The 57,671-nt window shown below is 69.1% G+C and carries 46 protein-coding genes and 2 pseudogenes (1 of these 48 only partly in view); 26 read left to right on the top strand and 22 right to left on the bottom strand.

Features of this window, described 5'->3' with window-relative positions:
* Window positions 1–15: 15 nt before the first annotated feature.
* The 3 genes from CHF15_RS24665 to CHF15_RS24675 form a co-directional block, all read right to left on the bottom strand.
* On the bottom strand, window positions 16–1,095 hold the full coding sequence (locus tag CHF15_RS24665; protein WP_245939020.1) for a helix-turn-helix domain-containing protein: 1,080 nt from the start codon (window positions 1,093–1,095) through the stop codon (window positions 16–18).
* Window positions 1,096–1,457: 362 nt separating this feature from the next.
* Window positions 1,458–3,407, bottom strand: coding sequence for an N-acetylmuramoyl-L-alanine amidase (locus CHF15_RS24670; protein ID WP_089226060.1), 1,950 nt, complete (start codon window positions 3,405–3,407; stop codon window positions 1,458–1,460).
* Between the two features lie 490 nt (window positions 3,408–3,897).
* Window positions 3,898–4,500: a CGNR zinc finger domain-containing protein gene (locus CHF15_RS24675; protein WP_089226061.1), complete on the bottom strand. Its 603-nt coding sequence runs from the start codon at window positions 4,498–4,500 to the stop codon at window positions 3,898–3,900.
* 88 nt (window positions 4,501–4,588) lie between these two features.
* Between CHF15_RS24675 and CHF15_RS24680 the strand changes: the two genes are divergently transcribed.
* Both CHF15_RS24680 and CHF15_RS24685 read left to right on the top strand, forming a co-directional pair.
* Window positions 4,589–5,335 carry an MBL fold metallo-hydrolase gene (locus CHF15_RS24680; RefSeq protein WP_089226062.1) on the top strand — a complete coding sequence of 249 codons (747 nt, stop codon included), beginning with the start codon at window positions 4,589–4,591 and terminating at the stop codon, window positions 5,333–5,335.
* 126 nt (window positions 5,336–5,461) lie between these two features.
* Entirely contained in the window at window positions 5,462–6,196 is a 735-nt protein-coding gene (locus tag CHF15_RS24685) for an MIP/aquaporin family protein (RefSeq protein ID WP_245939021.1), read from the top strand.
* 205 nt (window positions 6,197–6,401) lie between these two features.
* Here the strand turns inward: CHF15_RS24685 and CHF15_RS24690 are convergent, their stop codons facing one another.
* Window positions 6,402–6,773, bottom strand: a complete 372-nt coding sequence (locus CHF15_RS24690; protein ID WP_089226064.1) for a hypothetical protein — start codon at window positions 6,771–6,773, stop codon at window positions 6,402–6,404.
* An 869-nt stretch (window positions 6,774–7,642) separates the two neighbouring features.
* On the opposite strand from CHF15_RS24690, the gene CHF15_RS24695 reads away from it, so the two are divergent.
* A complete protein-coding gene (locus CHF15_RS24695) occupies window positions 7,643–11,155 on the top strand; it encodes a S8 family serine peptidase (protein WP_245939022.1) in 3,513 nt (1,170 codons plus the stop codon).
* A 68-nt stretch (window positions 11,156–11,223) separates the two neighbouring features.
* Here CHF15_RS24695 and CHF15_RS24700 read toward each other — a convergent pair whose 3' ends face one another.
* Entirely contained in the window at window positions 11,224–11,886 is a 663-nt protein-coding gene (locus CHF15_RS24700; RefSeq protein ID WP_089226066.1) for a response regulator, read from the bottom strand.
* On the bottom strand, window positions 11,883–13,016 hold the full coding sequence (locus CHF15_RS24705) for a sensor histidine kinase (RefSeq protein WP_089226067.1): 1,134 nt from the start codon (window positions 13,014–13,016) through the stop codon (window positions 11,883–11,885). The genes CHF15_RS24700 and CHF15_RS24705 overlap by 4 nt, the downstream gene beginning before the upstream one ends.
* Window positions 13,017–13,234: 218 nt before the next feature.
* Between CHF15_RS24705 and CHF15_RS24710 the strand changes: the two genes are divergently transcribed.
* Complete coding sequence (locus tag CHF15_RS24710) at window positions 13,235–13,618, top strand: DUF6223 family protein (protein WP_089226068.1); 384 nt, start codon at window positions 13,235–13,237, stop codon at window positions 13,616–13,618.
* A gap of 205 nt (window positions 13,619–13,823) precedes the next feature.
* On the opposite strand, the gene CHF15_RS24715 is transcribed toward CHF15_RS24710, so the two are convergent.
* Window positions 13,824–16,553, bottom strand: coding sequence for a glycosyl hydrolase family 95 catalytic domain-containing protein (locus CHF15_RS24715; protein ID WP_179279946.1), 2,730 nt, complete (start codon window positions 16,551–16,553; stop codon window positions 13,824–13,826).
* Window positions 16,554–17,049: 496 nt separating this feature from the next.
* Here CHF15_RS24715 and CHF15_RS24720 point away from each other — a divergent pair, with 496 nt between their 5' ends.
* The 4 genes from CHF15_RS24720 (at window position 17,050) to CHF15_RS24735 (ending at window position 20,991) form a co-directional block, all read left to right on the top strand.
* Window positions 17,050–17,535, top strand: coding sequence for a hypothetical protein (locus CHF15_RS24720; RefSeq protein ID WP_089226069.1), 486 nt, complete (start codon window positions 17,050–17,052; stop codon window positions 17,533–17,535).
* A 564-nt stretch (window positions 17,536–18,099) separates the two neighbouring features.
* Complete coding sequence (locus tag CHF15_RS45045; protein ID WP_179279947.1) at window positions 18,100–18,456, top strand: hypothetical protein; 357 nt, start codon at window positions 18,100–18,102, stop codon at window positions 18,454–18,456.
* A 481-nt stretch (window positions 18,457–18,937) separates the two neighbouring features.
* Window positions 18,938–20,008, top strand: coding sequence for an alpha/beta fold hydrolase (locus tag CHF15_RS24730; protein ID WP_245939023.1), 1,071 nt, complete (start codon window positions 18,938–18,940; stop codon window positions 20,006–20,008).
* A 764-nt stretch (window positions 20,009–20,772) separates the two neighbouring features.
* The gene (locus tag CHF15_RS24735; RefSeq protein ID WP_179279948.1) at window positions 20,773–20,991 is read left to right on the top strand and encodes a PLD nuclease N-terminal domain-containing protein; all 219 of its coding nucleotides are present in this window, start codon (window positions 20,773–20,775) and stop codon (window positions 20,989–20,991) included.
* A gap of 88 nt (window positions 20,992–21,079) precedes the next feature.
* Here the strand turns inward: CHF15_RS24735 and CHF15_RS24740 are convergent, their stop codons facing one another.
* A complete protein-coding gene (locus tag CHF15_RS24740) occupies window positions 21,080–21,541 on the bottom strand; it encodes a hydrolase CocE/NonD family protein (RefSeq protein ID WP_220093325.1) in 462 nt (153 codons plus the stop codon).
* A 335-nt stretch (window positions 21,542–21,876) separates the two neighbouring features.
* Complete coding sequence (locus CHF15_RS24745; protein WP_245939024.1) at window positions 21,877–22,905, bottom strand: LacI family DNA-binding transcriptional regulator; 1,029 nt, start codon at window positions 22,903–22,905, stop codon at window positions 21,877–21,879.
* 292 nt (window positions 22,906–23,197) lie between these two features.
* Between CHF15_RS24745 and CHF15_RS24750 the strand changes: the two genes are divergently transcribed.
* From CHF15_RS24750 to CHF15_RS24795, 10 genes are all read left to right on the top strand, one after another.
* The gene (locus CHF15_RS24750; protein WP_089226073.1) at window positions 23,198–24,481 is read left to right on the top strand and encodes an ABC transporter substrate-binding protein; all 1,284 of its coding nucleotides are present in this window, start codon (window positions 23,198–23,200) and stop codon (window positions 24,479–24,481) included.
* Window positions 24,482–24,520: 39 nt separating this feature from the next.
* Window positions 24,521–25,420: a carbohydrate ABC transporter permease gene (locus CHF15_RS24755; protein WP_245939025.1), complete on the top strand. Its 900-nt coding sequence runs from the start codon at window positions 24,521–24,523 to the stop codon at window positions 25,418–25,420.
* Window positions 25,417–26,334: a carbohydrate ABC transporter permease gene (locus CHF15_RS24760; RefSeq protein ID WP_089226074.1), complete on the top strand. Its 918-nt coding sequence runs from the start codon at window positions 25,417–25,419 to the stop codon at window positions 26,332–26,334. The genes CHF15_RS24755 and CHF15_RS24760 overlap by 4 nt, the downstream gene beginning before the upstream one ends.
* A complete protein-coding gene (locus tag CHF15_RS24765) occupies window positions 26,331–29,015 on the top strand; it encodes a LamG domain-containing protein (protein ID WP_089226075.1) in 2,685 nt (894 codons plus the stop codon). The genes CHF15_RS24760 and CHF15_RS24765 overlap by 4 nt, the downstream gene beginning before the upstream one ends.
* Before the next feature lie 197 nt (window positions 29,016–29,212).
* Window positions 29,213–30,004: a bestrophin-like domain gene (locus CHF15_RS24770; protein ID WP_089226076.1), complete on the top strand. Its 792-nt coding sequence runs from the start codon at window positions 29,213–29,215 to the stop codon at window positions 30,002–30,004.
* Window positions 30,005–30,118: 114 nt separating this feature from the next.
* Complete coding sequence (locus CHF15_RS24775; RefSeq protein WP_089226077.1) at window positions 30,119–30,706, top strand: TetR/AcrR family transcriptional regulator; 588 nt, start codon at window positions 30,119–30,121, stop codon at window positions 30,704–30,706.
* A gap of 100 nt (window positions 30,707–30,806) precedes the next feature.
* Window positions 30,807–32,216, top strand: coding sequence for an amidase (locus CHF15_RS24780; RefSeq protein ID WP_089226078.1), 1,410 nt, complete (start codon window positions 30,807–30,809; stop codon window positions 32,214–32,216).
* Window positions 32,217–32,367: 151 nt separating this feature from the next.
* Window positions 32,368–32,871 carry a winged helix-turn-helix transcriptional regulator gene (locus CHF15_RS24785; RefSeq protein ID WP_089226079.1) on the top strand — a complete coding sequence of 168 codons (504 nt, stop codon included), beginning with the start codon at window positions 32,368–32,370 and terminating at the stop codon, window positions 32,869–32,871.
* Between the two features lie 105 nt (window positions 32,872–32,976).
* Complete coding sequence (locus CHF15_RS24790; RefSeq protein WP_089226080.1) at window positions 32,977–33,519, top strand: hypothetical protein; 543 nt, start codon at window positions 32,977–32,979, stop codon at window positions 33,517–33,519.
* A 523-nt stretch (window positions 33,520–34,042) separates the two neighbouring features.
* Window positions 34,043–37,435: a S8 family peptidase gene (locus CHF15_RS24795; RefSeq protein ID WP_245939026.1), complete on the top strand. Its 3,393-nt coding sequence runs from the start codon at window positions 34,043–34,045 to the stop codon at window positions 37,433–37,435.
* Between the two features lie 207 nt (window positions 37,436–37,642).
* Here the strand turns inward: CHF15_RS24795 and CHF15_RS24800 are convergent, their stop codons facing one another.
* Window positions 37,643–38,302 (bottom strand): response regulator transcription factor, encoded by a 660-nt coding sequence (locus tag CHF15_RS24800; protein WP_089226082.1) that lies wholly within the window; start codon window positions 38,300–38,302, stop codon window positions 37,643–37,645.
* Window positions 38,299–39,489 carry a sensor histidine kinase gene (locus tag CHF15_RS24805; protein ID WP_089226083.1) on the bottom strand — a complete coding sequence of 397 codons (1,191 nt, stop codon included), beginning with the start codon at window positions 39,487–39,489 and terminating at the stop codon, window positions 38,299–38,301. Before CHF15_RS24805 ends, CHF15_RS24800 begins: the two co-directional genes overlap by 4 nt.
* A gap of 209 nt (window positions 39,490–39,698) precedes the next feature.
* Here CHF15_RS24805 and CHF15_RS24810 point away from each other — a divergent pair, with 209 nt between their 5' ends.
* The 3 genes from CHF15_RS24810 to CHF15_RS24820 all read left to right on the top strand — a co-directional run bounded on the left by CHF15_RS24810 (window position 39,699) and on the right by CHF15_RS24820 (window position 41,938).
* The gene (locus tag CHF15_RS24810; protein ID WP_089226084.1) at window positions 39,699–40,301 is read left to right on the top strand and encodes a DUF308 domain-containing protein; all 603 of its coding nucleotides are present in this window, start codon (window positions 39,699–39,701) and stop codon (window positions 40,299–40,301) included.
* A 217-nt stretch (window positions 40,302–40,518) separates the two neighbouring features.
* Window positions 40,519–41,415 carry an aminoglycoside phosphotransferase family protein gene (locus tag CHF15_RS24815; protein WP_089226085.1) on the top strand — a complete coding sequence of 299 codons (897 nt, stop codon included), beginning with the start codon at window positions 40,519–40,521 and terminating at the stop codon, window positions 41,413–41,415.
* A gap of 130 nt (window positions 41,416–41,545) precedes the next feature.
* Window positions 41,546–41,938 (top strand): hypothetical protein, encoded by a 393-nt coding sequence (locus tag CHF15_RS24820; RefSeq protein ID WP_089226086.1) that lies wholly within the window; start codon window positions 41,546–41,548, stop codon window positions 41,936–41,938.
* On the opposite strand, the pseudogene CHF15_RS45885 reads toward CHF15_RS24820, so the two are convergent.
* Window positions 41,925–42,062: pseudogene (locus tag CHF15_RS45885) on the bottom strand (NUDIX hydrolase); the annotation flags it as partial. The gene CHF15_RS24820 and the pseudogene CHF15_RS45885 sit on opposite strands and share 14 nt — an antisense overlap.
* A gap of 177 nt (window positions 42,063–42,239) precedes the next feature.
* Between CHF15_RS45885 and CHF15_RS24830 the strand changes: the two are divergent.
* A complete protein-coding gene (locus CHF15_RS24830; RefSeq protein WP_089226087.1) occupies window positions 42,240–42,731 on the top strand; it encodes a DUF4265 domain-containing protein in 492 nt (163 codons plus the stop codon).
* Between the two features lie 244 nt (window positions 42,732–42,975).
* Window positions 42,976–43,503, top strand: coding sequence for an SMI1/KNR4 family protein (locus CHF15_RS24835; protein ID WP_089226088.1), 528 nt, complete (start codon window positions 42,976–42,978; stop codon window positions 43,501–43,503).
* 626 nt (window positions 43,504–44,129) lie between these two features.
* Here the strand turns inward: CHF15_RS24835 and CHF15_RS24840 are convergent.
* On the bottom strand, window positions 44,130–44,522 hold the full coding sequence (locus tag CHF15_RS24840; RefSeq protein WP_089226089.1) for a hypothetical protein: 393 nt from the start codon (window positions 44,520–44,522) through the stop codon (window positions 44,130–44,132).
* A 205-nt stretch (window positions 44,523–44,727) separates the two neighbouring features.
* On the opposite strand from CHF15_RS24840, the pseudogene CHF15_RS24845 reads away from it, so the two are divergent.
* The 3 genes and pseudogenes from CHF15_RS24845 to CHF15_RS24855 all read left to right on the top strand — a co-directional run.
* Window positions 44,728–45,213 (top strand): annotated as a pseudogene (locus CHF15_RS24845) (transposase); the annotation flags it as partial.
* 205 nt (window positions 45,214–45,418) lie between these two features.
* Entirely contained in the window at window positions 45,419–46,816 is a 1,398-nt protein-coding gene (locus CHF15_RS24850) for an MFS transporter (protein WP_220093327.1), read from the top strand.
* A gap of 29 nt (window positions 46,817–46,845) precedes the next feature.
* On the top strand, window positions 46,846–47,934 hold the full coding sequence (locus tag CHF15_RS24855; protein ID WP_089226091.1) for an alkene reductase: 1,089 nt from the start codon (window positions 46,846–46,848) through the stop codon (window positions 47,932–47,934).
* A 387-nt stretch (window positions 47,935–48,321) separates the two neighbouring features.
* On the opposite strand, the gene CHF15_RS24860 is transcribed toward CHF15_RS24855, so the two are convergent.
* The 9 genes from CHF15_RS24860 to CHF15_RS24905 form a co-directional block, all read right to left on the bottom strand.
* Window positions 48,322–48,996: a TetR/AcrR family transcriptional regulator gene (locus CHF15_RS24860; RefSeq protein WP_089226092.1), complete on the bottom strand. Its 675-nt coding sequence runs from the start codon at window positions 48,994–48,996 to the stop codon at window positions 48,322–48,324.
* Between the two features lie 93 nt (window positions 48,997–49,089).
* Window positions 49,090–49,908: an SDR family NAD(P)-dependent oxidoreductase gene (locus CHF15_RS24865; RefSeq protein WP_089226093.1), complete on the bottom strand. Its 819-nt coding sequence runs from the start codon at window positions 49,906–49,908 to the stop codon at window positions 49,090–49,092.
* 59 nt (window positions 49,909–49,967) lie between these two features.
* Entirely contained in the window at window positions 49,968–50,720 is a 753-nt protein-coding gene (locus CHF15_RS24870) for an SDR family NAD(P)-dependent oxidoreductase (RefSeq protein WP_089226094.1), read from the bottom strand.
* A gap of 71 nt (window positions 50,721–50,791) precedes the next feature.
* Entirely contained in the window at window positions 50,792–51,838 is a 1,047-nt protein-coding gene (locus CHF15_RS24875) for an aldo/keto reductase (RefSeq protein WP_089226095.1), read from the bottom strand.
* A 736-nt stretch (window positions 51,839–52,574) separates the two neighbouring features.
* Window positions 52,575–54,542 (bottom strand): SpoIIE family protein phosphatase, encoded by a 1,968-nt coding sequence (locus tag CHF15_RS24885; protein WP_089226097.1) that lies wholly within the window; start codon window positions 54,540–54,542, stop codon window positions 52,575–52,577.
* Between the two features lie 309 nt (window positions 54,543–54,851).
* Window positions 54,852–55,703 (bottom strand): NmrA/HSCARG family protein, encoded by an 852-nt coding sequence (locus CHF15_RS24890; RefSeq protein ID WP_089226098.1) that lies wholly within the window; start codon window positions 55,701–55,703, stop codon window positions 54,852–54,854.
* A gap of 129 nt (window positions 55,704–55,832) precedes the next feature.
* Window positions 55,833–56,186: a carboxymuconolactone decarboxylase family protein gene (locus tag CHF15_RS24895; RefSeq protein ID WP_089226099.1), complete on the bottom strand. Its 354-nt coding sequence runs from the start codon at window positions 56,184–56,186 to the stop codon at window positions 55,833–55,835.
* 35 nt (window positions 56,187–56,221) lie between these two features.
* Window positions 56,222–56,950, bottom strand: a complete 729-nt coding sequence (locus CHF15_RS24900) for an RraA family protein (RefSeq protein ID WP_245939027.1) — start codon at window positions 56,948–56,950, stop codon at window positions 56,222–56,224.
* Between the two features lie 404 nt (window positions 56,951–57,354).
* Window positions 57,355–57,671: the 3' portion of a RidA family protein gene (locus tag CHF15_RS24905; protein WP_089226101.1), read on the bottom strand. 88 nt of this gene lie beyond the right edge of the window; the window shows 317 of its 405 coding nt (coding positions 89–405); its start codon lies beyond the right edge, outside the window; the stop codon is at window positions 57,355–57,357.

Consider the following 57,671-nt stretch of genomic DNA (forward strand, 5'->3'; position numbering starts at 1 on the left):
GACCTACGACACCGGCTACTGGACGTCGCGGTTCTGGTCGCACCCGCCGTCGGCGGCTCTGCGATCCCTCACGTATGCGGCGGGCGTGGCGCCGTACGCCGACTTGAAGCGGCGGATGAAGTGGCTCGTGTCCGAGAAGCCCCAGCGCGCCGCGATCCCGGCGATCCCGGCCGCGGAGTCCGGGTCCACGAGCTCGTCGTGGGCCTTCTGCAAGCGACGACTGCGCACGAATGCCATGACGGAGTCGTCCCCGGTCGAGAAGCTCCGGTGCAGCGTCCGAAGGGACACTCCCACGTGCCGGGCGACCATCGCCGGAGACAGGTCCGCGCTTTCAAGGTGCTGTTCGATGGCGTACTTGGCGGCCGTCACGATGGCTCCGGGGTCGTCGTCGAGCACCACGCCAGGACGGTCCGAGAAGATGCTCGAAAGCAGGCTCGCGCAGGCATCCCGCGCCATCTGCCGCGCCGTGACCGATGTCTCCAGTTCCCGGCTGCTGCTCTTCACCGCTTCGAGGTAGTTGAGGAGGAACCGGACCTCGGGTGCGGCGATGTCCGATACGCATGACCGGCCGGACTGCTTTCCCGATCGGACGTGCGGTAGCACCAGGTGGCGTGGGACGGCGATGACGTGCACGTTCGTGGCCGGCGCGCAGGAGAACTGCCACGAGGCCTTCGTGTCGCGAATGCAGATCTGCCCCGGCTTGACCTCGTACGTCTCCTTGCCCGCCCGGAACTCGATCCAGCCCGAGGTCACCACGTCCGCGACGATCGGATCCTGAGGCAGGTTCTTGCCGGAGACCCCGGTCAGTGAGTCGACGTAGACCTGGGCGGACAGCAGTCCGTCGATGAGCTGACCGTGTGCGTTGAAGCGGAATCCGCGTGCGGCGGCCGCGTACGGAACGGCAAGACGCGTGAGGTGCGAGAAGGGGCCGCTTTCCCCGAACGGGTTGTGTTCCTGGTGACGGAAATGCCGCTCGGAGGATTCCGCCTGCTCGGCGGTCAGGCGCATATCGGCCCGGTACGTGATGGCGCTGCCGGAACTCGGCGTGGAGTTCGCGGAACCCGCCGATCGCTGGTCTTCCACCTGGTCCCCCACGCGATCACCTCGAGAGCCTTCACGGGAGGTTCCGAGTAACCGCTGCCTTGCCGATTGATCCGTACTTGCCGCGGGCCGCACCGCTCCGGCGCCAGGGCCCACTGCGACTGCATTCTAACAACTAGTTCGGATTTCAACAACTCGTCCCACCCACCCTCGGGGACCGGAAGATTGCGCTTATGGCGCGGATGTTCCATGGCGTGGCGCGCATTTCCCCGAGGCTTTATGCGGCGCCCGCGCGCGTCCAGGACCGGTCACGAATTGCACCGACTGGGGGGACCGGGCACTGGCGGAAGCGCGTGTGGTGGTGTCCTGGGCACGGATGCCCCGGACACCACCACACGGTTCTGCGTCGTGGTGCGTCAGCTGTGGCCGTGGGGGTTGGCCGGGAACTGGGCGGTGACGTCACCCTCGTAGACCAGCGCGGTGCGGTGGTTGTACTGGATCGTGTACATCTTCTTGGCGCCGAAGACGACCTTGCCGTCGGCCTTGAAGTAGTCGTCGGTCAGGGCCGGCGCCGCGGTGGCGACGTAGGCCTGGCCGGACGGGATGCCGTACACGCTCAGCGGGGCCTGGGTGGAGGCGCCGTACCCGGCCGGGTACTCCGCCGCGTCCGGGTAGCTGGAGCCGTACACCTTCACCGGCGGGACGTCGGTGGTCCTGCCGCTCTTGACGATGGTCACGCCGTGGGCGGGAACGGTGTTCCGGCCCTTCGGGTTGTGGAACCACACCTTGCTGCCGCTGAACCAGATCGCGGTCCAGGCGCCCCGCTTGCCGGCGACCACGAACTGCTGGCCGGCCTGGGCGGTGCTGCCCCAGTCGTTGATCCGGTCGGTGCCGTCGCCACCGGAGTGGATCGCCTGGTCCCCGAACAGGGGCGCGGTGCTGCTCGGCGCGGTACGCAGCTGCACGAAGTTGGCGGGCTGCTCGACGTCCGTGCAGGCAGGGGTGGCGCCCGTCGGGTCGTCGGACGGGCAGACCTCGACGGTCTGCCGGTTTCCGGCGAAGCCGGGGGCGATGGTGACGACGCTGCCGACACCGCCGACACCGTGCCTGCCGGTCAGCGGGGCGCCGACCAAGGCCATGAAGTGCTCCCAGTCCCAGGACGGTCCCGGGTCCCAGTGCATGCCGGACACCGTGGCCGACGTCGGGCCGACGACGTTGTCGTGGCCGATGATGTGCTGCCGGTCCAGCGGGATGTCGAAGCGCTCGGCCAGGTACTTCACCAGCTCCGCGGTCGCCTCGTACTGGGCCTCGGTGTACCAGGTCGCCCCGTGCGCGGCGTAGCCCTCGTGCTCGATGCCGACGGAGTGCATGTTGGTGGAGTAGTTGCCCGCGTGGAACGCCAGGTCCTTCGTGGGGACCATCTGCGTCACCGCACCGTCCGCGGACCGCATCACGTAGTGCGCGGAACTGCCGCCCGCGGTCTGGAACGTGGCGATCGCCGACTCGTACGAGGACTCCGTGTCGTGGATGACGATCGAGTCGATCCGGATCCCGTTGGCCGGACGGTCGGAGACCTGGCCGTTGGACGGGGCGGACGGCACGAAGGTGCAGTCCACGGTGGTGGGGCACTCGGTGCCGGCCGTCGCCGCCGAGGCCAGGCGCAGGCGGTCCAGCTGGCCGGTGGCCGGCGTCACTCCCGTCGCGGGCGCCAGCGCCATGCGCTGTCCGTCGGCGGTCGTGCGCTTCGCGCCCTTCTTCAGTGTGGCGTAGACCCGGTCGGCGAACGCCCGGGCGCCCTGCCGCTGGGTGGACTGGCTGTAGCGGGCCACCGCGCCGTACCAGTCGTCCGGATCCGCTGAGGCCTTGCCGCCGGTCGACTCCTGATACGACGCCAGCAGGGCGGCTCCGCCGCGGATGTTGGCCTTCGCGTCGGTGCGCAGTTCCTTCGCGGACAGGCCGGTGAGCTTGGCGGCCGCCTGGAGCGTGTGCAGCGCCGAGTCCGCGGCCAGCTCGGCCACGTCCGCCCGCCCGGCCATGCCCGCGTCGCCGGCGGAGAGCATCGACGGTGTCACGTCCGTGAGATGCATCGGCCCGAAGCCGCCGTCCGTGCTGTGCTGCCCGGCGTGAGCGTCCCATGCGGACTGCTGGTACGCCACGGCCAGCAGCACCTGCTCCGGTACGTCGAATTCCGCGGCCGCGGCAGCGAAGTCGGCCTGCCGCGTCGATGTGTCGGTGGAGCTGTCGCCCGTCGCCTGTGCGACCACCGGCACCGCCACCGCGCCGGCCACCGCGAGTGCCGCGGCCGCGAGCAGCAGCGGCCGACGCCGTTCGGCGTGCCGCCGGCGAGGGGTTCTCTCTGTCGTCATCAATTATTCCCGAGTGTGTCTGAGACGGTCATGTCGCCCTGTGGGCAAGCTGACTGACACGGCATGAGCCGTTCTGCGAGGCGCTCCGGAATCTCTACGGAGGTGTGCCTGCCGTCTGTCGACGCCGAACAGCGTCCGGCGTTCGCTCGCAATCGACCTGAGGACGATCGGTGACGCTAGCAGAGAGCGCCGGACGGAATCAAAGGAAGTCGGTACCGCCGGTGGAATTCCCGCAGGTTGTGAACATGCCGTGGAAGTCTGCCATTTCGCATGGCACTTCCCGTTCGCCGACTCTCGCGCCAAGGCACAGGAATTACATAATTGGCACTGCCATCACATGCGGGCGGAATGGCGGCCGATGACCCGCGCCCCGTCCCGGAGAGTCGGGGGCCGCATCACTCAGGACGCTCCGGTCACGCGCTGAACTTGGCCGGGGACAGACCGTGGGCCCCTCCCGGCCGGGCGGATCCCGGCCGGCCCACCCCCTGCGTCACTGGACTGTCACCGAACGTGTACGCCGGGCGTAGGCGCGGGCGGCGCGGGCGCGGTCACCGCAGCGCGTGGAACACCAGTGCCGGCGGCCGTGCCGGAGGAGGTAGCGACTGCACGGCGTGGAGCCGCACGCGGTGAGGCGTTCCGCGTCGGGGCCCGTGAGCAGGTCGGCGGCATCCGCGGCCAGCCGGGCCAGAGCCTGGTCGAGGAACTCGGCGTCCGGACGCACGGCTGTGCGGTGCAGACCGAGAACGGGGTCCCAGCGCAGCAGGGGCGCTGCCGGCGTGCGGGTGAGAGCCTCGTTCACCGCTTCGAGGTCGGCCTCGGACGTCGGGCGGCCGTGGACCTTCGAAACGATCACGGAGCGGATGTGCGCGCGCAGCGCGCGGAGGCGTTCCACGTCGCCCTCCTGCAGCTCGGCGCTTTTCGGCGCGAGGCCGTGTGCGGTGAGCCACCGCTCGGTTTCGGAAGGGGTGTCCAGCAGGTCCAGGGACTGGCCGCCCGGCAGGGTCACGACGCTGTTGACGAGGTCGAGTGCCGGGTACTGCTCCGCACCCGGTGCGGGCAGGACCTCGGGCTGTTCTTTCGGGCTTGCCGTCATGCACCTCATGGTACGGCTTGCCGCCATCCGTGAGAACTCGTATGTTTGTCACGGATGACCCCCAACCTATCCGTGAGGTGTTCTCAGAGTGCAGCATGTTCCGATCACTGTCTTCGGCGGTCCGACGGTTCTGATCGAGTACGGAGGTCTGCGGTTTCTCACCGACCCGACGTTCGACGGCCCCGGCGACTACGAATTGCCCGGCGGGCTGGTGCTTACCAAAACGGCGCCCGCGCCGATCACGCCGGAGGAACTCGGCCCCGTCGACGCCGTGCTGCTCTCCCATGACCAGCACGCCGACAACCTCGACACCGCCGGACGAGGCTTTCTCGCCGGCGTGCCACTCACCCTTTCCACGCACGACGGGGCGCAGCGCCTCGGCGGGACGGTTCGCGGCCTCTCCCCGTGGGCGTCCGTCGCCCTCCCCCGCCCGGACGGCGGCACGGTGATCGTGACGGGCACTCCAGCCCTCCACGGCCCGGAGGGAGCAGAGGCGATCGCCGGTGAGGTGATCGGGTTCGTGCTGACCGCCGACGACCTGCCCACCGTCTACATCAGCGGCGACAACGCCTCACTGGACGTGGTCAGGCAGATCGCCGAGCGACTCGGCCCCGTCGACTCCGCGGTGCTCTTCGCCGGCGCCCCGCGACTGCCCGTCTTCGACGGCGCACTCGTCGTCCTGGACGGTGCCGGGGCCGCTGCGGCCGCCCGGATCCTCGGGGCTCGGCGTGTCGTTCCCGCGCACTGCGACAGCTGGGCGCACTTCACCGAGGGCCGGGATGATCTCGTCCAGGCCTTCGCATCCGCCGGCATCGCGGACCGGCTGCACATCTGACCGCAGGTACGAGCCACCATGGCGCCAGGCGCCATGTCCGGGCTCGAGACCTCACCAAGCCGCACCGGCGGGGAGCCCCGTCCATCGACAAGGCGGGCTCCCCCTGTACCTGTTCAAGGCGTCCTGTTGAACACTCCCCCTTCGGCCCTCCGCCTCAGCGCCTCGGAGCTGATACTGACCTTCAGTCTGCTGTTCGGCGTGACGACCGTCGTGCGCTGGGTGGTCGGCCCGTCCGCGCTCTCCGAAGCCGTTCCCGGCACCCGCCCGCAGCTGTTCATCATCGGTGCGGTCGTCGGCGCACTCGTCGTAGGGCTCATCCTCAGCCCTCTCGGCCGGCAATCCGGCGCCCACATGAACCCGGCCATCTCCTTCGCGATGTGGCGCTTCGGAACCATCCCGGGTCGGGCCGTGGCGTTCTACGTCAGTGCTCAGCTCACCGGGTCCCTGCTCGGCGTGCTGGCGGCCCGGGGCGTGTGGGGCAGCGTCGCCGGAGCGGCCCCGGTGGCCTATGCCGCTCTGCGGCCCGCGCCCGGCTGGTCGGCCGCCGGGCTCTTCCTGGCGGAGGCGGTGTCCACGGGCGTCATCGTGCTGCTCGTGGGGGTCTTCGCGGCGGTCGGCCATCTGACGCGCTTCACCCCGTACATGGTGGGTGTCGTCGTATGCCTGGCCATAACCCTGCTGGGGGCGAGCACCGGCGGCAGCGCCAATCCGGCCCGCCAGTTCGGTCCTGCCCTGGCCGCGGGCCAGTTCGCATTCCTGTGGGTCTACCTACTGGCGCCCCTGTTCGGCGCCGTCTTGGGAACGATGGCACGAGGTCTGCTCCTCGGGCGCCATCGAGTGCTCACCGGGCCTGTGGGCTGAGGGCAGAACGAACGAGGCTCCCCGACAGCCGAGTGAGATGCCTGACGTGTCAACTCATCTGCCGGGGAGCCTCGTCGGTCACACGGCCTGGCGCACCGCGCCCGCCTCACACGCTGGGGCAATGCCGGGAGGACCGTACAATGCCGTCGGCGAACCGGAGGGGATCACCAGTGCCGGGCCGTTGGAGGCCGGTCGGGCCCGGTCGCTAGTCGATGCACACCATGTCGACCTTGTTCGCGTTGCCACCCAGGTTGGCGGGCTGGAAGTTGGCGTGGGAAACCGGAATGGACCCCAGCGAGATCCAGGCGTTGCTGCCGTTCCAGTTGTACAGGTGGATGGCGCCACCACCCTTGTTCACGATGGAATCGATCCTGTCGTTGAGGCCGATGTTGCCCAGGTTGTGGCAGCCGTTGCTCGGAGCCGTCCAGATCTTGTAGTTGCCGTTCGCGCCGTCGTAGTAGCACGACTTGCCCGGATAGCAGTAGTCGGCCTGGCTGGCCGCCTGACTCGGCGCGACAACCGTGGCGCTGAGGATGGCCCCCGCACCAAGAGCCAAGGCGAGCGAAAGCTTCTTCATCGTGGTTCCCTTCGAAAAGCAAGCGCGCCCGCCGACCCGAAAGCCGGAGGGCTTGCGACATGACGTGCCCCGTCACCTGACGCACACGTCGCGATCTTTCTCCAGAGACGATAGTTGAACAATAAACCACCTAATAGAAGTTGTGTGCCAATCAAGCGATGTGACTGTCGATAAGTGAGGAGGCCCGGGCTTCGACGCCTCAACTCGTCCACCGCTGGGCCCTCATTGGCGCGGAGCCTGGCGTACAGCAACCGCCCCACACGCCTGTTGACCAGGGTCGCCATGCCGATCGCCGGCCGCCGGGGCGACCCGCGCGCACACGTCCTGCCGTCGCCGCGCCCACCGTCGATGGCCTTCGTCCGCCCAGCCGCCCGGCCGCCGTATGTTCTCGATGGCCGCGAGGACGAATACTCGCAGGGAGTTTCCCGTCTAGCATTTCAGCGCCAATATGACGGCACTTCCGTGCCAGGATTGAACTTTCACCGCGCATCGGCACACCGGCCTCTGGCCACTATGTGACATGTCCTCAACGCGCCATGCCCGCGGCATTTACTCGACGAGCTATGACTCGATCATCTGTGGAAGCAATCGTTCTGCTCACTTCTTCCCGATTGGGAGTTCAGTTGCCTCCGTTTTCACATAGCGGCCGAATGGCGGGGTTGGGCATCGCTCTCACACTGCTTTCCGCACTCGGATCCGTCTCGGCGTCGGCATCACCGCCCCATCCCCTCTCTCCCGGGGACGCCAGGCCAGCGGCGATCGGATCAGCGGCCCGGGCCACCGCCGCCCACGCTCGCACCGTCACCCTGATCACCGGCGACAAGGTGACGGTCACCCCAGGAGCGACGGGAGCACTCCCGTCCCTGAGTGTGCAGCCGCGGCCGGGCGGCAAGGAATCCGTACGGACCGTCACCGACGACTCCGGGACTTACGTCTTTCCCGAGGACGCCGATCCGTACGTCGCCTCCGGCGCACTCGACAAACGGCTCTTCAATGTCACGCAACTCATATCCCAGGGATACGACGACCGGCGCGCGGCCGGACTGCCCCTGATCGTCACGCGTGAAGCGGGGGCGTCGCGGCTCACTCCGGCCGATCTGCCGGGGGTCTCCGTCAAGCGGCACCTGGAGTCCGTCGGTGGTGAGGCGGTGGTCGCGGACCGCTCCAAGGTGACGAACCTGTGGCGTGCCCTGGTCGCCCCACCCGCGGGAAAGGGTGACCGGAAGACGGCCGAGGCACCGTCCTTGTCCGGCGGCATAGAGAAGATCTGGCTGGACGGCAAGGTCGAGGCGGCACTGGCGGACAGCACGGTCCAGATCGGAGCGCCCCAGGTGTGGCAGGAGGGCACCACCGGCGCGGGCGTCAAGGTGGCCGTACTCGACACGGGGATCGACGCGGGTCACCCGGACCTGGAGCAGCGCGTCGTCGGCAGCCGCAGCTTCGTCCCGGGCGAGGAGGTCGCCGACGGCAGCGGTCACGGCACGCACGTGGCGTCCACCATCGCGGGCACGGGCGCCGCGTCGGCCGGCCGAGAGCGAGGGGTCGCCCCGGACGCCGACCTGGTCGTCGGCAAGGTCCTCAACGACAAGGGATCCGGTGAGCAGTCCTGGATCATCGCGGGCATGGAGTGGGCCGCCAAGGCCGAGAAGGCCAAGATCATCAGCATGAGTCTGGGCATGGCCGAGCTGCACACCCAGGACGATCCCACGAGTCAGAGCGTCAACAGGCTCAGCGCGGAGACCGGTGCGCTCTTCGTCATCGCCGCCGGCAACAGCGGCAACGGCGCATACACGGTCAACGCTCCCGGCACGGCGGAGGCCGCCCTGACCGTCGGTGCGGTCGACTCCGCGGACGCCATCGCGCAGTTCTCCAGCAGTGGCCCCCGCGAAGGCGACGAAGGGCTCAAGCCCGAGATCACCGCCCCCGGAGTGGGAATCCTGGCAGCCCGTTCGCAGTACACCGGCGGCGACGGTTACTACACGCTCAAGAACGGCACGTCGATGGCGACTCCCCATGTCGCCGGCGCCGCCGCGCTGCTCGCGCAGAAGCACCCGGACTGGTCGGGGCAGCAACTCAAGGACGCTCTGATGAGCACGAGCAAGATCACTCCGGGTATCACCGCCTATCTCGGCGGAACCGGGCGGGTCGACGCGTCGGCGGCCCACCGCGCGCAGGTCGTCGCCTCCGGCGCCGTGGACGCAGGCCTCATCAAGTGGTCACGGGACCCTCAGCCGATCGAACGCCGCATCACCTACACCAACCACGGCAGCAGCCCCGTGACGCTTCGGCTCACGCTGGACCGCGGCCAGAGCCCCGGCGGCTTCTTCGCCCTGGGCTCCGACCAGATCGTCGTGCCGGCGCACGACAGCGCGTCGGTGAGCCTCGTCATCGACCCGCGCGGGGTCGCCATCGGCGGCTACACCGGCCAGGTCGTCGCACGGGACAGCGACGGCACGGTCGCCGCACATACCGTCCTGAGTGCCAGAACCGAAGCCGAGCGCCATGACCTGACGCTCCGGGCCTTGGACCGCTCCGGCCGGCCCATGGCGGGCATCGTCACACTCGCGGGCTCGAAGGCGGCGGAACGCAGCTACCACTGGGTGCCGGAGACCGGGCTGACGCTGCACCTGCCCCGCGACACCTACTCCGCGATGATGTACAAGGCGGTGCGCGGCGCCCACGGCGCGTACTCCAAGGGCCTGGCACTACTGGGTGACCCCGAGGTCGATCTGACCGATCCCAGGGTGGTCACCTTCGACGCCTCCCAAGCACACCAGGTTCAGGCTCTCACCCCCAAGCCGAGCATGGCGGCGAACACCAGGGTCGAGTACTGGCGCTCGTTCACGACGACGCAGGAACAGTACGGGGACTGGATCGACAGCATGGTGATCGACGCGACCTACGACAGCGTCTGGGCCCAGTCATCACCTGAGAAGGTCGAGCTCGGGGGCTTCGACCTCACCACGAGGTGGCGCGCCCCCCAAACGCCCCTCGCCATCTCCCAGGGCGCACACGAGCTGGACGTTCTTCCTCAGAGCGGCGCCAAGTCCCTCCCGGACGGCACCACGGATCTGGATGCCGTCTTCGCGGGCTCGGGTACGCCCGCCGACTACGCGCAGTTGTCGGCCCGGGGCAAGGTCGCCGTCGTGCGCCACAGCCCCGCCGTCAGCTCGCTGGAGCAGACGCAGGCCGCGCACGCCGCCGGAGTGAAACTGCTCCTCGTCGTCAACGACACGGTCGGGCGGCTCAAGGCGTGGTACGGCGATGACGACTACCGGTCACCCGGGCCGGTGGCGGTCGCGTCGGTGAACAAGGACGACGGTGAGGCACTGATCGCCCGGATCGCCGCCTCCCCTCGGAAGGACCTGCGCCTGCGGGCCACGGCACACCCCGCTCCATCGTACATGTACGACCTGGTCAGCCACCACACGGGTGGCATTCCCCAGGACCTCACCTACCGGCCCGGCGCACACAGCCTGGCGCGGGTGGACGTCGCCTTCGGCCAGAACGAGGGGATCACCGTCAAGGAGACACGTTTCGACGTCCCGCGCTACGCGAGCGGCGTATGGAACTTCTCCCCCGAACCCGTCGCCCGCGGATCGCGCACCGACTGGGTCTCCACGGATGCCGACGTCAAGTGGCAGCAGGAGGTGACCGTCCCGGACATGGTGCGTGAGCTGTCCGAGCAGGTGGCCTATCGCACTCCCGGAACCCACCAGGAGCGGTGGGTCAGCCCCATCCTGCGTCCGCGCATGATTCGTGCCGATCTTCCGTCACGGCAGAACGGCAACGTGCTCTACTTCGCCGCCCCCGCCTGGGCCAGCGGTGGAGCGGCACACTCCGGCGGCAGCAGCGGAAGCGGCCTCTCTCAGCGTACTTCGCTCTACCAGGGCAAGACGCTGGTCTCCGAGACGGACAGCGACACAGGGTACGCAGTGGACCTGTCCCCGAGGCCGCTGCCGTACCGGCTCGTGGTCGACGCCACCAACGGCGCTCCGTCGTTCAGTCGTTACTCCACCAGCACGCACACCGAGTGGTCGTTCGTCTCCGGCGAAGCAGAGAACAAGACCGTTCCGCTGGTGCAGCTCGACTACGGGGTGGACCTTGATGCCGACGGGAGGTCGCGGCGTCTGTCGGACCTGTCGATCACGCCTTCGGTGGCCGGCGCCGGGGCGGCCAAGGTGTCCTCCGCGCGTGTCGAGGTCTCCTACGACGACGGAGTCACGTGGCACCGCCAGAAGACCGTTCACCGCGACGGTTCCTGGAAGACCGTCCTTCTCGCGCCCCGGTCGGCGTCGTTCGTCTCGCTGCGGACCACCGCCACGGATGAGGGGGGAAGCTCGATCAGCCAGACCGTCATCCGCGCCTACGGCCTGAGGTGACGCCTGGACCGGTGCCGCGCTCAGCGCGGCACCGGTCCGACGGGGACGGCGGGGCGTCGAAAGAGCCCTCAGGAGGTGTGCGGGGCCACCAGGCCGGATTCGTAGGCGAGCACCACGAGTTGCGCGCGATCGCGGCAGCGGAGTTTGGTCATGGCCCGGTTGACGTGGGTCTTCGCGGTCAGCGGGCTGATCACCATGTGATCGGCGATCTGCTCGTTGGACAGGCCCTGCGCGACCAGGGCGACGGCCTCGCGTTCGCGGTTGGTCAGCTCTTCGAGTCCGGCGCCGGTACCGGTGCCCGGCGGCCGGGTGACGTACCTGTCGATCAGCTTGCGGGTGATCGAGGGCGCCAGCAGGGCGTCTCCGCGCGCGGCGACCCGTACGGCGTGCAGGAAGTCCTCCGGCACGATGTCCTTGACGAGGAATCCGGCCGCGCCGGCGCGCAGCGCGTCGTAGACGTACTCGTCCAGGCCGTAGTTGGTCAGGATGACGACGTGCACCCCCGCGAGCGCCGGGTCCGCGGCGATGCGCCGGGTGGCCTCGATGCCGTCGAGGACCGGCATCCGGATGTCGATGAGAACGATGTCGGGCAGGTGTTCCCTGACCAGGGCCAGGCCCTGTTCTCCGTCGGAGGCCTCCGCCACCACCACGATGTCGTCCTCGAGGTCGAGGAGCGCGCGGAATCCGCTGCGCAGGAGCGGCTGGTCGTCGACCAGCAGGACGCGGATCACGGCGTCCGGTCCACGGGGAGTTCGGCCTGGACGGTGAAGCCTCCCCCGCCGCGCGGCTCCGCCCTCAACCGGCCACCGAGCGCCGTGACGCGTTCGCGCATACCGAGCAGCCCGACGCCGGGCACCGGGGCGGTGCCCGGCACGGCCTTGCCGTCGTCGTCGATGCGGACCGCGAGGGCGTCCGGACGGCAGTCGATCCGCACCGAGGCCGTGCCGGCGGCGGCATGCCGGGCGACGTTGGTGAGCGACTCCTGAACGATCCGGTAGACGGTCCGGCCCACCGCGGCGGACACGCCGTGCTGCTCGCCCTCGATCGTCAGCGTCGCGTCCAGGCCGATGGCTCGGGCCCGTTCCACGAGTTCCGGGACGTGGCCGAGGCCACGCGGCGGGGCCGTGTCGTCGTCGCGCAGCGCCTCGAGGGTCGCCCGCAGCTCCCTGCTCGCCTCACGTCCGGCCTCCTGGATCGCCAGCAGGGTCTCCGGCACGTGCTCGCCGCTCCTGCGGGCCACGTGGACCGCGACTTCGGCCTGCACCTTGATGATCGAGATCTGGTGGGTGAGCGAATCGTGCAGTTCCCGCGCGATGCGCAACCGCTCGTCGTCGGCGCGGCGCCGCGCGGTCTCCTCGCGGGTGCGCTCGGCCTCGTCCGCTCGCCGCTCGGCCTGCCGCAGCGCCTCCCCCGCGGCTCCGGCGGCGATCAGCCAGGCCAGGTCGAGGGCGCCGCGGGCCTGCGCGAAGGCCTCCCCCGTGTCGTGCAGGGAGATCAGAGCCGCGAGGGGAAGCGCGGCCAGCATGGCCACGCTCGCCGCCACCGTGACGGTGCGGTGCCCCGCCCGTACGGCGGCGTACACGGCGAACAGGTAGGCGACGGCGGGCACATCGAACCCGGCCGCCTGGTAGCCGACGGCGCACAGGCCGGTCACGGCCAGCACGGCCAAGGGCGCGCGGCGGCGCACGGCGAGCCCCAGGCCGCCGATGGTGAGAAGCGCGGAGCCGAGCAGACCGAGGTCGCCTGCCGGGTGCCGCCCGGACAGCCCGGTGGCCAGCAAGGCCGCCGCCACGCCGATGGCGATCACCCAGTCACCGGCACCGGCGGGCACGGTGGGGACACCGAACCGTCCTCTGTCCATGCGCGCACCCTAGCCCGACGCCCGCGCGGGCGAGTCCCGCTCGCGGACGAGCGGCCCGCTACCACGTCCGCAGTACACGCGCGGCGCCTGCGGTGTCGGCGGCAGCGGAGTGCGTCAACGACGGCAGCACGAAGTGACCGCGTCTGCGGGACGCCCCGCGCCGGGTCCGCCGGACATGATCGGGCCACATCCGGTCGTGGGAGACGAAGGAGAACCTCATGTCAGTCCGATCCGCTCTGGCCGCACCGGCTGCTGCGCATGCCTTGGCCCAGCAGGCCGCCACCGCCTCCTACGGCCTGACCCCCGAGCGGGTCTGGGCGAGCACGGCCGCGCTGCTGGCCCTCGTCGGAGCGCTCCTCGGCGCGCTCGCTCTGACCTCGTTCGCGGGCCGTGTCCGCGTCGGCAACGGGCGGGCCCCGGCGATCGCGGCCATGGCGGCCGGACTCGTCTCCGTGGTCAACGGGGGGCTGGTGGTGGTCACCGCCGACGGTGGCCCCGGCACCGGCAACGGAATCGTCGGCGGCTTCGTCGCCGTGGTGATCGGCCTGATCGCGATGGCCCTCGCCCGGCTGGCGCTGATCCGCGCCCGCCGCGCCGCCTGAGCGCGGGGCGGCGGGCGGTAGGCGGCGGGCGGTAGGCGGCGGGCGGTAGGCAGGGCGAACTGTCCGCGGGTACGCCGTCGCCCCGGACGCCGTGTCCGGGGTGTTCCCAGCGTGAGGAACGCGCGGTTCCATGGGCTCGGCCGGGGATCGGCCGAGCCCATGGAACCCGACCGGGGGCGCGTACCGCCCTCGGTCCACTGACGTCCTACGGTGTGATGCGCAGGGCGTCCACCATGCCCACCGAGGTACTGCGGTTGACGATGCGGATGGTGTGCGTTCCCTGGGTCAGTCCGCTGCGTTGCCAGACGGTCTGCTGCACCTGCCGTGCGCCGGAGACCCGCAGGTCCACCGTCGCCTGGAAGGCGCCGTCGAGATAGACGTCGACCGGGCCCATGTCGCCGTTGCGTTCGGAGATGTAGGCGACTCCCGTACCGGTGAAGGTGTACTGGGCCACGGCGTTGACCGTCGTGCTGTGGTGGGTGTCGTCGTTGTAGTCGCCGTAGCCTCGTCCGCTGGTCGCGTGCCAGTTGCTGTCGTATGTCAACTGGCTGTTGTTGACCATGGGGTTGGGGGTCCGGGCCATGCCCAGGGTGGAGGTGGTGCCGCTCAGGGCCTTCTCCCCCTGGTTGGCGGATCCGGTGAGCCGTACGGAGGTGTAGGAGGAGAGCGGCTTGGCGGTGCGCTCCACCACGTACACCTTTCCGGCGGCCGTGGCGAGGTCGAACTCGGTCGCGCTCGTGGTGAGTACGGTCGCGCCGCTGGACGCGTCGCGGACCCTCAGCTGCTGACTCCCCCACGGGTTCACGACCCGCGTCGACTTGCCGTACAGGCTCTTGATGCCGATGTACTTCACCTCGCCGGCCTCACGCTCCGAACTGACCGTGAAACCGCCCTTGGCCAGCAGGGTGAACCGTCCCGTGAAGGAGGAGTCGCTCGGCGCCGCCGGGAAGACCCGGATCTTGTCGTTGTAGGACTGGAGCAGCGACTCGTTGAGGGCCGCGAGGTGCACCCCGAGGTACTCGAAGACGCCGTTGGTGTTGTCGGTCATGCCGTTGGGATAGGTCTGGTACTTGCGGAGCATCGTCTTCATGCCCTGGTACGCCTGGTCGCCCAGCCCCAGCCGGGCCGCCTGCACGGCGTCGTTGGCCCAGACGTTCCCGTACGGGAAGGGGCGTGCGTTGAAGGTGTTCACGGCCTTCTGCTGGTCCGGGTAGCCGATGCCGGTCCGGTCGTAGGGCCAGATGATCTCGGCGGCCACGTTCTCCCCGTTGCGGGTCTGCGCGAGCGGCGGGGTGTGCGGGAGGTAGACGTCCGCGGTGGACGGATAGGCGATCAGGTTGTCCACGATCCGCTGCCACTGCGGCCGCAGGTCGGCGTCCAGGCCCAGGGACTGGGACGCGCTGATCGCGAGGGGGAACAGGGTGCGCACCGCCGCGAGGTCGGTGATCGCGTTCTGCACGTTCCAGTACGTCTCGTGCGCGTGCGAACTCGCCACGTAGTACTTGCCGGACGCGGAGTCGTAGGACAGCTTCGCGGCGTAGAACTTCACCACGTCCCGCATGAAGGGGTACGCGGTGTTCCGCAGGTAGGCGGAGTCGTTGGTGTACGCGTACTGCAGGTACATGTTGTATGCGGCCTCGGTGCCCGTCGACCAGATGTTGTTGGTGAAGTCGCTGTTGACGGTGCCCCGGGCGTTGCCGTCCCAGCCCATGGTCTCCGGCACCCACAGCCCGTCGACGTTGTAGCGCGTCCGGGTGTACGCCTTCAGTGCCGCCGAGTTGCGGCTGTAGAGGCGGTTGAAGCCGGCCAGCAGGTCGACGTGGTTGGAGGCGAGGAAGGAGTTGTAGACGTCCCGCTGGTTCCAGAACCAGTAGGCGTTGCTCCATTTGGTCTGGTCGCGGGTGGCCCGGAACACGCCGTTGATGAAGTGGAACGGATTGGTCCCGTACCCGCCGGCGGCGATCATGTACGTGCTCAGGTAGTAGACGTTCTCCAGGTAGTCCGCGTCCCCGGACAGCCCCGAGTACTGCACGAACGACTTGCCCCAGAAGTCGTGCCACCAGGACCGGAAGTCGCCGAGCGTCGCGCTGTAGCCGCGGCTCTTGGCCGAGGCCAGTGCGCGTTTGGCCTCGGCCACCGAGTCGTGGGAGGGCGCGTTGAGCCGGGTGCTCGCGGTGAACCAGATGGTGTAGCTGCGCGAAGGGGTGATCGACAGCCGGACGTTCCGGCCGTCGACGACGCGTGCGCTGTAGGCCGCGCCCTCCACCGTGGCCGCCAGGGTGTAGCCGAAGTTCTGCGGGTCGGACTGGCCTCGGCTGATTCCGGCGCCCGTGGAGTCGGCGTACGTCGAGACCGTCTTCCAGGTGTTGAGGTCGGGCACGTCACCGCTGTTGCCCAGCTGGGAGACGTCCCACAGGCCGAGGTCGAGGGTGACCGCGGAGACCCCGGAGCGCGAGTCCTCGACGTGCACGCCCATGACCTCGGAGTTGGGCACGCCCATCACCGTCACGGTGCGGTTGGCGTCGTACGTGGTGGTGAGGGTTCCGTCGTAGAGCGACAGGCGTTGCTGGTAGGTGCTGTAGCCGCTCTCGAGCGCCGGGGTCGTGGACAGGTTGAGCAGTCCCGCGCCGAACGCCGTCTGCTGCGAGGTGTCCACACCGGAGACCTGCATGGTCAGCCCGTTGTTCTGCCAGGCCATGGCACCCGTACGGCCGTTGCCGACGGTCAGCCCGTGCAGGGGGTTGGTGGTGGGCCGGTTGTAGACGAGATCGTGCTTGGAGAGGTAGGCGGCGCGATCCACGTTCAGTGCTCCGGTGGCGGAGTCGAACGCGGCGTCCGTCGGTGCCGCGGCGGCCGGGGCCGAGAGGCCGACGGCGGTCGCGGTCATGATGCAGACGGCTGCGAGCGCGGCTCGCACGAGTCTGCGCAGTCTCATCGAATGCCCTCCCTGCTGGTCGTGGGGGTGACGGCCGGTGCCGGACAGCGTGGGGCTGAAACGTGACCGGTCAACGTCGAGTCCGATTGATCGGATGACTTGGCCGGACCGCTTCTTCGATGCACTCGCCTTCCCGCAGCGTACGCAGGCGCGGAGAAGCGGTGCACCGATCGGGACGCATAACGGAATGATCAGAACAGGCCGCCCGAGACTGTCAGTTCTCGAAGCGCCTGAGACAAACGGAGGAACGGCGTGCGGGTACACCACGGCGTCGGCATGGCCGCGTCAGAGGAAGTGAACATCGGATGTATCGACCGGTCAACACTCAGCGCAAAACGTCCGCCCGATGAGGTCCGCCGGACATGCCGCCGTCGACGGTGCGACGCCCGCCCCTTGTGGCGGTGCCTCGCGGCCACGGCGGGGTGGGCGTCCCGACGCGCCGGGCAACCGGACCGGCAGGCTGAACCGGCGCCGCTGGCCCCGCTACGATTCGCCCATGCCTGAGCAGTTGTTCGACCGCACGAGCCGCGGTTGCACAGTCGAGGATCTGGATGCCCGGTTGCGTACGGCGCTTCTGGCCGTGGCCGAGACCGAGTTGCTCGGTGATGCCGCGTCGGCCGCGGTCGCCTGTGTGGAGACCCGCAGTGTGCCCCGACGCCGCCCTGGCGTCTTCGCGCGCTTGCTCGGGGGCGCCCCGCAGCCCGAAACGCTGACGGCTGCCGTGTTGCTGCCGCGGCACCTCTTGGTCTCGGTCACCGACATGCGCACGGGGAAGACCACAGCACATTCCGGGCGGCTCGCCGACATGACCGTCACCGAGGTCGATCCGCGACTGGCCGTCGACACCGGGGTGTCGGTGTTCACCCGCTGGTCGAACCGGTCCGAGGCCGAGTCGATGCACGTCGCGCTCGGCGGTGACCCTGCCGGCGTCTCGTTCAAGGACGCGCTGCGCCACGCCGTCCAGGCGGCACAGAGCGGCTGAGCGGCTGAGCGGCTGAGCGGCTGAGCCGCCTGCGGCAGCCGGTGGGGGGCACCGTCGGCGCTCCCCAAGGCGGGAGCATTTGGATGCGCCACCGCCCCATATTTCGAGTTACCCAATTTCTTGATTCTCGCCGCTCAGGCCGTTATTGCCAATCCAAATGCCCCGCCAAGGGAATCCCAAATGGCAGACTCTTTGCCAATTTCGGCTCGCTCGAAGTAAATTAATCTTATCCTGCACCGCAATGCTCGTTCGACGTTGAGAGTCCGTTCCGGATTCACTCCAAGGTGTACCGACACACTCTCCTGAAAATCTCGGACGGCGGGACGGGATCCGTCCTGAGCTGGGAGGACACCCAGGTTGACGCTTCCTGGGCTCCGTAGCGGATTTCTCGGTGATGCCCTGTTCGGCGGACCTTCGCGGCAAAGCGTGAATGACTTCCGCGTGGCTATCGGCTAGCTTCGGTTCGCGTCAGGAAATTCCCATCACCAAGGGAGGAATGCAGTGAAAGGTCTTGCTCGAGCCGCGGCTACGGTGGCATTGGCAGTATCAGCCATGGGGGTTCCCATGGCAGGTGCGGCGCTGGCCGCCCCCGCGGACTGTTCGGGGTACGGCTGGGACGACGGCCGCGGCAGCCGGGGCCATGACCGCGGAGACCACGGCCGGGGAGGCTACGGCCACGGAGGGTACGGCGGTGGGGGCTATGGCCGGGGAGGCTACGGCCACGGAGGGTACGGCGGTGGAGGTTACGGCCGCGGAGGACACGGCGGCCGGGGCGGGGACTTCAGCTACTTCAGGTTCAGCAACAAGTCGCTCAAGTCTGCGCACGTGAAGGCCCGCAACGAATCGCTCGCGGCCAACGTCGCCTCCCCGCTGGCCGTCGCCCAATCCGCGGCGATCCAGGCCATCAACGTCCGTCAGTAGCTCCCGAAGCCGACCACGGTCCTGGACAACCCTGCCGAGTCAGGGCCCGGTCACACGCGAAGGGATCAATCGACGAAAGCCTGACCGCGGCCGATCCTCACGGGTCGGTCGCGGTCAGGCCCGGCCGAGGTCAACGGTCACGGGCGACCCCAGGCATCACCGGGCCATGAATTCATCCCGGTTTCTGCCACCGCCGCCTGCGCGGTTCATTCCCAGCCCTCCGGAATGACCCGGATCACACCGCATTGCCCTTCGAGAAATAGGAGCATATGCTCTCATTCGTTCCTCGTGTGTGCCCGCCTGCCGCACGCAGGGACGCACGGCGGCTCGTACGGGCGCAACGCCACGCCATCGGGCACCGGCCGCCGCCGCACCCCGTCGCCGGGCGCCCCGCCCCGCCGGCGCCCCTTGATCGCCATCGCAAAAGGAACCGAGTGTGAACCCTTCCCCGATCGAACCGCCCGGCCAGGATGGTCCCGGCATGCCGTCACCGCACTCGGACCAGCCGCCACGCCAGGTCTCCCGGCGAGCTTTCGTCGGCGGCGCGGCAGCCGTCACCGCCGGTCTGGCACTCACCGGTGTCTCCGCTCTGCCCGCCGCGGCCGCTCCGCGGCGGACCCCGAGGGGCTTCGGTTCCGTGTCCGGTGTTCCCGGGCTCCCGGATGGGTTTCGGCGGACGTTCACCAGCCGGATCGTCCAGGCCGGTGGCATACGTCAGCACGCCGTCGTCGGCGGCGACGGGCCGCCCCTGCTCCTGATCCACGGCTGGCCGCAGAACTGGTACGCCTGGCGCATGGTCATGCCGGTGCTGGCGCGGAACCACACGGTCATCGCCGTGGACCAGCGCGGCATCGGGCTGACCGACAAGCCCCGCGACGGTTACGACACCGGCACCCTCGCGAACGATCTGGCCGCGCTGATGGACACCCTCGGCCACGAACGCTTCGCGGTCGTCGGTCATGACACCGGCATGCCGATCGGCTACGCGCTCGCGGCGGACCACCCTCACCGCGTCGAGCGTCTGGCCGTCGCGGAAGCCGTCATTCCCGGTGTGACGCCCTCCCCGCCGCTGCTCGGCCCCGCGAAGGCCAACAACATGCTCTGGCACTTCCCCTTCAACCGGCTCGACGACGTCAACGAGCTCCTGGTGGCGGGCCGGGAGGACGTCTACTTCGGCTGGCAGCTCGACACCAAGGCCGCGCGAAAGCTGCCCGACCACGCCATCCGCTACTACATCGAGTCCCTCACCGCCCACCGCCACGCGCTGGGCGGCAGCTTCGGCTGGTACCGCGACCTCGACACCACGTTCGCGCAGAACGCCGACCGCGTGAGGCGGCACCTGACCATCCCCGTCCTCGCCGTCGGTGGTGCGCAAAGCGTCGGAGAGGGAGTGGCGACCACCATGAAGCTCGCGGCCGACGACGTGCGGTCCCTGGTCATCCCGGGCAGCGGCCACTGGGTTGCCGAGGAGGCCCCTCAGGAACTGCTGGCGGCGCTCACCACTTTCCTGGCCCCTTACCGCGCGGCCGCCGGGGCGGGGAACCGCCGGTAGGCGCCGCAACGATGAGGGTGCCGGGGTTCGGATGCCCCGGCACCCGCCGTTGCTTCAGGAGGCAGTGGTCGTCAAGGGCCCGGTCAGCGTGCGCCGCTGCCGGGCAGCGATGTCACGGTCACCAGGTCACCGGTGAGCAGTCGTACCGTGGCGGAATCCGCCTTCCGCGCTCGACGCATCGCGCCTTTCCTTCCGACCCCCTACCGGTGGAGGCGGACGCGACACCGCCGACCGTCACCACCAGTACGGTCGATGCCGCCGTCGAGAGACGGAACCATGACATCAGTCAGAGACCTTTCATTCAGGGTCAGTTCAGCGGCTGGACGACAGAATCAACGGCGTCCTGGCACAGGTCACCGGTATCCGCATGTCGCGGATGCACGACATCGACGCGGGGTGGCATGCCGGTGGCACGACCCGGCCGGTCGGCGTCTGCCGCGCGGGGCCGGAACACGGCTCCCCGGCGTCCCGACGCCCCGGCCCCGAGGGGCATTCGAGGGCTCGCAAGCCCGCCTTCGTCACCGCGTTCCACCACGCCTGTCACGTCGGCGGGGGCTGTCTCGTCCACTTGACGGAGTGGCAGCAGAGCGGATGCGCGGATCGCGCCGCCCGACTGGACAACGAAGTTGCCGGTCAGCGCACCGATCCACCCGTGACGAGCACAAGAGGGGATGAATCCTCGTGAACACGACCGCGAGGCATGGCGGAGGGTTCATCGCCGGACCCGGTCCGGTCACCACTGCCACGGCACACGGGGTAACCCCATGACGCCAGTGCTGGAGTGCGCGATCTACCTGACGATCGCGGCACTGTACGTCTATGCGGTGGTCGACTGCATCAGGACCCCGGAAGCGCGCATTCGGATGCTGCCCAAGATGGGCTGGCTCGTCGTCATGGCCTTGATGCCGATTCTGGGCGCCATCGTCTGGCGGAACCTGGGCAAGCGGTCCCTGCCTGCCGAGGGCCGGTCGTCCACGGACTGAGTCACCAGAATGGATCTTGCATACGCGCCCACGGCGAAGAAGCCCTGTCAGGGCGCCGACCCCGTTCCGGTGCTCTGATCGGGACGGCTCACTCCGCCACAGGCAGCAGTCGTGAGGGGCGGGCTGCCGCATGATGGATCCGGCAGGTGCCCGGGGAGTCGGGGGCTTCCCAACGCGGATGGGCGTAGGCGGTCACCTGGAGGCGGATCCGACGGCCCGGGCGGAACACGTGGGCCGCACCACAGGTCGATACGGACCTCCTGGGGATCCGTGTCGGCGGAGCCGTCGGTGCGGGCGACGCCGTCGGCGAGATTGATCGACGTGCCGTCCGGGTGGACGTCGCAGAGCCGGCCGGGCCGTCGCTCGTGGTGGTGAGGACCGCGGTCATCCGGCCGGCGACCTCCAGGGAGGCGGTCAGCGCGCGACCGGTCCAGGTCAGCACGTCGTGCCGGGCCTCGATGTCGCGCTGGTCGAAGGGGCCCGCGGGGTACGCGTCGGTCAGCAGGACCGCACCGCCGCGCACCGGCACGGGGTCCCCGGGGTCGTGCACGAAGCAGGCCGGCGACTCGTCCGTGCCGGGCGGCTCGGTCGACAGTGCGCCGGAGGGCGTCGTCCTTGCCGTAGGGGGTGCGTGCCAGCCGGACCGGCCGCGGCCCCGCGCCCGTGGCCGGGCGGCGGACGTCGGCGCGCAGCACGGTGCCGTCGCACATGACGGCCGCGACGTCGCGGTCGGTGGTGGTATCCACGGGTGGGGCAGAGCCTTTCCGGTGGCGGGCGACCGCGGGCGCCCTCAGAAGGCGGTGCGCCGAGGAGAACGTTATCCGCCGACGTTTCGGTCGTTCATCGAGGCGCGCGGTCGCGCTCGCGAGGGGCGCACGCCCCGTTTCAGGGAGCCGACTCGCCCGATCCCCGCGGGATCAGCCGCGTGGAGACGATGACCGTACGGGTCGGCCGCGCCCGGTTCGCGCGCCGTGCGCTGAGGAGCTCGATCGCGGTCCGGCCGATCTCCTCGTCGCCCTGGGCGACGACGGTGACACCGGGGCGCAGCAGGTCGGCGAGGCCGAAGTCGTCGAAGCCGACCAGGGCGATGCCGCCGAAGTCGGCGCCGAGCGCGCGGATGACCGCGACGGTGGTGTTGAAGTTGCCGGTGACCAGGGCCGTGGCGGGGTCGGGCCGGTCGCGCAGGGCGGCCAGTGCGGCGGCCACGCGGGCCGGTTCGACGGGGCCGGGATGCACCATGCCGTCGAGGGTCCCGCCGATCCCGGACAGCGCGTCCCGGAACGCGGTCGCGCGCTCGCGTCCGGTGTGGATCCGCTCGTCGTCGCCGATGTAGCCGATCCGGCGGTGGCCCTGGGCCGTGAGGTGCGCGAACGCCTGGGCTATGCCGCCGCGGTTGTCGGAGAGCACGGTGTCCACGTCCAGGCCCGCGGCCGGACGGTCGAAGGCGACCACGGGCAGGCCCGCGTCGATCTCGGGCTGCAGGTAGTGGTGGTCCTGGGCGATCGGCTCGATGATGATGCCGTCCATGCGGCGCCGGCACATGGACATCACCGCGTCCCGCTCGCGTTCCTCGTCGTCCTCGGTCGACATCGCCACCACGGTGAGGCCGACCGCCCTGGCGGTCTCGTCGATCGCCCGCAGCACCGGGTGCGCGTCGGCGATGTGACGGACCGCCGCGCCTATCGCGCCGGTGCGGCCGCTGCGCAACTGCCGTGCCCGCTCGTCGGGTTGGTAACCGAGCCGGTCGACTGCCGACCGGACCCGCTCGGCGAAGTCCTCGCCGACGGTGGTGTCGCCGTTGACCACGCGCGACACCGTACGCAGTGCCACGCCGGCCTCGCGGGCCACGTCCACCATCGTGGGGCGGCGGGGGTGGTGCGGACCGCTCTTGCCGACGGCGTCAGGACCGGGCACGTGGCTTCCCCTCTCTCGGTTCCCTGTGACCGCTGAGTCCTCGGGGGCGCACAGGAGTTGCCCCGTCCGGGCGGCGCCGGCCGGCGGGTGCGTTCCGGAACCGGCCCGTGATCCTCGGAGGACTTGACTTGCTGTCGGAGAACCCTACTGTACTGGGCGAGACAACGTTATCCCACTGTCGGGACACGGTCGTTCGCCAGGTGCCGCGGGGCGTCACCGGGCGGTACGTCCGGCCTCCCGGGGGTCCGGGTAGCCGTCTCCGGACAACTACACACCCGGAAAGGGACCCGCCATGCCCAGAAGAACGGCCGTCGGCAGGCGCAGCACCGCTCTCCTCGCAGCCGCTGGACTCTCCCTGCTCGCCGCCTGCTCCTCCACCGCCTCCGGCGGGGCCGGCGGCGGCTCCCTGACGTATCTGACGTTCAACACCCCGACCCTGACACCCGCGTTCTGGAAGGACTCGATCGCCAGGGCGCAGAAGGCCGCACCGGGTGTGAGCGTCAAGCAGGTGGTCGCGCCCAGCACCGACCGCGACTCCTACGCCAAGCAGCTGCAGGCCTCTGGCCAGTTCCCGGACCTGCTGCAGTCCATCACCCCCGCGCAGTACACCGAGGCCGGCCTGCTCACGCCGTACGAGCAGTCCTGGATCGACCAGAACTTCCTGCTGCCGCAGGGCAACGCGATCAAGGGCAAGGTCTACATCCCGCCGACCAACTCGCAGATCATCCCGCTGGTCTTCTACAACAAGGAGCTCTTCGAGAAGGCCCGAGTGACCCCGCCGGCCACCTGGAAGCAGTTCCTCGCGGTGTCGGAGAAGCTGAAGGCATCCGGCGTCACCCCCATCGAGCTGGGCGGCAACGACCCGTTCGCCGCAGGGATGCCGCTGACCGGTGCGCTCAGCGCCGACGTGCTCGGCAAGAACCCGCAGTGGATCCAGCAACGCCACGAGGGCAAGGTGAAGTTCACCGACGCCGACGTGGTGGCCGCCGCGACCAAGATGCGCACGCTGGTCGAGAAGGGATACTTCGAGAAGGGCGCGCTCAACGTCAGCTACGCCGACTCCATCAAGGACTTCAACGCCGGCAAGGCCGCCATGTACCCCATGGGCAGCTGGTACCTCGGCTCGATCCCCAAGGACCAGTGGGACACCATCGGCGTCTTCCCCTGGCCGACCGATGACGGGTCGACCGTCGTGCCCTTCGCGGTGGGCGGCTCGATGGCGATCAGCACCAAGGCCAAGGACCAGAAGGGCGCCATGGCCTTCGCCAAGGCGTGGTCGCTCGACGCGGGCAACCTCAAGGCCCTCATCGAGGGCGACGGCGCCTTCCCCATGCTCAAGGACAAGACCCTCGACGACTACGGCGTCAACGTCAGCCCCGCCTTCACCGACTCGTACGCCTTCGTGACCAAGGACAACACCAAGGTCAGCTCGATCGGCTGGGCCACCAACGACGACGCGCTGCCGGGCTCGCTGAACAACGAGTTCTACGCCGCCGCCCAGGCGCTGTTCAACACCGACGATGTCAAGGGCGAGATGGCCAAGCTCGACCAGGCCTGGGACTCCGCGACGAAGTGAGCGGCCAGGCCATCGGCCACCCATGAAAGGAGGAGGCGGGTGAAACCGCTGTCGACGTGGTTCCGCGACGCCTCGCGGGACCTCGGGCTCCGGCTGATCGCCGCGTTCGGCCTGCTGCTGTACACGGTGTTCATCATCGTCCCGGTCCTCATGAGCCTGCGCAGCAGCTTCACCGACGAGAACCCGCTGAAGTCGGGCAGCACGTGGATCGGGACCGACAACTACACGGAGATGCTGCACGACCCGCAGCTGCGTGCCAGCGTCCTGTTCACCCTTGCGCTGGCCGTCGGAGTGACGGGCGTGGCCAACGTCGCCGGCCTGCTGCTCGCCATGCTGCTCAACCGGACCCGGCTCACCTACCGGGTGCTGCGCACCGTCGCGTTCCTGCCGCAGGTGGTCTCCGGGGTGATCGTCGGCTTCGTCTGGAAGGCGATCTTCACCCAGAACGGCCTGCTCAACGAGACGCTGACGAGGCTCCATGTGACGGACCAGCCGGTCGACTGGCTCGGCAACCCGCATCTGGCCCAGCTGTCGGTGGGCGTGGTGGTCGCCTGGGTGCTCTCCGGCTTCACCACCGTGGTCTACCTCGCGGCCCTGCAGAACATCCCGCAGGAGCTGTACGACGCGGGGTCGATCGACGGTGCCGGCGCGTCGCAGCGGTTCCGGATGATCACGCTGCGGATGGTGGCCCCGGCGACGACGATCAGCGTGACCATCTCGCTGATCACCGTGCTCAAGCTCTACGACATCATCCAGGTCCTCACCTCCGGCGGACCCGCCAACGCCACCCAGTCCACCGCGCAGTACATCGTGAAGACGGCGTTCACCACGAACCGGTTCGGCTACGCCTCGGCCGTCGCCATGTTCCTGCTGGCGCTGTCCGCGGTCATCGCCCTGTCCGTCACGAGCGTCCTGCGCCGCCGAGAGGTCGACCTGTGACCGTCCAGCACGCCCCCGCCCGCACCGCGACGCGCCGCCCGTCGAGGCCGGGTCGCCCGGCTACCGCCCCCGGCCGATCCGGGCGGTACCGCGCACTGCGTTCCCCGGTCCGGCTGACCGCCGCGGTGGTCGTGGTGCTGCTCTTCGTCAGTCCCATCTACCTGACCATCGTCAACGCCTTCAAGACCGAGGACGCCATCGTCGCCAACCCCGCGGCGCCCCCGGTCCACCCCACGCTCGGCAACCTCGCCACCGCGCTCGGCCGGCCGGACCAGCTCATCCAGCTCGGGTTGCGCAACTCGCTGATCGTCGTGGTCTGTTCGGTGCTGCTGCTGATCCCGCTGGGCTCGGCGTTCAGCTTCTGGATCTCGCGCCGGCGCACCCGTCCGCGGGCGGTGATCCTCGCGGTCCTCGCGGCCGGGCTGATGATCCCGCCGCAGGTCGTGCTGCTGCCGACCATCCGGATCCTGACCTTCCTCGGCCTGGACCACTCGTATCCCGGGCTCATCCTGTCCAACCTCGGCGGCGGGTACTTCTCCTTCGCGGTCTTCGTCTACGTCGGCTTCATGCGGGCGGTGCCGGACGAGGTCGTGGAGGCCGCGCGGCTGGACGGCGCCGGAGGACTGCGGATCTGGTGGACGATCATCATGCCGCTGGTGCGGCCGGCCACCGCGACCGTGGCCATCTTCCTGTCGCTGTGGATCTGGAACGACTTCCTCAACCCGCAGTTCATCCTGGGCCCGCTGCAGGGCCAGACCATCACCACCGGTCTCTATCTCTCCGTGGGGCAGTACCAGATGGATTACGGACAGCTGTTTGGCATCATGTTCCTGGCCGGGATCATCCCGGTGGCCGGATACCTGCTGATGCAGAAGCAGTTCGCGGCCGGGCTCACCGCGGGATCGACCAAGTGAGCGCGACTCCGCGGACGGCGGCGCCCACCCCGCACGCGGGTCCCGGCCCCGGCGAAGCCGCCGCGGGCATACCGGCCCTGGACGACCTGGCGGGCGACTGGATGCCCGCCGCCCGCCTCGCCCATCTGCCCAGCCTCCGCAACCAGTGGGGGCAGGGACACGTGAACGCGGACCTGACTTCACTGTCCTGGCTGGCCTTCCCGCCCTACAGCGGCGGCTACCACACGGGTGTGCTGCGTATCGACGGCACACCGCTCGCCGCCGAACGGCTGCGCTGGTCCCCGTGGGGCGTCGAACGCGCCGCCGCCCTCGGCACTTTGGCGGTGCACACCGAGGTACGGATGGGCTACGAGCGCAGCCGGCTGCTGTGGCGGATCACGCTGCGCAACACCTCCGCCGATCCCGTGCGCGCCCGCCTCGAGCAGGAACTCCTGGCGATGTTCGCGCACCACGAGACGGACTGGGGCTGGCTGTACGGCACCCCGTGGAACCACGGCCACCACCACGACTTCCACGCCACCGAGCGCCTGCGGAGCGAGGTCCTGGCCGACCGGCCACGGCAGGTGCAGACCCTGCCCCACGGCGAGCGGTGGCTGCGCCTCGGCTCACCGCGCGTGCCCGGCATCCAGCGGGACGAGGACGCGGCGCCCATGCTCCTGGAGTCCGAGCTGCCCGACCACTCCACCCCGGACGCCGGCCGCGTGCGCGAGCCCGGCGCCCCGTGCCTGGTGGACGGCCTGGAGGTGCGGCGGCCGGACGGCACGGTCACCGCGGTCGGCGGCGAGGGCGGCGCCTGGACCGTACGCCCCGGCACCGACCTGCGCGTCGGTACCGCCGCCCTCGGCGCCGGGGACGTCCTGGCCCTGCGGCTGCGCGTCGACCAGGGCGCCGCCCACGGCGTCGTGATCACGCACGGCAACCATCCAGACTCCGCGACGATCGGGCTCGACCGCGGCCGCCTCTTCCTGCGCATCGGCGGTGAACAGGTCGTCACCACCTCGCCGTTGAGCACCGGGCGGTGGCACCGTATCGAGCTCCGGCTCGGTGACGCCGGCGCCCGCCTGGACGTCGACGGCACGGAGCGCGCCCGTACCCGGCCCTGGTGGGAGGACCAGCGGTGGACGGCCCGCGTGGAGGACGGCGCCCTGTGCGTCGCCGACTCCCGCAGCCCGGCGCGGTCCGCGTACGCCTTCGCCGAGCCGCCCGACGCCCTGACCGCGAGCGGCGCCCGGGGCCTGGCCCGCTGGGACGTCCGCCTCGAACCCGGACAGACACGGGTCCTCGAATTCGTCCTCGACATCGGTTCGTCGCGGGAGGAGACCCGCAGCGCCGCCCTCGCGGTGGCGGGCGGCTTCGGGGACGGGTTCACTCGGGTCGCCGAGCGGTGGCGGGCCACCTGGCGGCACGCCTTCACCCCCGGCAACCCGGAGTTCTCCGGCCACCTGCCCACGCTGCACACCGACGACGCGGACCTCGCGCGCACCTACTACCTGGGCGCGCTCCTCGCGGTGTACATGCGCAACACCCGTGTGTCGCGCACCGGCCCGGTCTTCCTCACCGGGGGGCCGCGCCTGGGACCCACCACGACGTTCTTCTGGGACCAGTCCGAGTTCGCCCGCACCGCCGCGATGCTCGAGCCCCGCGGCCTGCGCGCCTGGCTGCTGGCCGCCCTCGCGCAGCCCTACGACCACTGCCACTCCTTCGACACCTACAACCTGCTCCCGGTGGGGAACCACTACGCGGCCAACGACCACGCCCTCTTCCGGACGGTCGCCTCGTACGTCACCGTCACCGGGGACACCGGCCTCCTGTCCGAGCACGCCGGGGACCGCAGCGTGCTGGAGCACCTGCGCGCCATGGCGTTCCGGCCGCGCGAGAGGCGCGCACGCTACGCCGACGGTGTCCTTGCCGACCTGGGCTCCGACGCCTGGGAGCTGCTGGAGTGCGTACCGAACTACCGGGACGCCGTCACCTCCTTCAACGCCGGGTACGCCGGCATGCTGCGCTCGCTCGGCACGCTGCTGCGGTCGCTGGGCGAGGACGCCGCGGCAGCGGAGGCCGAGGCGGAGGGCGCGGAACTGGCCCGTGCGGTGCTGGGCCAGTACGCGGGTGACGGGCGATGGCGCATCAGCCACCCCCAGGGGACGGACGTCATCGGGCACTGCCTGGACTTCGTCCTGGTCGCCGCCGACATGACCGAGGACCTCACCCCGGCGCACCGCGAGGAGATGGTCGGCTTCGTCGCCCGGAGACTGCTCGACGGCGACTGGATGCGCGCCCTGGATCCGCGCGACCCCGTCGCCCCGTTCTCCGACCGCCCCGACCACGGCGCGGCCGGCGCCTTCGCGGCCTGGCCGGGGGCGACCGCGTACGGGCTGTGCCGCCTGGGCCGTCCGGACCTGGCCGCGGGCATCCTGCGCCGGGCGCACCGCACGACGTCCGGCGCTCTGTGGGGCCAGGCCATGGAGGTGACCGCGGACGGTACCTACCGGGTGGCCGAACGGGGTGTCTCCAACCGCGAGAGCGTGGCCGCGGTCGCGGTCACGGAGGCCGTCCTCGCGGGCCTGTTCGGCGTCGCCGCGGACGTGCTGCGGCCGGGCGGTGCGCCTGTGGAGAACGGGTTCGGTCGGCTCACGGGGGTCCGCGTCGCGGGCCGCGATCTGACGGGTCCCGGCGCGTGATCGCCCACGGCAAGCGCCTTCGCGCCGCTGCGGGCCGACGCGCACCCGGGGATTTCGCCCGTCTGTCATTCCAACTGCACGGCCCGCGAGCCGGGTTGGAAATAGCGCAAGGGGCGGAATTGGGTTGCCGAGATATGGGCCTTCATTGGAATCGGCAATAGGCGGTCGCAGGGGTCGCACATGGTACGGTCGCGAGCGTGGGACTTTGGCTGCTCAACAACCTGGACACGGCCAGCCTCGCGATCCTCATCGTGGGAGGTGTTGTTGTTGTATCGCTCGCCGCCTGCCTGGTGACGCGCCGCGTTTTCCCTGATCTGATCAATGGCGTGACCAATGACGTGTCCCGCACGGTACTCGAACTGTTCGGGGCCATCTACGGAATCGTCCTCGCCTTCGTCATCGTGACCCTGTGGACCGAACTGGAGCAGGTTCAGGCGGTGGTGACTTCGGAAGCCACGGATCTCGCCGTCATCTCCCGCAACGCGCATTCGTTCCCGGACGATGTGCGGCAGAAATTGGACCGCGCGATCGGGGAGTACGTCCATGCCGTCGTGGAGGACGCATGGCCGCTGATGCGCGTCGGCGAGAACAGCCTCGGTGCGACATCGGGCAAGCTCGAGGCGTTGTATGGAGTCCTTCAGGAATACGACCCGAAAACCGCGTCCGAACAGGCCTTCTACAGCGAATCCGTGGAGCGGCTGAACGATGTGACCGCTCAGCGCAGAACCCGCATCCTGGCCGCGACGCAACAATTGCCGATTCTGCTGGAGATCCTCACCTACGGGGGCGCACTGGTCGTGATGCTGATCACCTTGCTTTACGGGGTGGAGAACCTCAAGGTGCAGCTGCTTTTCGTCGGGTCGATCGCGTTGCTGGTGGGACTGAGCCTCACCCTCGTCCTCGTCCTGGAGCACCCCTTCGCCGGCGAGGTGAGCGTGAGCCCACATCCGTTCATGGAAGGCCAGCTGATGAAGTACTGGAGCAGGTGACGCGGCGAGGCCCGGTGAGAGGTCGACCGGCTCATCGCCACTGGCTTCCGGGGGCCGCCGGGCGTGTTTCAAGATTTTTTAGACGACCGGTCTAATCGGGTGTACGGTCGAGATATGGCAGTCGCCAAGATGGAAACGCGCCGAAGCATCCTGGACGCCGCACGGCGGATCGTCGTCGCCAAGGGGTACGCCGCGGTCGGCATCAACGAGGTGCTCGCCGCGGCCGGTGTCCCGAAGGGGTCGTTCTACCACCACTTCGGCTCCAAGGACGCCTTCGGCGAGGCGATGATGAAGAGCTACTTCGACGACTACTTCGCCACCATGGACGGCATCGTCGCCGACACAGGAGCGAGTGCCGCGGAGCACCTGATGCGGTACTGGCAGTACTTCTACGACACGCAGGCCGCGGACGACTGCCAGGGCGGATGCCTGGTCGTCAAGCTGGGTGCGGAGATATCCGACCTGTCGGAGGCCATGCGCATCGTGACGAAGGCCGGAACCACTGAGATAGTCGACCGGATCGAGCGGATGATCGTCCGCGGTGTCGCCGACGGGTCCGTGACCATCGACGGCGACCCCCACGCGACCGCCGACTCCCTCTACAACCTATGGATCGGGGCGAGCATGATCGCGAAAATTCATGGCAGCCCCGGCCAGCTCGACCGCGCGATGACGGTCACCCGTCAGGTGCTGCACGCCTGACGAGCCACCACTGCCTGCGGCTCGAACGGGTCCGGGCAGGGCAACCAAGAGTAGACCGGTCTAATGATCTGATGTAGACCGGTCCAGGACAGGACTCATCATGACCAACACCGATCTCATCCACTCCGACGCGACCGAACTCGCCGAGCTGATCCGCGCCGGGAAGGTCTCCTCCGTCGAGGTGGTTCAGGCACACCTCGACCGTATCGAGGCCACCAATCCGAGGCTCAACGCCATCGTCACGCTCGCCGACGGTGCGCTGGAGGCCGCGAGGGCGGCGGACGAGGAGCTCGCGGCGGGCGGCGAAACGGGGCCGCTCCACGGTGTGCCCTTCACCGCCAAGGACTCGTTCGACACCGCCGGAGTGCTCACCCAGCGCGGTTCGCCGATCTTCGCGGGGCGCGTCCCGGACACGGATGCCACCGCGGTGGCGCGCATGAAGCGGGCCGGAGCGATCCTCCTGGCGAAGACGAATCTTCCGGAGTTCTCGTACTGGGTCGAGTCCGACAACCTCCTGACGGGCAGGACGAACAACCCCTGGGACCTCGACCGCTCGCCCGGCGGTTCGAGCGGTGGGGAGTCCGCGGCGATCGCGGCGGGGATGTCGCCGCTCGGACTCGCGACCGACCTGTCCATCTCGGTGCGCGGACCGGCGGCCGACACCGGTGTCACGGCGCTCAAGCCGACGCACGGGCGGATCCCGATGACGGGGATCTGGCCGCGGGAGCCCCGCCGCAACTGGCACGTCGGCCCCATGGCCCGCAGCGTCCGCGACCTCGCACTCGCGTATGCGCTGCTGGCCGGGCCTGACGGCGCCGACGGCTACGCCACCGCCCCGCGCGGGTTCGACGCCGGCCTGGGCGCCTCGCCGGACCGGCCCGTGCGTGTGGGCTGGCTGGTCGACTCGGGACTCGGTCCGACCGACGGGGAAGTCGCGGCGACCGTACGGGCCGCCGCCGACGCCCTGCGGACGGCGGGGGCCCAGGTCGACGCGGTGGAGATCCCCGCTCTCGAGCGGGACAACCCCCTGGAACTCTGGACCAAGATGAACGTCATGGAGGTGAAGCCGGCCTTCCGGCAGGTCACCGCGGGTCACGAGGACCAGATGTTCACCTACTCCAAGACGTTGGCCGGCATGCCCGACACGTCCGTGGAGGACTACGTCCGCGCCGAACAGGGCATCGAGCGGCTCCGGGACGGATTCGCGGCGTACTTCCAGCGGTACGACGTCCTGCTGCTCCCGGTGACGACGATCCCCGCACACGAGCACCAGCTCGGGCAGTTCACCCTCGACGGCCGGACGATGGACGCCTTCCACGTGTCGTCGACGACCGTCCCCTTCAATCTGACGGGACTGCCGGCCCTGTCGATGCGGTTCGGCACGAGCAGCGACGGGATGCCGATCGGCGTGCAGCTGGCGGCCGACTGGCACTCGGAGTCGACGATCCTGCACATCGCCTCGCTGCTGGAGACGCTGAGCCCGGTACGCGACCTGCACCCCGCCCTCTGAGAACCGGGGAAAGAATCCCGACGAGCCACCGGGGCCCCATCCGTCCCGCACCCCTCACACCGACATCCGAGGCGTGCGGGACCGGCGTGGACGCCGTCGCGCCCGGCGGCAGAAGTCGTAGGCTTGCGTTAAGCAAGTCTGGAGGTGCGACATGCCGGGACCCCGCCGCGGAACCGCCGATGGACCTTGTCCGATCGGACGTACTGCCGACATCCTCGGCGACCGTTGGGCGTTGCTGATCATGCGCAACGCCACCGTCGGAATGACGCGGTTCGACGAGTTCAAGGCCGAGCTGGACATCGCGGACAACGTCCTGTCCGGCCGTCTGCGGCAGCTCGTCGAGTCGGGGCTGCTCACGCGCATCCCTTACCGGCCCGAGGGCGGCGGCCGGACCCGCGACGAGTACCGGCTGACGCAGGCGGGTGAGGACCTCCTCCCCCTCCTGCACGCGATGATGGTGTGGGGGAACGCCCACAGCGAGTCCGCGTCACCGACACGGCCGATGCGTCTCGTGCACAGCACCTGCGGGGAGTCGTTCGAACCCGGCCGCCGCTGCCCGCGCTGCCGGAGGCGGGTGCCGCGCTCCGAGACCGCCTGGATCAGGCCCTGGCGGAGCGACCTCGCCCAGGTCCTGGGCGCCGCGGCAGCCCCGTGATCCCGCAGGCAGTCCCCCCGATGCCCGAAATGCTGGCTTTTGTTGCGAAAGCCTGTAGTGCGTCCTAGACTGGCTGCCGTAAGGCAAGCCAGAAGGGAGCAGGTCATGGCCCACAACACCACGACGACGCACCCCACGATCCGCGCACTCCCCCGTTCCGTCACGCGACTGGAGATCCCGGTCGGAACGAACTACAAGCAGTTCGTCGCCCGCTTCGAGCAGGCCGTCCCTCCGCTCGACTACCGGCGCACCTTCGAGCTGGTCACCGAGCGGGCGCCGTGGAGCGCCGTGCGCCGCCTCGCGGACGAGGGCGCTCCCCTCGGGTTCATGATCTACTGGAAGTTCGACGCTCAGCCGCTGTTCGGCGTGGCCGGCGATCAGGCCCGCTGCACCGAGTACCTGATGGGCAATCACACCATCGCCGAGCGCATGTACCGGCACGATGCCGGGGCCCTGATGTACGCGCCCCTGCGCATCACGATCCACGAATCCCCGTCGGGCGAGGCAGTGTTCGCGATCGACCGGCCCAGCGACACGGTGAGCGCGCTCGGCCGGCCGGAGATCACGGAAGTGGGCCGCGAGCTGGACCGCAAGGTCGGCGCGCTTCTCGCCCACCTCGGCGTCCCCGTGCCCGATGAACTGACCTGACCTCAGGACGACGCACGGCAGGACCTCGCGTGCCCGGTGCCACCCGAGTATCCACTCGGGTGGCACCGGGCACGTGTTTCGGCTTGGTCAGGTTCGGGCCGGAGTTGCCCTGACGAGGCTGTTCGCACACGGCGCTCCTGGGGCATGGGATCGTCGAATGAACTCATCGAATCCGGCCGGAGCCAATGGGTTTGAGGGGAAATCGCGAATTCCGGCCGGATTCCCCGCAAGGGCGGGACGCGGGCTGGCGACCCTGGCGCAGAAGGGTCCGGCCCTCGCCATCCGACGGCATCACCGCAGGTGAAACGCGGTCTGTGCCTGTCTTGCCGGACAGCGAGCGGTTTGGGGTCGAAAAGTTCGCTAATGCCGCAGATAATTCACCGGTTGGCGACCCTGTCACCTTCCGGCAATCCAAGATCAACCCGTTGACACCCTCTCGGGACTGGTGCTTCGCTGTGCGGCGCACCCCAAGTCCACCGTGAAACCCACGCGTCGGCGCGGGGTGAATGAGCGAGAGGAAACCGTGAAATTCACATCCAAGAGACCTGCGATCGGCACGGTCCTGGGAATCAGCATGCTGGTGGTCGCCGCTACCCCGTCGGCGTCCCTGGCACTCGCCACCCCCACCGGCACAGCGTCCTCGACCACACAGCTCTCGGCCCCGGCTTCGGCTTCGACCTTCGGAACGGGCGCCGAGATCAAGGGAGTTCCGGCCGGTAGCGGCACGCAGCGGTGGATCCCGCTGGTCACCGGTGACCGGGTCGCGGTGGACGCGAAGGGCACGATCGTCTCCGTGCGTCCGGCCGCGGGCCGGGAGGACATACCCATCCGGGTGGAGACCCGCGACGGCCACACCTACGCCCTGCCCGACGACGCCCGGGACCTCGTCCGGAGCGGCCGGGTCGACCGGCGTCTGTTCGACATCACCACGCTGAGCGCGCCGGCCTACGCGGACCGCCATGATCTGCGGCTCATCGTGATGTACGACGCGGCCCGTGCGGCGGCCAGGTCGGCGGTGCGCGCCGCCGGGGGTGCCAGGGTCGAGCGCACGCTGCCGAGCGTGAACGCCGACGCCGTTGCCGCGCCTGCGAACGGCACCGCGGAATTGTGGTCCGCGGTCACCAACGGGTCCGGCGACGCGATGAAGCGCAGTGTCGCCCCGGGTATCGCCTCGGTGTGGCTGGACAGCGTGGTGCAGGCGAGCCTGGACAAGAGCGTCCCGCAGATCGGCGGCCCGGAGGCGTGGGCGGCCGGTTTCGACGGCACCGGTACGCGTGTCGCCGTTCTCGATACGGGTGTGGACACCACGCACCCGGATCTGGCCGGGCAGGTCGTCGCGGAGCAGAATTTCTCGGACTCGCCGGATGCCGTGGACCGGTTCGGTCACGGCACGCATGTCGCGTCGATCACGGCCGGTACCGGAGCGAAGTCCGGTGGCACGTACAAGGGTGTGGCGCCGGGGGCGCGTCTGCTGAACGGCAAGGTCCTCGGGGACAGCGGCAGCGGCAGTATGTCGCAGATCATCGCGGGCATGGAGTGGGCCGTCGCCGAGAAGGCGGACGTCGTCAACCTGAGCCTGGGCACCTACGACTCCCCGGAGATCGATCCGGCGGAGGCTGCCGTCAACCGGCTCTCGGCGGAGAGCGGGGCGCTGTTCGTCATCGCGGCGGGCAACAACGGCGAGCAGGGAGCCGGAACGGTCGGTTCGCCGGGTAGCGCGGACGCCGCGCTCACGGTCGGTGCGGTGGACAAGCAGGACAGGCTGGCCTCGTTCTCCAGCACCGGCCCGCGCGTCGGTGACGGCGGCATCAAGCCGGATCTGACGGCGCCCGGTGTGGCCATCGGCGCCGCGGCCGCGCACGACAGCTACCTGAGCACGGTCGCCCCCGCCGTCGCGGACGGCTACATCGCGCTCAACGGCACGTCGATGGCCACCCCGCACGTCGCCGGCGCCGCCGCCATCCTCGTCCAGCAGCACCCGGACTGGAGCGGCGACGACATCAAGGACGCGCTGGTCTCCTCGACGACGTCCGGCGGGTACACGCCCTTCGAGCAGGGCTCGGGCCGGGTCGACCTGCGCAAGGCGATCAAGCAGACCGTCGTCGCCGGCCAGACCTCGCTCTCGTTCGGTGTCGCGCAGTGGCCGCACACCGACGACCAGCCGCTGACCAGGGACCTCACGTACCGCAACTCGGGCGACTCCCCGGTCACCTTGAAGCTGGCCGTGGACGCCACCGGGCCGGACGGAAGCGCCGCGCCCGACGGGATGTTCACCGCGGACGAGCAGGTCACCGTCCCGGCGCACGGCGAGGCGAGCGTGAAGGTCACCGCCGACACCCGTCTCGGCGGTGACACGACCGGGGCCTTCACCGGGCGGATCACGGCCACCGGCGACGGGCAGACCGTCGGCACCGCGCTGGCCGTGGACCGCGAGTCGGAGATGTACACCGTCACGGTGAACACCCTCGACCGCAAGGGCAAGCCCGCGCCCGCCCCCGCCTGGGACGCCCAACTGCAGGGCCTGTCGGGGCTCTCCAAGGGCACCAACCTCGTGCTGAGCGGCGACCTGCACTCGGTGCGTGTCCCCAAGGGCCGGTACTTCCTCAACAGCATGGTCCGGGTCGACCCGGAGGGTTCGTACAACCAGGGCGGTGACTGGTTCAACCAGCCCGACCTCGACGTCACCAAGGACACCGTGGTGACGGTGGACGCACGCACCGCCAAGCCGCTCGACATCACCGTCCCCGACCGTTCCGCCCGGCCGGCCCTCGGCTTCTTCAGCGCGGGCATCGAGCTGGCCGACGGATACAGCACCCGCTACGGGGTCTTCACCAGCTCCCTCGCGCAGTACCGCACCGCCCACCTCGGCCCGAAGGCGGCCGACGGCGACCGGCTGACCCAGCAGCTCATGACCACCTACTCCACCGGCGTCGGCGGGCACGACGAGTACCACCTGGTGTACCAGCCGACCGGTGACCGGTACCTCACCGGCTTCACCCACCACACCAAGGCCCGGGAGTTCGCCAAGGTCCAGGTGAAGCTCGGCGCACCGGCGAAGGGCAAGTTCGGTTTCATCACGCCGGGCACCGAGGGCGGCGCCGGCCTCGGCACCGTGCACGCCCTGCCCTACACCGGCACGCTGCACCTGCTGTCGGGGAACCCCTCGTGGCAGCTGGGCTTCATGCAGGTCGACGCGAACGACGCCTACGAGACCAGCTATGACGCCCTCCCGAGGACGTTCAAGCCCGGACGCTCCTACGAGCACGTGTTCAACGTCGGAGTCTTCGGACCGGATCTCCCGGAGGGCGCCGGACTCGTCGGACTGATCCGGGCCGACGAGGCGATCGACGGGCGGCTTCCGCTCTTCTCGGACAGCCAGGGGAACATCAGCGAGAACAACTCGCCGATCGAGAGCGCGCGGACGTCCCTCTACCGCAACGGTGAGCTGGTCAACTCCAGCATCTACCCGATGGACGTCTTCTACATCGCGGAGAACGAGCGGGCCGACTACCGGCTGACCGTCTCGGTCAAGCGCGGCACGGTCGCCGACGTGTCCACGAACATGACCGCGAGCTGGACGTTCTCCTCCGAGTACGCCCCGGGGATCACCAAGCTCCCGACTTCCGTCGTGCGCTTCACCCCCGCCCTGTCCCTGGACAACACGGGCAAGGCCGGGGCGAAGGTGTGGGTCCCCGTGACTGTCCACGGCACCGCCGCGGGCCGGAACCTCAAGTCCCTGAGCGTGTGGGCCTCCTACGACAAGGGAGCCACCTGGCACAAGCTCAGCGTGTGCGACGGCCGGGTCCAGGTCAGCAACCCCAAGGCCGGCGGCAGCGTGTCGTTCAAGGCCCAGGCCGTGGACAAGCAGGGCAACACCGTCGACGAGACGATCATCGACGCCTACCTGACGAAGTAGCCGTCGCCGGGCCGGAACCGCGCTCCAGGGCTCGCGCCCTCCGCGGTTCCGGCCTGGTGAACGATCCGCGGCCACCCGTACGCGGGCCCCTCCTGCTGGGGGTGCGCGTGCGGGTGGCCCTCGCACGTCCGGGGCCCGGTCGATGGGGAAGCACGGGACGCGGGGACCTGCGTGCACCGCGGACGACACGCCCGGCTCCGGGGTAGCTCAGGGGTAGAGGCCGGCCCGGAAGGTGAACGAGACGAGCTGCGCCCGATCACGTGCGCCGACCTTCGTCATGGCCCGCACCGCGTGCGTCTTCACGGTGAACGGCGACACGGACATCTGGGCCGCGATCTCGTCGTTGCCGAGGCCGCTTGCGATGAGAACGACCACATCCCGCTCCCTGGGGGTCAGGGCGCCGAAGCGTTGCAGCAGCTCCCGGTCGATCACCGGGGGCGGTCTGTCCGTCATGTGACCGATGAGCGCGGCCGTCGCCGCGGCCGACAGCGCACCGCCACCGCCGACGACCTCGGCGATTCCGGCGACGAGTTCAGCGGGGCTCACGGTCTTGCTCAGGAAACCGTTGGCTCCCGCGCGCAGGGCGGCGAGAACGATGTCGTCCTGGTCGAAAGTGGTCAGCACGATCACCCGCGTCTTCTCGGGCGGATGCTCCGCGCGGATCCGGCGGGTGGCTTCGACACCGTCGATGCCGGGCATCCGGATGTCCATCAGGACCAGGTCGACGGGGTGCTCCCGGAGGAAGGGGACGACCTGGAGTCCGTCGGAGAGATCACCCACGACGACGAGGCCCGGGTCGAGCCGGAGCATCACCCGGATCCCGGCCCGGATGTCGTCCTGGTCGTCGACGATCAGGATCCGCGTCATCGGACGACGGCTCCCACGGGGCTGAACTCCGCGTGGACCCGGAATCGCCCGTCGTGACTGTCGATCGTCAGCCGCCCGCTGGAGGACTCGACGCGTTCGCGCATCCCGACGAGCCCGAGCCCGCTGCCCGAGCCGGAGCCGGAGCCGCGGGGTGAGCGGCCGACGCGGTTCTCCACGGTGACGTGGATCTTGCCGTCGTGCTCGCGCACATCCACCGTCGCCGTCCCCTCTCCATGCCGGTAGGCATTCGTGAGTGCCTCCTGAACGACCCGGTAGACCGTGACGCCGACACTGGGCTCCACGAAACCGGTGGGGATGTCGATGGAGGGCCGGATGTCGAGGCCGATGCTCTCGAAGGAGGCGATGAGTCCTTCCAGGCCGCTGAGCGCCGGGGTCGGCCGGAGCGCCTCGTCGTCGGAGATGTCGTCCCCGAGGCGGAGGAGCGCGAGGATGCGCTGCGTTTCGACGACGACGGTGCGGGCGCTGGACCTGGCTGAGACGAGGGCCTGCCGGGAGGACTCGGCGTCTTCGGGCAGCCCGATCTCCGCCGCGCCGAGGTGCAGGCTCAGCATCGCGACCTGGTGGCCGATGACGTCGTGCAGGTCCCGGGCGATGCGCAGTCGTTCTTCGGTCACTCGTCGGGTGGCCTCGATCTCGCGGGTGGCGATGGCGCTCTCCGCCCGTTCCTCCAGGATCCACCAGTGGTCTCGATGGATGCGGAGCGCGGCCCCTGTCGCGCCTCCCGCCACAGCCGAGAAGACGGCGGCGGCTCCCACGACGGCGCCGCCACGGAACCCTCCGACCGTCATGAACGCGCCCAGGAAGAACGCCGCCACGATGCCGGTTGCGGCCAGCGGCTGCTTTCCCCTGAGGGTGACCGAGAACAGTACGAGCACCGCCATCATCCACACCGACAGGGGGTCGTGGCCCACCGCTGTGACGGCGAACGACGCAGCGCTCGCCACGACCAGTCCCGCCCACGGCTTCCACCAGGAGAGGGCGACACCGCCGCCGGCGAGGAGCACGGACAGGGCCGTCGGCCAGTCCGCGCCTCTCAGGACCACGGCCACGATCTGTCCGGTGAACCCCAGCGCGGCCAGCGCGTAGGCGACTCGGTGCAGCACCTCGGGGCGGCGGACCCACAGCGGTGCCGCGAGCCCGTCCTGACTGTTCTGCGCCTTGACCATGAGCCGATTCTCGTTCACGTGTGCGGCGGCCGTGTACTTCGAATGATGTAGACCGCGAAGCTGCCGCGGTCGGCCGCGACGGCGGAACCCATGCCGTCGAAGCGAATGGCAGAACTACTTCGTTCGAAGTACGCGGCCCTTCCCGAGGCCCCTGAGACTCGTCGTCGAGGCGACCGCCTCACAACGTCACGATCACAACGGGACACCCGATGACTCAGACCACCGTAACCTCGGCCCCTTCGACCACGGCCACGACGAGGGCTTCCGGGCTCCGATCGCTCCACCTGATCCGAGTCGTCTTCTCCCTGATCTGGGTGGCGCTCGTCTTCACGACCTCCGCCTCGCTCGTGTCGACGGACAGGCCCACGGTGATCGCGGCCGTGCTGCTCGTCGTCTACCCCTTGTGGGACGCCGTCGCCACGCTCCTCGAGCGCCGCCTGGCCGGCGGCGGCTCCGGCTCCGCGAACCGCGTCAGTACCGTCAACATGGGTCTCGGCGTCGCCGCCACCGCCGGAATGATCATCGCCGCGTTCTCCACCATCGGGACGGCCCTGCTCGTGTTCGGCGTCTGGGCGCTCCTCTCCGGAGCCATCCAGCTCGTCGTGGCGATCCGGCGCCGGCGCACTGTCGGCGCCCAGTGGCCCATGGTGATCAGCGGTGGACAGTCCGTACTCGCCGGCGCCACCATCGCCGCAGGCTCCGCCTCGGCGACGAGCGGCCTGTCCACCGTCGCCGGATACTCGGCCTTCGGTGCCTTCTGGTTCCTGGTCTCCGTCATCGCCCTGAGTGGCCGCAGCCGACGCGGAAAGTGATGACCAGCGCCGTCGGGGTCACCGCCTCTTCCGGGGGCGGCATCCACGCCAACGAGGAGGCTTGCCGCGACCAGAACGTGGAACGCCCGGCACCCGAAAATTTCCGTTGCTCAGGATCCTGGCGCATGAATACTGGCTGTCGTCTCCGTTGATCTGGCCTGCCGGCGGCACTTCGCATTGGACGGTTCACATTGGACTGGGGGAAGGGCCCGCGAGAATGACCATGCACGATGACCAAGTCGACGTGACCCCCGACATCGTTGCGGCCCTGATCCGGGAGCAGTTCCCTCAGTGGAGCGGCAAGGCGATCCGACTCCAGCCGTCGACCGGGACGGTCAACGCCATCTTCCGCATCGGGGACGACCTCTCCGCGCGCTTCCCGCTGCGTCTGACCGATCCCGCCGAGGCGCTGGCGGTTCTGGAACGGGAAGCCCAGGCGAGCGCGGAGCTGGCACAGGTGTCCCGGTTCCCCGTTCCGGAACCCGTCGCCCTGGGAAAGCCCGGAGCGGGTTGCCCCATGCCGTGGTCGGTCCAGACATGGCTACCGGGAACAGTCGCCTTCGATGCCGACCCGAGTGGGTCTGAGGCCTTCGCCGCGGACCTTGCGGCCTTCATCGCAGCCCTGCGGAACGCGGAGACGCGGGGACGCCGTTTCAGCGGCGAGAACCGTGGCGGCGTTCTCGCTGACCACGACGACTGGATGGCGAAGTGCTTCGAGGAGAGCAAGGGACTGCTCGATGTGCCCCGGCTGCGCCAAGTGTGGAGTCACCTGCGGGAGTTGCCACGTACGGCTGGCGATGTGATGAGCCATGGTGACCTGATTCCCGGCAACGTACTGGTCGCGGGAGACCGGCTCAGCGGCGTACTCGACACCGGCGGCTTCGGCCCGGCCGACCCGGCGCTGGATCTGGTCAGCGCCTGGCACCTGTTGGAACAGGGCCCGCGGGAAGTGCTCCGGCAGACACTGGCCTGCGACGATCTGGAGTGGGAGCGCGGCAAGGCATGGGCCTTCGAACAGGCGATGGGTCTCGTCTGGTACTACGTCGAGAGCAATCCGACGATGAGCGGAATGGGGCGCCGGACACTCGACCGCATTCTGGAGTCGACGAAGTGATGTCGCCCCGGTCATAGGCCGCGCAAGCTGTCGAAGGCGGTTCGGATCATGCGTCGTCTACTGTCCCGCCCTCGACGGGGATGGTTAAACGGCTTGCCAGGCGAGTGGTCGGCTTGGAGATACTGCGCGCATGAGCAGATTTGCCGAGGTCATCGTCATCGCCAGGGACGCCAAGCAGGTGATGGAACCACTGACTCAGTCCGACGAGAACAGGGAGTGGCATCAGTGTTTCGTCCCGATCGGCGAGGGGCTGTTCGATGCCTGGGCTGTGGAGTTCTGGCGGCTGAACTGGCATGGGTTGGTCGCGTACCTTGAGTCCTTGCCGTGGCCCGACCCGCATTCGGTGCAGGTCCTCATCCATGACGAAGAGGACGACTGCTTCGGTCTCTGGATGATGTACGACAACCGGCTCGTTGAAGTGCCCCTCCCTCGCACCGAGCGTCACCCGTTCCCGGGCAACAGCGTCACGGGAGTCCTCACCCGGACCGACCGGCGCTCTGGGGGATCGATCAGCTCGGGATGACGTGTTGGCCGTCGTGGTTGCGAACGTACGGGCTGCTGTCGTCCAGGGCGTCGAGCAATCGGAAGGCGAAGACTTCGGACATACGCTCTGCGACCTCATCGGGAAGGGCGGTCGACTCCGCCGCTTACGCAGCCATCACGGGTTGAGCCTCGAAGATCGGGGGCCCACTTCGGGCCATCGCGGGCAGCCGAGGTGCTGCCCGAGTCGCGGCGAGTTTACGGCCCCCGATCCCTCGGCCCCATGGCGGCTCCTGTCCAAAGCCGCTACGCCGACCTCAGCACGGGTATGCCAGCATGCTCGCATGAGCGCCCAAAGCCCAGACCACGCCGGCCGCTGCCACGTCTCCCTTCAAGTGGGCCGAACAAGCTCCGGCAAGCCTGTGTTTGAGACCCTTCCGGCCAGAGCTGTCGGTCCGGGGCTGTTCGAACTCGCGGGCAGTCCGGGACTGGTCGAAGGCTGCGCGGCTGGTGACCTGCTGAAGATCGATGCCGAGGGACTGTTCCAGGTTGAGCGGCGGGGCCCGAACCTTTGCATCCAAGCGTTTGGCGAGCCGGCCTTCGACGCTGACTCCTTGGAAGCCCTGACCAAGGGATTTGCGCCGTTGAACGGCCTGGTCGAGGCTCCTGCCGATCGCCGGTTCATCGTGGTGACGGTGCCCGCTTCTGCCGGATGCCCCGCCGTCGAAGCGGTGATGGGCGCCTGGGCCACCTCAGTGAGCGGGCAGCTCGAATGGGAGTTCAGCAACGTAATCGGTGCTGACGGAGAACCACTCAACTGGTGGCAGCCTGCGTAGGAGGCGGGACCGGGCCGTAGCCGGGCCGTCCAAGGCGAGCCGACGTTGACAGACGATGACAGCCGGCCACGACATCGGCGCAGGTCAGGCACCGAGAGCGTTGCTCTGACCTCAGCCGGAGGCCCTGCTCACCACTTCCAGAAGAACTTACGAGGAGTCCCGGCTCCACGCCCACTGCCGGGTCGTTGGTGCGTGGCGGATAGGCTCCGAACGCGAGTAGGTCGGATCGATGTGCTGGAAGGGCATGGCGGTGGCAACGCTTGCAGAGATCAAAGTCCTGTTGGGTGAACCTCGGTTCAACTGGGCGGATCAGGCTCCGTGGCTCGAATTGGAGCAGGAACTCGGTATCGAGTTTCCTGCGGACTTCCGTGAGATCGTGGACGCCTATGGTTCGATCGAGGTCAACAAGCAGTTGTACCTGAAGCATCCCGCCGGCCATCTTCTGCATAGTCTGGGCCGAGAGATCAGGGAAGATCTTGAGTTCTGGCGCGAGGAGGACATGACAGAGTTCCTGCCCAGTCGGGCCGGAACAGATCCCGGGGAGTTGATTCCGGTGGCGTCGGCTACGACGGGGGAGCATGTTTTCCTTCGCGTTCCCGACGAGCCCTCGTCGCCCTGGCGTGTCGTGGTTCAGGAGTTCGACAGTCCGGCCTGGCACCTCCACGAGATGGCGTTCAGCGAGTGGTTGCTGGCTTATCTCAGGGGCGAGGACGTCACCGTGTGTTCTGGTGACCGCGCGCCCGACGGCCCGTTCTACGAATTCCTGCCCTGAGAACGACCACGTTGGTATGCCTCCTGCTCTGGTCTCGATTCGTCAGCGGGATCCGTTCGCTGGCCGAATTTCTGACGGCGCTGCAACGGCCCCGCACGTGGGCAAGCGACCACGGACGTCTGCAGACAGTCGCGCAGGTCAGCGCCGGTTCGGCCCCAGGTCGGGCAGTCGCTCGCATTGCTTCGGGACGAAGCGGCCAATGTGCCGACGCGTTGCTCCCGGATGGTCAGTTGCTTGGCGTGGTTGGCTCTGGGGCACGGACTTCCAGAATGGTTGTCCGACCCTTACGTGCTGCCACTGGGAAGGATCCCATGGGCAGGAGGCGAACCACGGCTCGCTCACCCGGTTCCAGTGCGGGGCGTTCTCGATCCAGAGCCTGGCGATGTTGACCGCCTGCACACCGCTGGGCGCACTGTTGCCGATGTCCCCCATAGGACGGAGGACGCCGGGGCCGGGGATGGCCGTCTGGCGTCGCGCAGTGGCAGCAGGGAGGAGTGCCGAGTCCGCCCGGATCACACCGTTGCGAATCTCGGAGCATCGCCAATAGCACCAGGCCGACGACCCCGACTGCCAGGCGTTCAGGGCGAATCTCCCCATCGGGCGTTCCGAGGCCTCAGGGAAGCATGTCACCCCCGGTTCACGCAGTTGTACGAGCCGTCGCCGTTGCGCCCCACGCTGTCGTACGACCAGCAGTGCAGCATGGGCGCGAGCGTCCACATCCGCAGTGCCATGAGAACGCCAACGCAGGCGACAGCAGCCCATCCGCCGTAGGACCGCCATCCGGAGAGCGCCAGGCCACCGACGGCCACCAAGGTTGCGAACCCCAGCGCGTACACGGCTAGCGGCGCCAGGTTGTCCCGCAGTCCGGGAAACGACTCCATCTCGATGGTCCCCAGGAAGCTGAACAACACCACAAGTACGGCAAAGGCGAAAACGAGGGCGGCCGTGCAACCACGGGCTGCGCGCGCGAATGGCTCGAGCGCGACCTCGCGCTGCGTGGCAGAGTGCTCCTCGTTCACGGCATCTCCTCATCCGCGGGTGAGCCGCGATCGTAACGGGCCGACAGCGCAAGGCGGCAGGCGGGGCAGCGCCGTTGCGTCCTCGGAAAGGGTGTGCGGGTTCCCACCTGATCCGGGCGTTCCCGGCGCCGGAGTGAGGGTCCGGATATGGGAACGGCCACCGGCTGGTCCCCGGGATGTCCAAGGCTCGAAGGAGATCAGCACGATGACCGCGCCAAACAGTCTGCCCCGCACGGCCTGACCGAGGAGAGGCCGCGCAGCGGCGAGTTCCCCGATCTGCTGCGCGCGTTGGTCAAGAGGTTCGCCGACGCTCTCATGTCCGCCGAGGCCGATGCCCTCTACAACCCGGAATACGGGCAGGTCAGCGACGAACGCGTCAACCACCGCAACCAATATCGCCCGTGCGAGTGGGACACCAGGGCCGACACCCTCAAACTGGCCGTCTCCAAGCCCCGCAGAGGCACTGATCCCGGTGGTCGCGACCGCTTACCTGCTCGGGGCCTCCACCCGCCCGGTCGAGAGACTCGCCGAGTCCCTCGGCGTAACACAGCTGAGCACGTCCCAGGTCAGTGGGTTCGCCTGGGTCGACGCACTGACCCGGAGGGTCCGCGAAGTCGGCCGCATCATCAACGTCCGCTTGCTGATCGCGGTCGGCGTCAACGCCGACCGACTCCGCGAGCTCCTTGGGTTGCCGAAACGGCATGAGGCTTTGCCGGAGTGTCCTGGTGCGGGTCACGGTGGCTCATGCACCGGCCGCCGGGGCCGTTCCCGTCACCGGTGCTTCCATCTCCCCGTCTTTCAAGGACGTATCTTTCATGACTTCTGGGACCGGAGCCCTGCGGGAGAGCGTCCCGGCGCTGGATCCGCGGCGCTGGTACGCGTTGACCGTCATCTCGGTGGCGACCCTGATGGTGGTGCTGGACGTCTCCATCGTGAACATCGCTCTGCTGCATGCACAGGCCGACCTGCGGATCAGCGACGCCGACCGGCAGTGGGCGGTCACGGCCTACGCCCTCGCGTTCGGCGGACTACTGCTGCCCGGAGGCCGTGTCGTCGACTTCGCCGGCCGCAAACGGGCCTTCCTTCTGGGACTCGTCGGTTTCGCCGCCGCTTCCACCGTCGGCGGACTCGCCCCCAACGCGGCATTCCTCTTCACCGGCCGGGCACTGCAAGGTGCCTTCGCCGCGCTGCTGGCCCCCGCGGCGCTGTCCCTGATCGCCGTCACGTTCACCGAGCCACGCGAGCGGGCCAAGGCTTTCGGGGTGTACGGAGCCCTGCAAGGTGCCGGCGGCGCGGTGGGGCTTATCGCGGGAGGCGTGCTGACCCAGTACGCGAGCTGGCGCTGGTGCCTGTTCGTGAACACACCCATCGCCCTCGTCGCGGCGCTGGCCGCTCTGCCGACGCTCCGGGAAAGCCGCGCCGAAGGGCAGCACCGCCATGATCTTGCCGGGGCCGCGCTGGTCACGACCGGGTTGGTCGCTGTCGTGTGGGGGTTCGCCCAGGCCTCGGAAGGCGGGTGGAACACCGCTGCCACATGGCTGCGGCTGGCGGCCGGTTTGCTGCTCCTTACCGGCTTCGTCATCGTCGAGCGACGCGTCCGGCACCCGCTGCTGCCTCTGCGTGTGGTGCTCGACCGCGATCGTGGCGGGGCTCTCCTCGCCTCCCTGCTGATCAGTTCGGGCATGTTCGGCATGATGCTCTTCCTGACCTACTACCTTCAGGTCAATCTCGGCTACCGGCCACTGAGCGCGGGGCTGGCCTTCCTGCCCTTCAGCATCGGCATCATCGTATCTGCGACCCTCGGCGCTCCTCTGGTCACCATGGTGGGCCCCAAGCGGCTCATGGCTGCCGGAACCGCCGTCTCCGTACTGGGCACCCTCTGGCTGACGCTGTCGAAGGCCACCAGCGGTTACCTGCCCGTGGTCCTGCCGGCGATGATCCTGACCGGCCTGGGGCTGGGTGCCTTCTTCCTCGCCCTGCCCAATGCGGCGCTGGCCGACGTCGAGCCCTCCGACACCGGGGTGGCCAGCGCGCTGATCAGCACCACCCAGCAGGTGGGTGGCGCCATCGGCCCGGCCCTACTCAACACCCTTTACGTGTCCGCCTCCACCACGTTCCTCGCCGGCCCGGCGCATGCCCTCCCCCGCGCACGGCAGCTGGAGGCCTACGTGCACGGGTACCGCGCCGCGTACATCGCAGGCGCGACCCTCCTCGCCGTCGCCTTCGTCGTCACCCTCACCACGCTCAGGACGTCAAGCCGCGCGCCGGTGAAGGAAATACACGCCACTTACTGAAAGTCCACCTCTCGCGACAAGGAGTCCACATGACCAAGCTCTTCGAACCGGTCGGCGTCGGTGCGTGGACGCTGCGCAACCGCATCGTCATGGCACCCATGACCCGGAACCGTGCCACGCCCTTCGGGGTGCCCACCGAGGACATGGCCACGTACTACGGGCAGCGTGCCACCGCGGGACTGATCATCACCGAGGGAACACAGCCGAGCCCGGTAGGCCAGGGGTACATGAACACTCCCGGTCTGCACACGCCGCGGCAGCGTGCCGGGTGGGCTCGAGTGGCTGAGGCGGTTCACGCAGGCGGGGGCCTCGTCGTCGGCCAGCTCATGCACGCCGGCAGGATCTCGCACCCCGACAACAAGCACGGCGCGGAGACCGTTGCGCCCAGTGCGCTGGCCGCTCCAGGCGCCATGTTCACCGCCGGCGGCGCCCGGCCTCACCCGGTGCCCCGCGCCCTGGGAACCGATGAACTCGGCTCGGTCGTACAGGAATTCGCCGATGCGGCCATTGCCGCCCGTGGGGCCGGACTCGACGGCGTCGAACTGCACGCCGCCAACGGATATCTGCTGCACCAGTTCCTCTCGCCCTCCACCAACCACCGCGACGACGCCTACGGAGGAGACCCCGAGGCGCGCTCCCGGTTCGTCGTCGACGCCGTCCGGGCCGTCTCCGAGGCCATCGGTCCTGACCGCGTCGGCGTCCGCATCTCGCCGGGCGCTGCCCTCCACGGCATCCAAGAGGACGACCATCATGAGACGGCTGCCACCTACCTGGCCCTCGTCGACGCGCTCTCCCGGCTGGGAGTGGCCTACCTGCACACGATCGGCGACCCGGCCGGCTCCCTTCTGAGTGACCTGCGCAGCCGATTCCACGGCCCCACAGTCGTCAACACCGGCTGGGAACCCGTAACGGACGCCGAGATCGCAACCGACCTACTGGGCCGTGGCCTGGCGGACCTGGTCGCCGTGGGCCGTCCTTACATAGCCAACCCCGACCTGGTCCACCGTTGGCGTACGGGCGGCCCGCTCAATCAACCGGACCCGGCGACCTTCTACGGCGGCGACGCCGCGGGCTTCACCGACTACCCGGCCCTCGGTGCCACCGCCGACGCGAGTTGATGCCGCCAGACGACGCACGGTCCGCGGTGCTGCGGCACCCGATCCCCCGGCCACCACCGAAGAGCACCTGGACATCGATGCCCTCAATGGACTTCCCAAACTACCGGCCGGCGTGGTGGGCCTGCCTGGGAGTCGCAGGTCAACTCGTCGGGTACGGCGGGCGGGTGGGGCTTCGCGGACATTGGTGCGGTCGCCGCTCGGGGCAGGTCCCGTCGAGGCGCATCCAGTGCCCCGGATACGCCCGCCCCGCCGGTTCGGCGAACGCCGAGACGGAGCTGCCGTCGTGGTTGACGGTGGTCATCACGCGGCGGCCTGCGGCCGGAACATCCACCTCCACGGCGGAGTGACCGGCTCGCCCATCTGACCTGCCCGGACCGGCCGCCGGCGTCAGCCCAGCGTCAGCAGCCCGGTGACGGCGACGTGCAGGGTGCGGCCGAGCCGTTCGGCGAAGTCGACCCGTGTGTCGGCGAGTTCGGGGGTCCGCTGGGCCTCGGCGACCGCCTCCGAGGGGTGGGCGAACGGCCAGAGTCCGGCCGTGCACACGACGGTCAGGGAGACCAGCTCCCGGGCGGCCGCCGGCGTCAGTGCGGTGATGTTGCGCTGCACCAGATCCGCCAGCGTGCCCAGCAAACCGCCATGGGCCAGCTTGAACTCGCGCGCGGCCTCGACGGAGAGGTTCCGCTCCAGTTCGGATCCCAGCGCGCTCAGCAGGTCACAGAGCAGAGACCTGCGGGCCAGAGACCGGGCCAGGGCGTACGTCACGGCCTCCGGCGAGGCGGCACCCTGAGCCCCCGCGGTCGGGAGTTCGGCGGGCAGCTCCTCGATCCACTGCGTGAGGGAACGGTTGAGCAGTTCGAAGAAGACCGCCTCCCTGGTCTCGAAGTACCGCACGACGTTGGTCTTCGAAAGCCCGACCCGCCGGCTCAGCTCGCGCAGGCTGATCTCGCCGACCGGCATCTCCGCCAAGAGCTGTGTCGCGGCGTCGATGATGGCCTGCTTGCGGATCTCGCGCTGCTCGGCGCTTCGCGCCCGCTGGAATTCCGTCGACCGATCGTCTGCCACTGTCACTTCCCCGGGAAACCTTCTCGGCCCGCACTCGGCGCCGCCTGCGGTAAGCCTAAGCCCCGACCGGGCGTCCAGGCCCGATGCCCCGGGTCATACGGACTCGCTCACCTCGCGCCACTTGGCGTCGGAGGCTGCGAGGGTCTCGGACACGACCCGGCCGACCCGGACCGCGTCCTTGCCGAGCAGCAGACGCAGCGGCGGCTCCTCGGACTCCGTGATGTCCAGCAGGATGCGTGCGACGCGTGCGGGGTCGCCGGTCTGGTTGCCGTCCGACGCCCGCTGGCGGGCGATCGCGGGTTCGACAACCGGCTTGTAGGGCTCGCTGACCGGCGGGGTGGCCATCGAGGAGCCCGCCCAGTCGGTGCGCATGGCGCCCGGCTCGGCGACGGTGACCTTGATGCCGAGGTGGGCCACCTCCTTGGCCAGGACCTCGGAGAAGCCGCCGACCGCCCACTTGGCCGCCTGGTAGGCGCCCAGACCGGGGCCGCCCACGCGGCCGCCGACGGAGGAGATCTGGACGATGTGCCCGGCACCCTGCTCCCGCATGACGGGCAGGGCGGCCCGGGTGACGTTGACGACGCCGTGGAGATTGGCGTCGATCTGGTCGCGGAAGGCCTGCTCGGACATGTCCTCGATGGCGGCCATGTCGGCGTAGCCGGCGTTGTTCACGACGACGTCCAGACGCCCGAAGGCCGCCACGGCCGCCTGCACGGCCCGCCGTGCGGCGGCGGCGTCGATCACGTCGAGGGTGACCAGGCGGACCTTGTCGCCGTAGGTGTCGACGAGGTCGTTCAGGGATTCGACGCGCCGGGCGGTCGCGACCAGATTGTGGCCCGCCGCCAGGACCGCCTCGGCGATCGCGCGGCCCAGGCCGCGGGAGCTTCCGGTGATCAGCCAGGTCTTGCTCATGGTGGTGCCTCTGTCTCTCTTGCTCGATGGAGGAAAGGGGGGTCGGGGATCTTCGTGGTTCAGATGAGGAATCCGCCGTCGACCGCGAGGTGGGCGCCGGTGACGTAGGAGGCCTCGTCGGAGAGCAGGAAAGCGACGGCCTTGGCCACTTCCACGCCGGTGCCGAGCCGGCGGGCCGGGATGCGCTCGGCGATCTTCGCCACCTCGTCGGGGTTGCCCTGCTGGCGGGGCACCGGGATGACGCCTGGCTGGAGCTCGTTGACGCGGACCCCGTGCCGTGCCCACTCGGAGGCCGCCGTGCGGGTCAGTCCGCGCATGCCGTGCTTGCTGGCGCTGTAGGCGGCGCGGGCGGACAGGCCCCGGTCGGCGAAGACGCTGGAAATGTTGACGATGGCGCCGCCACCGGCCGCCCGGATCGCCGGGATCTGGTACTTCATCCCGTAGAAGACGCCGGAGAGGTTGATTCCGATGGTCCTGTTCCATTCGTCCTCGGGAAGGTCGGGGACCTCGTGGAGGACGCCGGAGGTGCCCGCGTTGTTCACGGCCAGGTGCAGGGCGCCGAAGTGACCGACGGTCTCGGCGACAGCGTGCTCGACGGCAAGCGGGTCGCTGACGTCGACCGGCAGGACGAGGGCCTTGCCCCCCGCTGCGGCGATCTCGCCGGCGAGCTCCTTCAGGGGTTCCTCCTGGCGGCTCACCAGGGCGACAGCGGCCCCGCGGGCCGCGAGCAGCCGGGCGATGTCGGATCCGATGCCGCTGCCCGCGCCCGTCACGAAGGCGGTCCGGCCGGCGAATTGGTCGTCGAAGTTCATGAGATGTGCTCCTTGCCCAGACGCGCCCAGGTCGCGGCCGCGCCCCTGCGTGCGGTGTGTCGGTGGGGACGTCACTCTTCGGTGTCGTCCCGGAGGGTGTTGAGGGCTCCGTAGCGGCCGCCCTTGACCCGTACGGGGTCGAACAGGGCGCCGAGGGCGGCCACGTCGTCGGCGCTGAGCCGGACCGAGGTGGCCGCGAGGTTCGCGCGGACGTGGTTCGGATGCTTGGAGCCCGGGATCGGGACGATGTCGTGGTGCCGGCCCAGCAGCCAGGCGAGGGCGATCTGGCCGGGAGTGGCGCCGGCGCCCGAGGCGAACCGCTCCAGCTCACGGACGAGCCGCAGGTTGCTCTCGAAGTTCTCGCCCTGGAACTTGGGCAGCGTCGAGCGGAAGTCGTCGCGGCCGAACTCGGCTCCCCGGCGGAAGGCACCGGTGAGCATGCCGCGGCCAAGCGGGCTGTAGGGCACCAGGGTGATGCCCAGACGGCGGCACTCCGGCAGCACCTCGGCCTCGACGCCGCGCTCCCAGAGCGAGTACTCGCTCTGCAGGGCGGAGACGGGGTGGACGGCGTGGGCCCGCCGCAGAATCTCCGTGCTGACCTCGCTCAGACCGATTCCCCGGACCTTGCCCTCGACGACCAGGTCGGCCATGGCGCCCACGGTGTCCTCGACAGGGACGGCCGGGTCCAGCCGGTGGTAGTAGTACAGGTCGATCCGGTCCGTTCCGAGACGCTTCAGGCTGGCCTCGCAGGCGGCCCTGACGTACTCGGGGCGGCCGTCGAAGAAGCTGCGGCCCTCGGGGGTGGGGCGCGCGGAGAACTTGGTCGCCACGACCGCCCGGTCCCGGCGGCCCTTGAGGGCCCGTCCCAGCAGTTCCTCGTTGTGCCCGAAGCCCGGCACCGGCCGGCCCGGGGTGGCGCTGCTCGCCCCGTAGTAGTCCGAGGTGTCGAACAGCTCCACGCCCAGCTCGATCGCGTCCTGGATGGTGGCGACCGAGACGTCGGGGTCCGCCGCTCCGTAGAACTGCGACATCCCCATGAGGCCGAGGCCGACCGGCCGCACAGAGATGCCGGAGCTGCCCAGCTGCGTACGGGCTGCTGGTGTGGTGTCTTCGTTCACGCCCTGCCGCCTTTGTGTGGAGTCTGTGTCCCGCAGCCTTTTAAGAGGCCACTGGAACCTTACGCCCTCACGTTAAAGGTCCAGTGGCCTCTTGTCCAGTCCCGGCGGCCCGGAGTGAGGCGCACGGCGCCCACTCAGCACTGCCACCTGCACGTTCCTGCGTTCACGCGCGGCGTTGGATCTGCGGACTGCCGCCCGCCCCAATTCGAATATGCGTACGGACGCGATGCGAGGGAGGCGGTGACAATGGACGAAAACGCCCGTCGCGCCGAGCAAGGCGCGCATGTTCTGCATGTGCGGGTGACGGACCGCCGGCTTCCCGAGTCCACCTACCGGGAGTTGCTCGCGCTGCTGGGGATGTCACGCCGGTGGTCCAGCCGCTCCCGCCGGCTGCGGCGTCGGGCGGCGGTGCGGACGGAGGAGGACAGGTGCCTTGGAGCGTGTCCCCCGGTGATCACCACGGTGCGCGATCCTGCTTGAGGATGCGCTGCAAGCGCTGCGCGCGACGCTGTCCGATGTGCCCGGCGGCGCGCCTCGTCCAGGAGATTGTCCCTTCCCTGCTCCGACGGAAGCCTCGACGCATCGGGGATGGGTCCCTCGCCGTGCGGTTGCGCATCTCCGCCGTGATCGGCTGCAGCCGACTGCGCATCCGTCTGGACGTCAGATGTATCCGGCTGCACGCCTTTTCCGTCGTCGGTTGCGTCCGACTGGGCCCTGTTTGAGGGCACGGACGCCGTCAGGTGCGCCGAATGACCAGCACAGCGACGTCGTCGACGTGGTCGACCGCGACCGCGGCGGCCAGAATACGGTCGGCGATTTCCTCGGAGTTCATACCGTCGCGCAGGGCTTTGGCCGCCCGCGTTCCAACTCGCTCCAAGCCGGCGTCCAGAGTCAGGCTCGGTCCTTCGACCGCACCGTCGGTGACCAGGATCAGCGCGCTGTCCTCGTCCAAATCGAACACATCCTCGCCATACTCGGTGCCACGTACAACTCCCAGCACCGGCCCGCCCGGCAACTGCACGATGTCGTGGCTGCCGTCCCCATGTGCACACAGCACCGGCACATGGCCGGCGCTCGTACCGATGACCCGTCCATCGCGTGGGTCGACATGCAGGATGGTGCAGCTGGCGAATCGCGCAGGACTCATGCTGACGAGCAGCTCATTGGTGCGGGTGAGCACAGCTCCCGGGTCCGGTTCCTGAGCGGCGATTGCACGCATGGACAAGCGAACCTGTCCCATGAAGGCGGCCGCATCCACGTCATGCCCTTGGACATCGCCGATCTCCAGGGCGATCGCACCGTCAAGCATCACGAAAGCGTCGTACCAGTCCCCGCCGATGTCGAGGCCGTCCCGGCTGGGCCGGTAGCGGGCGGCCACCTCCAGACCCGGAAGTTCCTCGGGCAGCGTAGGCAGCATGGTCTCCTGCAACGCCGAGGCGAGATCGACGCGTGCCTGCTGCAACCTGATCCGTCGCAGAGCCTGGCCCGCGAGGTCGGCCACGGTGCCCATCAGGGTTCTCTCATCCAGGGATGGCCGGTACCCGGAGCCGTAGGTCATCACCCATCCACCGAGCGGTTGATTACCCGGCTCGCTGAGAGGAGTGATCGAGACGGCGTAGTCGGGCCCGAGTTGCGCGAGTGGTGGATAGGCGACGGCGCGGGGCCAGTGGCGGATGTAGGCGCTGCGGTCAGGGATGAACCGGGGCTTGCCGGTACGGATCGCTTCGGGCAGTGGCGTGGGATGGTCCAGCCTCATGCCCTGAAAAGCTTCGACCTCCCACATGGTTATCCCCGCATCGGTGGAGACCTGCAGGCGGTCCTCGTGGACAAGTGCGAGCAGAGCGCCGCTGGCACCGAATGTCGCGGCCAGTCGGGTAAGGACGACCTGCTGTAGCTCCTGCTCAGTGGCCGCGGTGATGAGAGCCGAAGACAGATCGGCGATCTCTTTGGCGCGCTTCCGTTCCGCGGCCAGTGCGGCTTGCGCCTTCCGCTTGCGCTTGACTTGCTGGGTATCGTCGCGGACCAGCCCGAAGATCCGCTCAGGGCCGCCGTACCCCAGCCGAATCCGCCGCGTCTGAGCCGACAGTTGATGCCAGCCGCCGTGCTGGTTGAGGCAGCGCAAGGTCACCCACGAGGACTGGGCGGACCCCGAGCGCAGCAGGCGCAAAAAGGGTTCCTGGTCGTCGGGGTGCACTGCCGAGATGATTCGAGGCAGCGGTCCGGTGAGATCGGGCAGGGCGAGGATGAAGGAGGGCAGACCCCCAAGCCACTCGAACTGCTCTCCGTCGGGTGAATATGTCCACAGCCCCAGATCGGCGGCCTCGGTGGCAAGCCGGAACGGGATCAAAAGGCTGGCCAGGTCGTTTCCCGCGTCCAGCGCGTGGAGCCAGACAAGACCTTGCCCACTGGTGGGCTCTTGCACCGGCCGCGCCTCCATCAGACAGGCAACAGATTCTCCGCCGTGCCCGGGAAACTGCAGAACCCGCATCGCCACCGTTTTCGCATTGGCGGCGTTGACCACGAGACTGTCCGCCAAGATCCGCTGGCTTGCAGGCCACAGTTCACTGAACTTACGCCCTAGGCAACGATTCGCCGACCGGTCCAGCACTGTGGTCATCGCAATATTGAGGCTCCGAATGGCACCGTCCAACGACAGAAGGGCCGCCGGATCCGCGGTGCGGAGGAGTTCGTCCGAGGCATCCATTGAGGCTCCTGACAGCCACGCAAGCACCCTTTCGACAATAGTGGCGCATCCTGCCACTCAACGCTTGAGGATGTGTCCAACCGACTCCATAGTGTGGTCGCGGGCACTCGGATCCCCCACACCCGCCGGGCTGCGGTCCTCCGAGACCAGCAGCAGCCCGGCTTGTGCGGACGATGTCGACCCGCGGTCGGTACCTGCGATCGAGCCCCGGGGTCGCATGGCAACCCGTGCGAGGTAACACGAGCACGGCCTCGCCGTCCCGGGTACGGCTTCCCCTCCGGAACGCCTGACCGGGAGCAGTGGCCGGAGTCAGCGGCCAGGAGCGAAGGCGCTTCGCGCCCAGTCGGCAAAGCTGGTCCAGGCGATCTCCGGATGGGCCGAGTGCAGGGCCGGGATGTCGACGCCGTAACCGGGCCCGTTGAGGAAGCTCCACATGGCGTGCATGTCGGGGTTCCCGACAGCCTCCAGCGGTACGCGCTCGTGCTGGACCTTCCGTCCCTGGGCGGTGCCGAGCGCGTCCGCCATCTGCGCGGGAGTGGGTGCGTCGCTCGCCAGCTCGATACGCCGCCCCACGTAAGGCGCGGGGTTGAGCAGGACCTCGGCCGCGAACGCACCATGGTCAGCGCGGGCCAACTGCTGCAACGGCCTGTCGGACGGCAGCGGCAGGTCGAGCACCCCGCCGCGGATGCGCTCCGCTCCGCCGAGCGCGTTGTCGTAGAAGTACGTCGGCCCCAGGATCGTGTAGGGCACCTCGCCGGAAGTCAGCTCCGCTTCGATACGGGCCTTGCTGTCGAAGTGCGGCACCCCGCTCTCCTTGTCGGCCCCGGCCACCGAGCTGAACACCAGGTGCGGCACGCGCCTCTCCTCGGCCGCGGCAAGGATGGCCCTTCCCTGAGCCACCTCGGCGTCCACGCCGGCCTCGAAGGGCGTGGTGAAGGCGAAGACCCCTGCCACCCCGTCCATGGCCGCGGCGAGAGAGGCGCCGTCACTCAGGGAACCCGCGACAACGGCCACGCCCCGATCGGCCAGTCGACGAGCCGCTTCCCGCTGCGGGTCCCGGACCATCGCCCGCGCCTCGGCCCCGCGGGCCAGCAGCGCCTCGGTCACGGCCCTGCCCTGTCCGCCTGTGGCGGCAAGCACCAGAATCGGCTCATCAATCATCGCGGGAACTCCTTCTCTTTCTGACTGCATGACAATGGACTTCAATGGCGGTGAAAAATGTATCCGGCCATGGCAGATACGCCGGTGTGGCAACACGGAGCATCCGCAGAACATTCTTCGGGCCGGCGACTACGCGCCGGGAATGCCGCCGCCCTCAGCACGCTCGAGGAATTTCATCGCCATGAAGCCGTGGGCGTAACTGCCGCCCGCGCGCAGCGCAGCGGCGATCATGATCGTCTCGGCCAGTTCCTGCTGGGTCGCGCCCGCGGAGTGCGCAGCGTCGGTATGCGCCTCGATGCAGTAAGGACACTGCGTGGTCAGTGCCACCGCCACGGCCATGAGTTCGGTGTACTTGCGCGGGATGACCTTGTCGTCTCCCCGCATGACCTGCGTATCCCAGGCAGCGAACGCTGTGAAGGCCTTTGGGGCGCCGGCACGGATGTGCTTGGCGTAGTGGTGATCGGTGTGCTCGTGGTAGGACATGATCCGCTCGATGTGTGGGGTTGGTGTGCGCCCGGTCAGGCGGCTTGCTGCGGAGGGACGTCCGCGCGATGGATTCCGTCTGTGGCCTCGAGGTCTTCCCCGGCCACACGGTGTGCTTCTTCAAGTACCTCGAGTACCTGCTCGTGCGGGATGACCGCGGCGCCGGAGGAGTCGGCGAACACATAGTCGCCGGGCCGGATCATCACCCCGTCCACGACAACGGGGCGGCCCGCCTCGAACGGGGTCACGACCTCACCGCCCCACTTCACGCTCTCTCCACGGCAGTAGACGGCGAACCCACAGGTCGAGAGCTCGGCGAAATCCCGTAGACGGCCGTCCGCCAGGACCCCGGCGAGGCTGTGGGAGGCGAGCAGGGAGAGTTTCGTCCCGCCGGCCAATGACACGTCAGGATGTCCGTTGCTCGCGAGGACCAGAACATGGCCGCGTGCGCCGGCCTGCGTCGCCTCCTCGAAGAGTCGGCGGAAGTTGTACCGCTCGGATGGGAGGATGTCATGGCAGGTGGGAAAGTACGAGACCGTCGCCGCCGGCCCGAAGAGCACCTGGTCCGGCGTGGGGCTCACCAAGTCCGACAGGTGGCACCGGTGACGGTGGAATCTCCCCATGGCGTCAACGATGTTGGCGGTCGTGAGCTTCGCCGACAGACCTCTCCGCCTGATTTCTTCACTCACGTCGATCTGCCCACCGGGCAGATTGTCGAGGATTGGGCTGTTCACGATGTTCTCCGGGTTCGCACGCTGCTTCATCCCCTATGACCCACCACCCGGGGGATGTGTGACACCCATGGGAACATCAGTTATCTGCGGGTGTGTCAGTTACGTTGCATTCGTAAGGGGCATCTACATCGATCTATGACGATCGAGATAGACGCCCCCCACAACCGCACTTCACCTACGTGCCGATTAGTTATGCGAGGACCACCTGCCGCCCCGATGGCCCACGGTCGGTTCGCGAAACAACCATCGGATGCCGGACTGGCCACACTGAGACCAGCGAGCCGGACACCGATACCCGGTTGACGCACTCGGGGTACGGCCAGGGGAGTTCACCGCTCCAGGTCAGCGCGGAGGCTCCTCCGGGACCGGCAGTGCATACCTATGTGGCATCCGCATGTCCGCGGGCCTCCGAGGCAGGAAAGGACAGGGCAACGCTAGCGCGTGACGTCGAGACGAACTACAGCACCGATCTCGACCAGTTGGTCGGGCAGCGCCAGATCGGAGACGCCCATGATGGTGCTGGTGGGGCGGTGGTCGCCGCAATACGCGGAGTGCAGTCGGGCCGCCGTGTCGAAGTGCTCCCGCAAGCCCCTGACGAGGACGGTTGTCTCGACGACCTGGTCGCGGCGGGCACCGAAGTGCTCGAGCACGCGGTCGAGGTTGTCGAGGGTTGTGCTCATCTGGAGTGCGAAGTCACCGGTCCCGATGAAGGCTCCCGTACTGTCGTGTGACAACTGCCCTGAGATGTAGA

This window comes from Actinacidiphila glaucinigra (genome assembly GCF_900188405.1).
Taxonomy (GTDB): domain Bacteria; phylum Actinomycetota; class Actinomycetes; order Streptomycetales; family Streptomycetaceae; genus Actinacidiphila; species Actinacidiphila glaucinigra.

Coding starts and splice junctions, on each gene's coding strand:
- CHF15_RS24865 (WP_089226093.1), bottom strand. CDS start 49,908: ATGAGCAAGACCTGGCTGATCACCGGAAGCTCCCGCGGCCTGGGCCGC.
- CHF15_RS24890 (WP_089226098.1), bottom strand. CDS start 55,703: ATGATTGATGAGCCGATTCTGGTGCTTGCCGCCACAGGCGGACAGGGC.
- CHF15_RS24820 (WP_089226086.1), top strand. CDS start 41,546: ATGAGCAGATTTGCCGAGGTCATCGTCATCGCCAGGGACGCCAAGCAG.
- CHF15_RS24730 (WP_245939023.1), top strand. CDS start 18,938: ATGCCGTCACCGCACTCGGACCAGCCGCCACGCCAGGTCTCCCGGCGA.
- CHF15_RS24885 (WP_089226097.1), bottom strand. CDS start 54,542: ATGGATGCCTCGGACGAACTCCTCCGCACCGCGGATCCGGCGGCCCTT.
- CHF15_RS24775 (WP_089226077.1), top strand. CDS start 30,119: ATGGCAGTCGCCAAGATGGAAACGCGCCGAAGCATCCTGGACGCCGCA.
- CHF15_RS24690 (WP_089226064.1), bottom strand. CDS start 6,773: ATGAAGAAGCTTTCGCTCGCCTTGGCTCTTGGTGCGGGGGCCATCCTC.
- CHF15_RS24735 (WP_179279948.1), top strand. CDS start 20,773: ATGACGCCAGTGCTGGAGTGCGCGATCTACCTGACGATCGCGGCACTG.
- CHF15_RS24750 (WP_089226073.1), top strand. CDS start 23,198: ATGCCCAGAAGAACGGCCGTCGGCAGGCGCAGCACCGCTCTCCTCGCA.
- CHF15_RS24855 (WP_089226091.1), top strand. CDS start 46,846: ATGACCAAGCTCTTCGAACCGGTCGGCGTCGGTGCGTGGACGCTGCGC.
- CHF15_RS24710 (WP_089226068.1), top strand. CDS start 13,235: ATGTCAGTCCGATCCGCTCTGGCCGCACCGGCTGCTGCGCATGCCTTG.
- CHF15_RS24780 (WP_089226078.1), top strand. CDS start 30,807: ATGACCAACACCGATCTCATCCACTCCGACGCGACCGAACTCGCCGAG.
- CHF15_RS24870 (WP_089226094.1), bottom strand. CDS start 50,720: ATGAACTTCGACGACCAATTCGCCGGCCGGACCGCCTTCGTGACGGGC.
- CHF15_RS24835 (WP_089226088.1), top strand. CDS start 42,976: ATGGCGGTGGCAACGCTTGCAGAGATCAAAGTCCTGTTGGGTGAACCT.
- CHF15_RS24675 (WP_089226061.1), bottom strand. CDS start 4,500: ATGACGGCAAGCCCGAAAGAACAGCCCGAGGTCCTGCCCGCACCGGGT.
- CHF15_RS24790 (WP_089226080.1), top strand. CDS start 32,977: ATGGCCCACAACACCACGACGACGCACCCCACGATCCGCGCACTCCCC.
- CHF15_RS24670 (WP_089226060.1), bottom strand. CDS start 3,407: ATGACGACAGAGAGAACCCCTCGCCGGCGGCACGCCGAACGGCGTCGG.
- CHF15_RS24785 (WP_089226079.1), top strand. CDS start 32,368: ATGCCGGGACCCCGCCGCGGAACCGCCGATGGACCTTGTCCGATCGGA.
- CHF15_RS24705 (WP_089226067.1), bottom strand. CDS start 13,016: ATGGACAGAGGACGGTTCGGTGTCCCCACCGTGCCCGCCGGTGCCGGT.
- CHF15_RS24720 (WP_089226069.1), top strand. CDS start 17,050: ATGCCTGAGCAGTTGTTCGACCGCACGAGCCGCGGTTGCACAGTCGAG.
- CHF15_RS24815 (WP_089226085.1), top strand. CDS start 40,519: ATGACCATGCACGATGACCAAGTCGACGTGACCCCCGACATCGTTGCG.
- CHF15_RS24715 (WP_179279946.1), bottom strand. CDS start 16,553: ATGAGACTGCGCAGACTCGTGCGAGCCGCGCTCGCAGCCGTCTGCATC.
- CHF15_RS24900 (WP_245939027.1), bottom strand. CDS start 56,950: ATGAAGCAGCGTGCGAACCCGGAGAACATCGTGAACAGCCCAATCCTC.
- CHF15_RS24895 (WP_089226099.1), bottom strand. CDS start 56,186: ATGTCCTACCACGAGCACACCGATCACCACTACGCCAAGCACATCCGT.
- CHF15_RS24810 (WP_089226084.1), top strand. CDS start 39,699: ATGACTCAGACCACCGTAACCTCGGCCCCTTCGACCACGGCCACGACG.
- CHF15_RS24800 (WP_089226082.1), bottom strand. CDS start 38,302: ATGACGCGGATCCTGATCGTCGACGACCAGGACGACATCCGGGCCGGG.
- CHF15_RS24805 (WP_089226083.1), bottom strand. CDS start 39,489: ATGGTCAAGGCGCAGAACAGTCAGGACGGGCTCGCGGCACCGCTGTGG.
- CHF15_RS24830 (WP_089226087.1), top strand. CDS start 42,240: ATGAGCGCCCAAAGCCCAGACCACGCCGGCCGCTGCCACGTCTCCCTT.
- CHF15_RS45045 (WP_179279947.1), top strand. CDS start 18,100: ATGGCAGGTGCGGCGCTGGCCGCCCCCGCGGACTGTTCGGGGTACGGC.